Below are 55,543 nucleotides of genomic sequence, written 5' to 3'. Positions count from 1 at the left end.
CGCTACGCCTATATGGCGTCTGATCTGCATAACCTCTACCCGGCCCTGACTCGCGTCGAGTTGGTGCGGCGCAATGCGCAGTTCGGTGATTTAGACGACAGCGTGCCGAGTAAATTTGACGATATCGGCTGCGACATGAAAACCAGCTTCCAACTGGTAGAACCCCGTGACGAAGCCAAGGGCAACGTGGCGCGGGCGATTTTCTATATGCATGTTGAATACGACCTGCCTATTGTTGGCCAGGTGCAGGTATACAAGCAGTGGCACCAGATGGACCCACCAGACGCCGAAGAAATGGCGCGCAATGACACGATTGCCAACCTGCAAGGCACGCGCAATCGCTTTATTGATAACCCCGAGTTGGTCGAGCAGCAAATCAACAACTGATTGTGGCCACTCACACAGCTGTCGCTCCGAACCCAGGCACAAAAAAACCGGCTTTTAAGCCGGTTTTTTTGTAGGGCCAAACGTGCTTAGAACTGCGCCGCGTCGAGTAGGTACAGCGACTCGCTACCGGCTTTAACCGAAGCAGTCAGCGAGTGGATACGCGGCAACAGGCGGGCGAAGAAGAAACGTGCGGTGCCGAGCTTGCTCACGTAGAACTCGTCCTGATCCTGCTTGGCCAGTGCAGTACGGGCCATCAACGCCCACATGTAGGCGTAAGCGGTGTAACCGAACACTTGCAGGTACTCGACCGAGGCGGCACCGACCTCATTCGGGTTGGCCTTGGCGCGCGCCAGCAGGTCGCTGGTCATCAGTTCTAGGTTGGCGATGGCATCTTTCAGCGGGTTGACGAACTCTGCCAGCGAGGCGTCGGCGCTGTCGGTGAAGGCTTTGATCTCTTCAGCGAAGTGCTTGTAGAACGCACCGCCGCTACCGACCACTTTACGGCCGACCAGGTCGAGCGCCTGAATGCCGTTGGTGCCTTCGTAGATCTGAGTGATGCGGCAGTCGCGGATCAGCTGCTCTTGGCCCCACTCACGGATAAAGCCGTGGCCGCCAAAGATCTGCTGGCCGTGTACGGTGGTTTCCAGCGCCATGTCGGTGAGGAAGGCCTTGGCCACCGGCGTCAGCAGAGCGACCAGTTCTTCGGCGCGCTTGCGGGTGGTAGCGTCTTCACTGTACTTGGCGGTGTCGAGTTGCATGGCCACGTAGCTGGAGAAGGCACGGCCGCCTTCGTTCAGCGCTTTCATGGTCAGCAGCATCCGGCGCACGTCCGGGTGCACGATGATCGGGTCAGCGGCTTTATCTTTGGCCACTGGGCCGGTCGGTGCGCGGCTCTGGATACGGTCGCGGGCGTATTCCACGGCGTTCTGGTAGCTGCGCTCACCGAGCGCGAGGCCCTGGATACCAACACCCAGACGCTCGTAGTTCATCATGGTGAACATGGCGGCGAGGCCTTTGTTTGGTGCATCAACGATCCAGCCGGTGGCGCCGTCAAAGTTCATCACGCAGGTGGCCGAGGCCTTGATGCCCATTTTGTGCTCGATCGAGCCGCAGGACAGGGCGTTTTTCTCACCCAGCGAACCGTCGGCATTGACCATGACTTTCGGCACTAGGAACAGCGAGATGCCTTTCGGGCCAGCCGGCGCGTCGGGCAGCTTGGCCAGTACCAGGTGGATGATGTTCTCGGTGAGGTCGTGTTCACCGCCGGTAATGAAGATCTTGGTGCCGCTGATCTTGAAGCTGCCGTCAGCTTGCGGTTCGGCTTTGGTGCGGATTATCCCTAAGTCGGTGCCGGCATGCGGCTCGGTCAGGCACATGGAGCCGGCCCACACACCGGAATACATGTTCGGCAGGTATTTTTCTTTCAGCTCTTCGCTGGCATGAGCGTTGATCGACAGGCAAGCACCGGCGGTCAGCATCGGGTACAGACCGAACGACAGGTTGGCCGAGTTGACCATTTCCTCGACCTGCGCCGAGATCGCCTTGGGCATGCCCATACCGCCGAACAGCGGGTCGCCACCGACGCCTACCCAGCCGCCATCGGCGTAGGACTGGTAAGCCTCAGGGAAGCCGGCCGGGGTTTTCACCACGCCGTTGCTCCAGGAGCAACCTTCTTCATCACCGCTGCGGTTCAACGGAGCAATCACGCCGCCAGTGACTTTGCCAGCTTCTTCGAGAATGGCTGCGGCGGTGTCTTCATCGACCACTTCAGCCAGAGCCGGCAACTGGGCCCACAGCTTGGACACTTCAAACACTTCATTGAGCACGAAGCGCATATCGCGCAGGGGAGCTTTGTAGTCAGCCATGGGGCAAATCCTCGGATGAACCAGCAGGTATAAAGATGTGCGGGAGTCTACCCGAACAACTTTTTAGACACATAGCGTCGCGTAGTGACTGACAAGTCACTAATTGTCATTTATCCAGCCGCAACACAAAGCCCGCCGAAAGGCGGGCTTTGGCAGCCGTGCAGCCGCGGGTCAGAAGGCGAAGTGTTCCGCCGGCAAACGCATCAAGCATTCGCTGCCCGCCTCGGCACCCGACATATGGCTGGCGGTGCGCGGCAACAGCCGCTTGAAGTAGAACTCGCAGGTGGCCAGCTTGGCTTGGTAGAAGGCAGCATCGTCACTACCCGCCGCCAGCTTCTGCTCAGCCACCTCGGCCATGCGCAACCAGAAGTACGCCAGGATGACGTAGCCGGAGTACATCAAGTAATCCATCGAAGCCGCGCCGACTTCGTCCGGGTTCTTCATCGCTGCCATGCCAATCTTCTGCGTCAGGGCGCCCCACTGCTGATTCAGTGTGGCCAGTTGAGCGACATAGTCCTTGAGCTGAGGATGCTCGGCCTGGGCCTCGCAGAATTTATGCACAATTTTCGTGAAGCCGCGCAGCAGCTTGCCCTGGCTGCCGAGCACCTTGCGCCCGAGCAGGTCGAGGGCCTGGATGCCGTTGGTGCCTTCGTAGATCAGCGCAATCCGGCAGTCACGCACCAGCTGCTCCATGCCCCATTCACGGATAAAGCCATGGCCGCCGAAGACCTGCATGCCGTGGTTAGTCACCTCCAGGCCCGTCTCGGTCATAAAGGCTTTGCAGATGGGCGTGAGGAAGGCCAGCAGGTTTTCAGCCTCCTCGCGCTGCTCGGCGCTTGCACCGCTGTGCGCCTGGTCGATCAGCTGGGCGGTGAAGTACGCCAGCGCACGGTTGCCCTCATTCAACGCCTTCATGGTCAGCAGCATGCGCCGCACATCGGGGTGCACGATGATCGGGTCAGCGGCTTTTTCCGGAGCTTTGGGCCCGCTCAGCGCGCGCATTTGCAGGCGATCATTGGCGTATTTGAGTGCGCCCTGGAAGCTGGTTTCACCCAAGCACAGGCCCTGCATACCCGTGCCCAAACGGGCATGGTTCATCATGGTGAACATGCAGTTGAGGCCTTTGTTGGCCTCGCCGATCAGGTAACCGGTGGCGCTGTCGAAGTTCATCACGCAGGTGGCCGACGCTTTGATGCCCATTTTGTGTTCGATTGAGCCGCAGCTAACACCATTGCGCGCGCCAGCATCCCCCTGCGCATCGGGGAGGAACTTGGGCACGATAAATAGCGAAATACCGCGAGTGCCAGCCGGCGCGTCGGGCAGTTTGGCCAGCACTAAGTGAACGATGTTTTCGCTCATGTCGTGCTCGCCGGCGGAGATAAAAATCTTGCTGCCGGTGACCGCGTAGCTGCCGTCGGCCTGGGGCACGGCGCGGGTCTTGATCAGGCCCAGGTCGGTGCCGCAGTGGGCTTCGGTCAGGCACATGGTGCCGGTCCAGTTGCCTGCGGTGAGCTTGCTCAGGTAAATCTGCTTTTGCGCGTCGCTGCCGTGGGCATGGATCGCCGACATGGCGCCGTGGGTGAGGCCGGGGTACATGCCCCAGGACAAGTTACTGGAGCCGACCATCTCACTGATGATTAACCCCAACGAGGACGGTAAACCCTGGCCGCCGTAAACGGGGTCAGCGGACAAACCATTCCAGCCGCCTTCGACGTATTGAGCAAAAGCCTCCTTGAAGCCCTTCGGCGTGGTCACCACACCGTCGTTGATCTGGCATTCTTCCTCATCGCCAGAACGGTTCAGCGGCGCCAGCACCTGCTCGCAGAATTTCGCACCCTCGGCCAGGATGGCACTGACCATGTCCGGGGTGGCATCGCTGGCACCCATCGCGGCGTAGCCTGCTTGAAAGTCGAAGACCTCATTGATCAGAAACTGCATATCGCGCTGGGGGGCTTTGTATTCGGGCATGCCGGCTACTCCGTGATCGAGAATGTGGGTCAGCTCACTACGCTAAGCCTCACGCCTGACCACAACAATCACCTTGCGAATGCTGAATACACCGCCATTAGCTAACGCGCTGAGTCGCGAGCCGCGTCCAATTTGACCGCCCCGCGCCGCTGGCCATAACTGCGCACACAGTTACGCCCGGCGCTTTTGGCGTTATACAGCGCCTGGTCGGCAGCCTTGAGTACCTCTTCCGGGTTGCGCTGCTCCAGCCCGCGCTCGGCCACGCCCATGCTGACAGTTACCGACACCTGCTGCGCCGCGCTGCCCGCACGGCGCGCCCGGCCTTGCTTGTCATCCTGGGGGCGCTGCTGCTTGTCGCGTAACTGAATACGGTAGTTTTCGATGGCCTGGCGTATCGCCTCCAGATGCGGCAGGCATTCCTCGAGTGTTTTCCCGGGAAACACCAGGGTGAATTCCTCACCGCCATAGCGATAGGCTTTGCCACCGCCGCCGATCTTGCGCAGCTGAGCCGCGACGATACGCAACACCTGATCACCAACATCGTGGCCGTGGCTGTCATTGAATTTTTTGAAGTGATCAACATCGGCCATCGCAATCACATAACTGCGCCCCAGGCGCAGCAGGCGCTCGTTTAAAGCGCGGCGTCCCGGCAAGCCCGTGAGCTCATCACGAAAAGCCATCTGATAGGCCTCATGCGCCACGGCCACCAGCAGTATCAGCATGATCTGGCTGCTCATCACATTCAGCGCATTGGGCAGGATGAAGGTGTTTGGCAACATCCACAGCAGGCCACACAAGCCCACCAGCTGCGCCGCATGTAAAGGCCGCGGGGCGCGCAGGTACTGCACCAGCAACAGCATCAGCCCGAGGATAAACACAGGGTAGGCCAGCTGCACCAGCGTCAGCCATTCAACCTGCAAGGCAGGCCAGCGCACCCGCGACACCCACTGCAGCAAGGCCTGAGGAAAGCGCTGCGCCAGGCCCACTGACACGGCACCGACTGCGAGCAAGACGGCGGCTCGAGCAATCAGGTCCTGCAGCAGATGAGTGCGCTCTTGCCAGGCGGCGTAAAGGCTATAGAGCAGCGGCAACAGCAGGCTGCAGAGGTGAAAAATCAGCGCCGCATCGCTGCGCACCTTCCCCGTAGCGCGGAAATGATCGACCTGAGTATCGAGCAGAAAGTAGGTGAGGTAGAGCGTCAGCAGCAGGAAGACTTCACGCTGACGACCATAGACCAGACAAAACGCGCCGCCGAGCAACAGCAACAGAGTCGGCAACACATTGGACAATGACGCGAAAAACTCACTCAGCACCGCCAACCGCGCCAACAGCATGCCGCCGAGCAAAAGCAGCAACGAAGGCAGAAAGTGGCTGAAGCGCACAGCAGAGAAACGCGACAAGATAAGCCCCATATAGCGGCGAAAAGTAGTTAACAGCGTGCATTTTGCCTGCAACCAAGGCCTTTCGCACCTAAGTTGCTGGGCAACCTGACCGTTACCTAAGCCTTTGCGCATCGTTAATCGGGGTAAACCACAGGCATAAAAAAACCGCCACCCAAGGGGCAGCGGTTTTCTTGACCTGTAAAGGATGTGAGCTTAGTAGCCCAGGGCGAAGTTCTCTTCGGCCATGTCCATCAGGTTGTTGGCGCCAGACAGCATGGCTTCTACGTGCATACGGGTACGCGGCAGGATGCGGGCGAAGTAGAAGTTGGCGGTCTGCAGCTTGGCTTGGTAAAACGCCTCGTCTTCAGCGCCGGCCGCGATCTTCTCGGCAGCCAAGCGAGCCATGTCAGCCCAGAAGTAAGCCAGGCAGGCATAACCGGAGTACATCAGGTAATCCACCGAAGCGGCACCGACTTCTTCGCGGTCCTTCATGGCGGCCATGCCCACTTTCATGGTGATGTCGCCCCACTCCTTGTTCAGCTTGGCCAGCGGCTCGACGAGACCTTTGATGGCGTCGTTCGCTTCGTTGGTTTGGCAGAACTTGTGCACGATCTTGGTGAAGTTCTTCAGCGCGCCGCCCTGGGTCATCAGAACCTTACGACCCAGCAGGTCGAGGGCCTGAATACCGGTGGTGCCTTCGTACATCATCGAGATGCGGCAATCGCGCATGTTCTGCTCCATGCCCCACTCGGCGATAAAGCCGTGGCCGCCGTAGATTTGCATGCCATGGGAGGACGCTTCAAAGCCCACTTCAGTCATGAACGCCTTGGCGATCGGCGTGAGGAAGGCCAGCAGTTCGTCTGCAGCTTTCTTCTCAGCCTCGTCCTGGCTGTACTTGACGATATCAACCTGCTTGGCGGTGAAGTACACCATCGCGCGGTTGCCTTCCGCAAAAGCCTTCATGGTCAGCAGCATGCGACGCACGTCCGGGTGGACGATGATCGGGTCCGCGGCTTTTTCCGGCGCTTTCGGGCCAGTCAACGAACGCATCTGCAGACGCTCACGGGCGTACTTCAGGCCGCCCTGGAAGCCCAGCTCAGCGTGAGCCAGACCCTGCAGCGCAGTACCCAGACGTGCCGTGTTCATAAAGGTGAACATGCAGTTCAGGCCTTTGTTCGGCGGGCCGATCAGGAAGCCAGTGGCACCGTCGAAGTTCATCACGCAGGTCGCGTTACCGTGGATACCCATCTTGTGCTCGATCGAGCCACAGGTGACGGTGTTGCGCTGGCCCACTTCGCCTTCGGCGTTGGGCAGGAACTTCGGCACGATGAACAGCGAAATGCCTTTGGTGCCTTGCGGGGCGTCCGGCAGGCGAGCCAGTACGATATGGACGATGTTCTCGGCCATGTCGTGGTCACCCGACGAGATGAAGATCTTGGTGCCGCTGAGCTTGTACGTGCCATCAGCCTGAGGCTCGGCCTTGGTGCGCAGCATGCCCAAGTCAGTGCCGCAATGCGGCTCGGTCAGGCACATGGTGCCTGTCCACTGGCCCGATACCAGCTTGGTCAGGTAGGTATGCTTGTGCTCGTCGGTGCCGTGCTCGGAGATGGTGTTCATGCAACCGTGCGACAGGCCAGGGTACATGCCCCACGACCAGTTAGCGGTGCCGACCATTTCGCTGATCGCCAGACCCAGCGATTCCGGCAGACCTTGACCGCCGTGGTCAACGTCGTGTGCCAGGCTCGGCCAGCCGCCTTCAACAAACTGCTGATAGGCCTCTTTGAAGCCGGTAGGGGTTTTCACGCCTTCCGGGGACCAGGTGCAACCTTCGGTATCACCTACACGGTTCAGCGGAGACAGTACTTGCTCACAGAACTTGGCGCCTTCTTCAAGGATGGCGCTGACCATGTCTGGAGTAGCGTCCTGGCAGCCAGGCAGGCTCTGATAATGCGCTTCATAGCCGAGCAGTTCGTCGCGTACGAAACGGATATCACGCAAGGGGGCCTTGTAATCAGGCATAGCGGTTGACCTCTGCGGTGGATTCTTAGTGTGTAGGTGACCGGAAATTCGGTCGTTTCGGGAGTTATCCCGTAGCTCAGCTGCCTTTGGGCAACCAGGCCAATCAAACAAGCGTTTGAAACATACGTTTATGCCTATTTAATGTCAAGCACCCCCGTCGCGGCTCAGGCCACCAAATCAACGATCGGCACGGCCTCTTGAAAACCGCTCATCTGCCTGTACAGATCCAGGCCAGGCGCCGGCCGATTCTGCTGCCCAGGCGCCACGGCTTCACCCTCTTCGGCCGCCGTTACATCCTCCTCATTGTTCTGCACGCGCGCTTCGCTGGCGGCCTGCGCCTCCGCACGCTGTTGCTGCGCCAGCTGCACGCTAGCTTCAGCTTTTTGCGCCTGGGCTAACGCCGCCACCTGGCGGTCTTGTGCTGACGGTTCGGCAGGCGCTAGGGCCGCACGAATAACCACCTCCATCTTGGCCATCGTGGCTTCGGGGTCATTCGCTACGGGGCCAGTATCGATGCCCACCTCACCCGCCACCGCATAGCGCTTGCCATCCGGGCCGCGCTCATAGGTGTAGCTCGGCGCACTGGCATAGCGGCCGCCAATGGCCGCATGAGCCTGCTCATGGGCACGTACTTCCTGGTCACGGCTGGCCAGCTTGGTGATTTCCAGCTGTTCAAGACGCTGCTGCTGAGGGTCGCCCTCGCCGTCTTTACGCTGCGACTTCTCGGTTTTTGCCGGGGAGTCGGCAGGCTTATCAGCCTCTTCACGCGCCGAAGCCGATTGCTCATCATCCAGCGCTTGCGCAGCCGTCAGCGGCGCCTGGGCGGCGCGCGTGATGTCGGGGGATACATCGGGGGAAACGCTGGCCGAGGGGGATTTGGCCGGCAATAGGCTTGCTGCAGATGCAAGATAAGACGTTGCGCCACCGATTTGCATAAATCACACCTCGCCCCCGCAGCGCGTTGCACGCTTGGGCGTGAACGCTGCGGGGCGGGCGACTCAGGCCGTGGTGTCGATCAAGGTGCCCAGCACTTCATCAGCGGTTTTCACCACTTTGGCACCTGCTTCCGCTTCATTCTGACCTTGACGCAAAGCAGCCAGACTTTCTGCCAGATCGGGGCGATTTTGCTCGGCAGCGCTTGGCGTTGGGTTGACCTGATTGGCCGGCGGCGCAGAGGTTGGCTGCGGTTGCGGACCCAACGCATTGCTGGCTATATCCGCCGCCGCCTGATCAACCCGGCGCTGGCCGGACTGAAGGGTGCTGATACCCGAGTTAAACGCGCTTCCAGAAATTTCCATACCTAACCTCCTGCTGTCGCAGACTACTAACAGCATTGATTGAAGCAGAAATTGCGCAAAAAACGTACAAGCAAAAGGCTATGGCATTTCGCCTGCTTATAGCGGGCGGTGCAGAATATCGAGGTTGAGGTAGCTGGAAACCGCAGCAGGGCTCGCCTCGGCCAGGCGCGGCAAGTAGCCCAAGCAAGGCGCAGGTAACCGCTCGGCAAGCGTCGCCAAATTATCCTCGAGCCGCGAGGTGTGCGGATCAACCAGATTGGCCACCCAGCCCGCCAGCGGCAGCCCATCACGCAGAATGGCCTCAGCCGTTAACAACGCCTGATTGATGCAGCCTAGGCGCACGCCAACCACCAGAATCACCGGCAACTGCAGGGCAATCGCCAGGTCCGACAGCGTGGCATCCCCGGCCAGCGGTACGCGCCACCCGCCAGCGCCCTCAACCAGAGTAAAGTCCGCACGCTTATCCAGAATCGCCTGCACCGGCCCTTGCAGCGAGGCAACATCCAGCAACACACCCGCTTCACGTGCAGCCAGATGCGGGGCAATGGCCGGTTCGAAAGCCTGCGGATTGACCTCTTCATAACGCAGCGCAAGGGTGCATTCGCCCAGCAGCGCCAGGGCGTCATCATTACGCAGACCATCCGCAGTACGCACACAGCCAGACGCCACCGGCTTGGCTGCTGCAGTGGTCAGGCCCGCCTTTCGCGCCGCATGCAAGAGACCGGCGGCGATAGTGGTTTTGCCGATTTCGGTATCGGTGCCGGTGACAAAGAAAGCCGCACTCATCTAAAGAATCTCCTTACGCAACACGCCATAGACCACCTGGTAAGTCGCCGGTAGCCCTTGCGGTTGACGAAACTGCTCGTAGGCATTGAGCAGCGCCAGCATACGGGCGCGCCCGGTCAAACCGCCGGGCCGGCCCGGATTGAGGTTGTGCGCGCCGAGGGCTTTCAGCTCATGAGTCAGGCTGCGTACGTCGGCATAGTGCAGCGTTTGCGGTGTGACCTGCAGGCTTAGCAGTGCTAAACCGCTGCCGTCACACAGGCGCTGGTAATCCTCAAAACGGCGAAAACGATTAACGTGGACAAAACCATCCACCGCCTGCCAGCTGTCGCGCAACTCCTGCAGGGTGCCGACGCACAGGCTGCTAAACGCCAGCACGCCACCTGGGCGCAGCACCCGTGCTGCTTCGCCGAGCACGGCGGAGAAGTCCGCACACCATTGCAACGCCAGACTGGAAAACAGCAAATCGCAAGACTGATCGCGCAGCGGCAGGCGCTCGGCATCGCCGGCAATAAACTGCTGCGCACCGCCCAATGGCCGGGCGTGCTGCAGCATGCCTTCGGCGATATCCAGCGCTACGCCTTGGCTGGCCGGAAAGCGCTCGCCGAGGGCGCGGCTGAAGTAGCCGGTGCCGCAGCCCAGATCCAACCAGCGCGCGGGGCTGACCGAAGCAGGTAACTGCGCCAGCAGCTGCTGGCCAACATTGCGCTGCAAGGCGGCAACGCTGTCGTAGCTTTGCGCCGCACGGGAGAATGAGGCCGCTACTTGGCGCTTATCCGGCAGGCCGCCGTATGGGCCTTGGGCTAGATCAGTCATCACCGGCCTCATGCAAAAAACGCTGAATAGCCAGCGCAAGGTCATCGGGGCGCTCAAGGATAAAGGCGTGACTGGCGTGTTCGATCACGCCGACCTCTGCACCGGCCAGCCGATCTGACACGGCCTGAGAGACCGCTGCCGGTACCAACGCATCGGCACCGGCGAACAGGTGCAGCTGGGGGCCAACAACAGTTTGCAACGCCGCGCGTGTATCCAGCGCGGCCAGCACATCCAGCCCGGCCAACAGCGCAGAAGGTGGTGATAGCGGAGCTGCCGCCAACAATTGGCGCGACAAACCGCGTGCGTCAGCCGCACCCTGCGCACAAAGCAGAGCAAAGCGCTTCAAGGTCGCCGCCGCATCACGGGCGCAGCCTTGGTGAAAGGCGACAAAGGTTGCGTCTGCCATGGCCGTCGGCCAGCTTGGCTCAGCAACAAAACGCAGGTTGCTGGCCAGGGTTAGCACGCCGCGGCAACGTTCACCACGACGCGCCGCCAACTCAGCCGCCAGCATGCCGCCCAAAGACCAGCCGCCGAGCCAAGTACCCTGCGCTAACCTGGCGTCCAACTCATCCAGCCAATCGGCGCGGTCACTGGAGTCCAACAACGGCAGCGGTTCGAGCTCGATCTGCAAACGTGGATCGAGGCCGCGCAAGGCCTCTGCCAGCGGTTGCAGCGGCGCAGTACCCAGGCCCCAGCCGGGCAGTAGGATCAACCGATCACGCATGCTCAGCCCCTTTTCCCGTCAGCAGCGGCCAGCACTCGGCCAGGGCTTCCAGCAACAATTCAAGCTGTTCGAAGCCATGAGCGGCAGACAGCGTCACGCGCAGACGGGCACTGCCAGCCGGCACGGTGGGCGGGCGAATCGCGGTGACCAGCAGGCCGCGTTCACGCAGCATCTGCGACAGCTGCATGGCGCGGCCGCTGTCGCCGATCAGGATTGGTTGAATCGGCGTGGCGCTGTCCATCAGTTCAAGGCCGATGGCCTGCGCGCCTTCGCGAAAGCGCTTAATCAAGGCGTTCAAGTGCTCACGCCGCCAGTGTTCGCTGCGTAGCAACTGCAGGCTTTTCAGGGTCGCGCAGGCCAGGGCCGGCGGTTGGCTGGTGGTGTAAATGTAGGGCCGGGCGAATTGCACCAGAGTTTCGATCAAGTCCTCGCTGCCGGCGACAAAAGCGCCGGCGGTGCCAAAGGCCTTACCCAGGGTACCGACCAGCACCTGCACGTCGTCGACGCCCAGGCCGAAGTGCTCAACAATGCCGCCGCCGGTCGCACCCACTGGGCCGAAACCGTGGGCATCATCAACCATCACCCAGGCATTGGCGCGGCGCGCTTCCGCACACAGTGACGGCAGGTCAGCCAGATCGCCGTCCATGCTGAATACGCCATCAGTAACGATCAGGGTATTGCCGGTGACTTTGCGCAGGCGATTGGCCAGGCTAACGGCATCGTTGTGCAGGTAGCGTGAGAAGCGTGCACCGCTGAGCAGGCCAGCATCCAGCAGGGACGCGTGGTTAAGCCGGTCTTCCAACACGCTATCGCCCTGACCAACCAGCGCAGTAACCGCGCCGAGATTGGCCATGTAGCCAGTGGAAAACAGCAGTGCGCGCGGCCGACCAGTGAATTCCGCAAGCGCCTCTTCCAGCTCATGGTGCGGCGTGCTGTGGCCGATCACCAGATGCGATGCGCCGCCGCCGACGCCCCATTTATTGGCCCCAGCGCGCCAGGCTTCGATCACCTGTGGATGATTGGCCAGGCCGAGGTAATCGTTGGAACAGAAGGCCAACAACTGTCGGCCATCGACCGTAACCAACGGCCCCTGCGGTGACTCAAGCAGAGGGCGCTGGCGATAGAGGTTGGCGGCACGGCGCTCGGCGAGGCGAGTGGCAAGATCGAAGGGCATGGTTATCTCGGATGAGGCTGTAACTCCCCTCTCCCGCTCTCGGTTATCCGCGCGGGTAGAGGGTGCGCATCGCGATCAGACCGCGGCGTTATAGAACAGCTTGGAATCGCGCTGCTCAACCAAGGCTTGCTCGATAGCCGCCTGATGCACTTCGTCTGCGTGTTCTTCGCGCTCTTCCGGCTTGATGCCGAGGCGGGCGAACAGCTGCATGTCTTTGTTGGCCTGCGGGTTGGCGGTGGTCAGTAGTTTTTCGCCGTAGAAAATCGAGTTGGCGCCGGCGAAAAACGCCAGGGCTTGCATCTGCTCGTTCATCGCCTCGCGGCCGGCGGACAGCCGCACATGGGACTGCGGCATCATGATCCGCGCCACGGCGAGCATGCGGATAAAGTCGAACGGATCGACGTCCTGCTCATCGGCCAGCGGCGTACCTTTGACTTTCACCAGCATGTTGATCGGCACCGACTCCGGGTGCTCTGGCAGGTTGGCCAGCTGAATCAGCAAACCGGCGCGGTCGTCCAGCGACTCACCCATGCCGAGGATGCCACCGGAGCAAATCTTCATCCCCGAGTCACGTACATAGGCCAGGGTTTCCAGGCGCTCACCGTAGGTGCGGGTGGTAATGATGCTGCCGTAGAACTCGGGCGAGGTGTCCAGATTATGGTTGTAGTAGTCCAGGCCAGCAGCGGCCAGGGCCTGGGTCTGCTCTTTATCCAGTTTGCCCAGGGTCATGCAGGTTTCCAGGCCCAGAGCTTTAACACCTTCAACCATTTTCAGCACGTAGGGCATGTCTTTGGCCGTGGGGTGCTTCCAGGCCGCGCCCATGCAGAAACGGGTTGAACCGATGGCCTTGGCCTCGGCGGCTGCCTCCAGCACCTTCTGCACTTCCAGCAGTTTTTCTTTTTCCAGACCGGTGTTGTAGTGGCCGGACTGCGGGCAGTATTTGCAATCTTCCGGGCAGGCGCCGGTTTTGATCGACAGCAGGGTCGATACTTGCACGCGATTGGCATCGAAGTGCGCGCGGTGCACGGTCTGCGCCTGAAACAGCAGGTCATTGAACGGTTGCTCGAAGAGCGCCTTGACCTCATTCAGAGTCCAGTCGTGACGCAGGTGGGCGGCGGTGGTGGCGCTCATCGGTAATTCCTTGTTATGGGCAGTGGCTTGCTACGCTGAGCAAGCACGACACGGATGTTCGGCATATTTATGGAAGGCTTATGCGCTGTCAACCCAACTCAATGCATCAGGTTTACAACTGGTTAAAAAGCAAACAAAACTGCTTGCTCTGCGATGAAGCCACGGGCACCGAACTGGCCATCTGCAACAGCTGCGAAGCCGAGTTACCCTGGCTCGGCGGGCATTGCCAAGTGTGCGCCCTGCCGCTGCCCAGCCAAGGCCTGGTGTGCGGAGCCTGCCTGAAGAAGCCGCCGAGCTTTAGCAAAGTCGAAGTGCCCTGGCGCTACGCGTTCCCCATCGACAGCTTGATCACCCGTTTCAAGCATCAAGCCAAGTGGCCATTGGGACGTCTGCTCGGCGAGCTTTTGTCACATCATCTGCAACATGCCTTCGATGAAGGGCTGCCCAGACCTGACCTGCTGCTGCCTGTGCCACTGGCCGACAAACGCCAACGCCAGCGCGGCTTCAATCAGGCGGGCCTGCTCTGCGAGTGGTTGAGCCCTCTGCTGCAATTGCCGCTGCAAAAAGACTGGATGCGGCGGATTATCGACACGCCAGCGCAGCAGCAACTGGATGCCGCCACGCGCAAGCGCAACCTACGCAAAGCCTTTGCCCTGGCACCGGGCAGCGCCGTCAGCGGCCTGCATGTGGCACTGGTCGATGATGTGCTGACCACCGGCGCCACCGCCGAGAGCCTGGCGCGCTTGCTACACAACGCCGGGGCGACGCGGGTCGATGTGTATTGCCTGGCGCGTACGCCGAAACCGGGGGATTAGCCGTTTCTGGAACCGGATAAGCCTTGGCGTACCGCGAGGGCGCCCCGGATTGCGTTGCGCTTATCCGGGCTACGGAGCGCTATCGGCCCAAGCGCCGCTCGCCCAAGGCTACAGAAGCGCTACACTCTGCGGCCAATTACCCCGGAGTCGCCCATGTCCCATCCATTTGCCGCACTCACACCCGACTTGGTGCTGGATGCCGTGGAGAGCATCGGCTACCTCAGCGACGCTCGCGTTCTGGCGCTAAACAGCTACGAAAACCGCGTTTACCAGGTGGGTATCGAAGACGAAACGCCGTTGATCGCCAAGTTCTACCGACCGGACCGCTGGACCGATGCCGCGATCCGCGAGGAGCACAGCTTCACCTTCGAGTTGGCCGAGTGCGAGGTGCCGGTGGTGGCGCCACTGGCGCGTGATGGGGAAACCCTGTTCGAGTACGCCGGGTTTCGCTTTGCCTTGTTCCCACGACGCGGCGGCCGCGCGCCGGAGCCGGGCAACCTTGACCAACTGTATCGCCTGGGCCAATTGCTCGGCCGCCTGCATGCCGTCGGTTCGCTCAAGTCCTTTGCTCACCGCGAAGCGTTGCAGGTGAGTAACTTCGGCCACGCATCGCTGGCCACCCTGCTCGATGGCAACTTTATTCCGCGTAGCCTGTTGCCGGCCTACGAGTCTGTCGCCCGTGATTTGCTCAAGCGCTTGGATACCTTGTTCGCCGCTCACCCCGTCCAGGCGATTCGCCTGCATGGCGATTGTCACCCCGGCAACTTGCTGTGCCGCGACGACACCTTCCATATGGTTGACCTCGACGATTGCCGCATGGGCCCCGCAGTACAAGACCTGTGGATGATGCTCGCCGGTGAACGGCATGAACGCCTCGGCCAGCTCTCTGAACTGATGGAGGGCTACCAGGAGTTTCATGACTTCAACTCCCGCGAGCTGCCGTTGATTGAAGGCCTGCGCGCACTGCGCCTGATGCATTACAGCGCTTGGTTGGCGCGACGTTGGGATGACCCGGCCTTCCCCATGAGCTTCCCCTGGTTCGGCAGCGAGCGTTATTGGGGCGACCAGATTCTGATTCTGCGCGAGCAACTGTCGGCGCTGGATGAGGAACCGCTAAAACTGTTTTGACACCCCCGCCAAGCCAGATGCAATAAGGGGCTGACGGCCACGGCTTGCAGCCGGGCTGTAGCGACGAGCACTACAGTTAGCCCCGCAGCTGTAAGGTCTTTGTTACAGCCAAGTGGCGCATGCGCCCGAAGAAAATCCCGTCCGGCCAGACAAGTTCATGCCGCGCCCACTAGAATCGCACCTCATTAGTTAGCCGCCTAAGTAAGGACCCTGCATGGCCACCGTCAACCCGCGTCGCGGGTACATTCTCGGCCTGACCGCCTACATCATCTGGGGCCTGTTCCCGCTCTACTTCAAAGCCATACAAAGCGTACCGGCGCTGGAAATCATCGTGCACCGGGCCCTCTGGTCCGCGGTGTTTGGCGCGTTGCTGCTGCTGGTATGGAAGCACCCCGGCTGGCTACGCGAACTGCTGAGCAACCCCAAGCGCTTCGCCGTACTGGGCCTTAGCGGCCTGCTCATCGCCAGCAACTGGCTGGTGTATGTGTGGGCGGTGAATGATGGGCGCATGCTCGAAGCCAGCCTGGGTTATTACATCAACCCGCTGGTCAACGTGCTGCTGGGCATGCTGATTCTGGGGGAGCGTCTACGGCGCCTGCAGTGGCTGGCGGTTTGCCTAGCCGCGCTGGGGGTGATGCAACAACTGTGGCAGGCGGGCAGCATTCCCTGGGTATCGCTGGTGCTGGCGCTGACCTTTAGCTTCTATGGGTTGATTCGCAAACAAGCCCCCGTAGCCGCCCTACCCGGCTTGGTCGTGGAAACCTGGCTGCTGCTACCGCTGGCCATCGGCTGGCTGTTGCTGAACCCCGCCGCCATGAGCACTCAAGCGGATTTCTGGAGTACGCCGGAAGCCCTCTGGCTGATCGCGGCAGGGCCGATCACCTTGGTGCCACTGGTGTGCTTCAACGCGGCCGCGCGACACTTGCCCTACACCACCCTGGGGTTTCTGCAGTACCTGGCGCCGACACTGGTGCTGTTGCAGGCGATCTTCTTGTTTGGCGAGCATTTTGACCCGAGCAAACTGCTCGCCTTTATCTGCATCTGGGCCGGGCTGGCGATCTACAGCGTCGACGCTTGGCTGACCCTGCGCAAACGTCAGCCTGGTTAAAAAACAGCCAGCGCACTGCAGCGCACGGGCCGCACGGGCTGCAGCCGTTTGCCCCCGGCTTATCCACAGAAGCATCCCCGGCCTTTGTGCACAACCATCAACTAAGTGCTTATTTTTTAAGCACTTAAGCCGAGACCACACGGCACTAAGCGGGGCGCCGTGGCTCCTCAGGTCCCCCACAGAGTTATCCACATGGATCGTGGATAAGCGGCAGGCTTTGCCGGTTGGTTGAACAGTCGACGGGGGAATCAGGCAAAACGCCGGGCGCTTGCCGCGAATCCAGCGCACGGCGCTCGCCAATCTGGGTACTCAAGCGGCTGTGCGATACACCGCCGCACAGCCTAGTTAAATCACGCACGGCCAACGCAGGGCGGCCTCGACGGCGGGTTAGTCCTCGGCCTGCAGCTTTAGCTCAACCATCAGGTCATCGGCCAGGGTTTCCAGATGCGCCTGCAACTGCTCCAGGCTCAGGCTTTGCGGCACACCCAGCAACGCCTGGGCTTGGAACAGTAGCTCGCCACTCATGGGCGCGGGCACCACTTCGGTGTTCAGGCTTTCCAGATTGACCCCATGACTGCTAAGTAGGCGGGTGATGTCGCGCACGATGCCAGGCCGATCATTGCCCACCAGCTCCAGGCGAATGGCCTGCCAAACGGTTACCGGCTCAGTGCCGCCGGCGGCGATCTGCACACGAATCCCTTGGGCCTGCAAATGCTCCAGCGCAGTGACCAACCCAGCATGCGCAGCCAGCGGTACATCGACGCGCAGGATTCCGGCGAACTGCCCGGCCATGCGCGACATGCGGCTTTCCAACCAGTTGCCGCCATGCTCACTGATGCACTGGGCGATACGTTCGACCAGGCCGGGCTGATCAGGGGCAATAACCGTCAATACCAGATGATCCATATGCATCTCCTTGTTCGCAGGCTGCTCAGGGCAAACTCAGCCAGTAAGTGTAAAACGCCTCATCACGCACATAACCCAAGCGTTCATAGAGGGTTTGGCCTGGCAGATTGCTTTTCGCCGTCTCCAACTGCAAACCGCAAGCGCCCGTGGCCTCGGCATGCGCGCGGGCAGCGTTCATCAGCGCTGCGCCGACACCCTGGCGGCGCACTGTCTCGCGGACGTAAAGATCGCTGAGCAACCAGGCAGGCCGCAGCGCGAGTGAGGCAAAAAACGCATAGAGCTGGACAAAACCTAGCGGCGTGCCCTGCTCGTCGCGCGCCAGCAGAATCGTCGAGTCCTCGTTGGCCAGGCGCGCAGCCAAAAAATCGCGCACCTCGGCCGGCGGCTTGGCCACCGCATAAAACCGCAGGTAGGCGCCCAATAACTCGGCAAGCTCATCCAGATCTGCAGCAGTAGCGCGTTGTACATGCATAAGCAGCACACTCAATGGTTAAGGTGCAGGGCAGTATAGGCAGGCCGCGGCGAGGCAAAAGGTGAAACATACGCACAATTAACTGTGTACTGTTTTTTGTTTTATATGAAACAATATTGCGAGTTTATTGTGACAAAAAGCCGCATGTAGTGACTGCAAAGCACTCCTTAGTCGCAGAGCGACGCGCACCGACTGATTTTCCCTAGATCTTGATGTAGTATGCCGCGCCTCGGACTACAAGACGTTTTCCCACGTCCGACGCGGCTATTAAGTAGAGCTGAGCAGAGTGAGGCAAGTGATGACTGAACGCGTTCAAGTAGGCAGCCTGCAGGTTGCCAAAGTGCTGTTCGACTTCGTGAACAACGAAGCCATCCCCGGTACCGGCATGACTGCCGAGACGTTCTGGGCAGGTGCCGAAGCGGTCATCAATGACCTGGCGCCGAAAAACCGTGCGCTACTCGCCAAGCGCGACCAGATTCAGGCGCAGATTGACGCCTGGCATCAAGCCCGCGCAGGCCAGGCCCACGATGCTGTGGCCTACAAAGCCTTCTTGCAGGAAATCGGCTACCTGTTGCCAGAGCCGGCTGACTTCCAGGCCACCACCGCTAACGTCGACGAAGAAATCGCGCGCCTGGCCGGACCACAGTTGGTTGTGCCGGTGATGAACGCCCGCTTCGCCCTGAACGCCTCCAACGCCCGCTGGGGCTCGCTGTACGATGCCCTGTACGGCACTGACGCGATCAGCGAAGCAGACGGCGCTGAAAAAGGCCGTGGCTACAACAAGGTTCGCGGTGACAAGGTCATCGCCTTCGCCCGCGCCTTCCTCGATGACGCGGCGCCGCTAGCAGCGGGCTCGCATGTCGAGTCCACTGGCTACAAGATTGTTGATGGCAAACTGGTCGTCGCGCTCAAAGGCGGCAGCAACAGCGGCCTGCGTGATGACGCACAACTGATTGGCTTCCAGGGCCCTGCCGACGCGCCAATCGCCGTACTGCTCAAGCACAACGGCCTGCATTTCGAAATTCAGATCGACGCCAGCACCCCGGTCGGCCAAACCGACGCCGCCGGTGTGAAAGACGTGCTGATGGAAGCTGCGCTGACCACCATCATGGACTGTGAAGACTCCATCGCCGCCGTCGATGCGGACGACAAAGTCGTGGTCTACCGCAACTGGCTCGGCCTGATGAAGGGCGATCTGGCTGAAGAAGTGGTCAAAGGTGGCCAGACTTTCACCCGCACCATGAACCCGGACCGCGTCTACACCCAGACTGATGGCTCGGAGCTGACCCTGCACGGGCGCAGCCTGTTGTTCATTCGTAACGTTGGCCACCTGATGACCAACCCGGCGATTCTCGATGCCCAGGGCAACGAAATCCCGGAAGGCATTCAGGACGCGCTGTTCACCAGCCTGATCGCCATCCACAACCTGAATGGCAACACAAGCCGCAAGAACACCCGCACCGGCAGCATGTACATCGTTAAGCCGAAGATGCACGGCCCGGAAGAAGTCGCCTTCACCACCGAGATCTTCGGCCGTGTTGAAGACGTTCTTGGCCTGACACGCAACACCCTCAAAGTCGGCATCATGGACGAAGAGCGTCGCACCACTGTCAACCTCAAAGCGTGCATCAAAGCCGCCAGCGAGCGCGTGGTGTTTATCAACACCGGCTTCCTCGACCGCACCGGTGACGAAATTCACACCTCCATGGAAGCCGGCGCTGTAGTACGCAAAGCGGCCATGAAAAACGAGAAGTGGATCGGCGCTTACGAGAACAACAACGTTGATGTCGGCCTGGCCACTGGCCTGCAAGGCCGTGCACAGATCGGTAAGGGTATGTGGGCCATGCCCGACCTGATGGCCGCCATGCTTGAGCAGAAAATCGCTCACCCACTGGCCGGCGCTAATACCGCCTGGGTACCATCGCCAACTGCCGCCGCCCTGCACGCCCTGCACTACCACAAGGTTGACGTGTTCGCCCGTCAGGCCGAACTGGCCAAGCGTGAGCGCGCGTCCGTCGACGACATCCTCAGCATTCCGCTGGCACAGGACACTAACTGGTCGGCCGAGGAAATCCAGAACGAACTGGACAACAACTCGCAGGGCATCCTCGGTTACGTAGTGCGCTGGATTGACCAGGGCGTTGGCTGCTCCAAAGTGCCAGACATCAATGACGTGGGTTTGATGGAAGACCGCGCGACCCTGCGCATCTCCAGCCAGCTGCTGGCCAACTGGCTGCGTCATGGCATCGCCACCGAAGAGCAGATCGTGGCCAGCCTCAAGCGCATGGCGCCGGTGGTTGACCGTCAGAACGCCAACGACCCGCTGTACCGTCCGCTGGCACCGAACTTCGACAGCAACATCGCCTTCCAGGCTGCCCTGGAACTGGTGCTCGAAGGGGCCAAGCAGCCGAACGGCTACACCGAGCCAGTTCTGCACCGCCGCCGCCGCGAATTCAAAGCCGCTAACGGCCTGTAACCCGCAGTAGCTGTGAAAAAACCGCCTTTCGGGGCGGTTTTTTTATGGCTAACGAATAACCCAAAACAGACGTTGCGCAGGCACGTGCGGCTGGCAAGGCCAGCCTTAATCGCGTCTAGACTTACGTCCAATAGGCAGGCGCCGCCCGGCGGCAGACGATAACGCTTCAGTGAATAGTCGAGACGCCCATGAGCACAGCGGACGCATTCGCCCAGGCAGGCAAGACAGCCGTGCTGCAGAATATCCACGGCACCATGGCATTCCTGCAAAAGTTTCCGCCGTTTAACCAGATGGAATCCGCCCATTTGGCGTATCTGGTGGAGAATTGTCAGCTGCGCTTCTACGGCGAAGGTGAAACCATCGTCAAGCCGACTGACGGCCCGGTTGAACACTTCTATATCGTCAAACAAGGCCGCGTGCATGGCGAGCGTCCGCACTCGGCAAGGCGCGGCACAGAAACCACGTTCGAAATCACCACGGGTGAATGCTTTCCCCTCGCGGCCTTGATCGGTGAACGCGCGACCCGCACCGAACACCTGGCCGGTGAAGACACCTTTTGCCTGCTGCTGAATAAGCCCGCCTTTATCAAACTGTTCGCCCTGTCGACCCCGTTACGCGACTTTGCCCTGCGCGGCGTTAGCAGCCTGCTTGACCAGGTTAACCAGCAGGTGCAGATGCGCGCAGTGGAAACCCTGGGCGCACAGTATTCCCTGGACACCCGCCTCGGCGAGCTGGCCATGCGCACGCCCATCAGCTGCGCCCCGCAAATGCCCATGCGCGATGCGGTCAAACTGATGCACGAGCAGCAGGTCGGCAGCATCGTTATCGTCGATCCTGCGCACAAACCACTGGGCATTTTCACCCTGCGTGACCTGCGCCGCGTGGTGGCAGACGGCAGCGTGCTGGAACAACCCATCGCCAGCTTGATGACGCCCTCACCGTTCTATTTGCCGCCTGACGCCAGCGCCTTTGATGCGGCCATGGCCATGACCGAACGACATATCGCTCACGTCTGCCTGGTGCATCACGACAAGCTTTGCGGGGTGATTTCCGAGCGTGACCTGTTCAGCCTGCAGCGGGTTGATCTGGTGCACCTGGCGCGCACCATTCGCCACGCCGGGCGGGTGGAAACCTTGGCGGCGCTGCGCAGCGATGTTTGCCAGCTGGTCGACAACATGCTCGCCCATGGCGCCAGCTCAACGCAGATTACTCAACTGATCACCCTGCTTAACGACCATACGGTGTGCCGCGTCATTGAGCTGACCCTAGAAGACATGGGCGACCCCGGCATCCCCTTCACTTGGCTGGTGTTTGGCAGTGAAGGCCGCAGCGAGCAGACCCTGCATACCGACCAGGACAACGGCATTCTTTTTGAGGCGGCTGATAGCGCCGAGGCAGCGACCATTCGCGGCCGGCTCTTGCCGTTGGCCCATGAAATCAACCTGCGTCTAGCCCAGTGCGGTTTCACCCTGTGCAAGGGCAACATCATGGCCGGTAACCCCGAGCTGTGCCTGTCGCGCCTGGAGTGGGGCAAGCGCTTTCACGGCTTTATCCATGCAACGACCCCTGAGAACCTGCTGGCCTCCAGCATTTACTTCGACCTGCGCGCGGTATGGGGCGACCCGCAGGGGTGCGAGCAGCTGCGCTACAACCTGCTTAAGCAGGTGGCGGACAACAGCCTGTTCCAACGCATGATGGCCGAGAACGCCTTGCGCCAACGCCCGCCTGTTGGCCTGTTCCGCGATTTTGTGGTGGCCCGCAAAGGCGCCGAGAAAGACACCCTGGACCTTAAAGTGCAGGGCCTGACGCCGTTTGTTGATGGCGCCCGCCTGCTCGCCCTGACCCATGGCGTGGAAGCCTGCAACACCCTTGAGCGCCTGCGTGCGCTGATTGAGCAAGACGTGATCGAAGCCCAGGATGGTGCGGCCTATGAAGAGGCCTATCACTACATTCAACAGGCGCGTATGCAGCAGCACCAACTGCAGGCGCGTAGCGGCCAACCCTATTCCAACCGCGTCGATCCCGATCATCTCAACCACCTCGACCGACGCATCCTGCGCGAATCGTTCCGCCAGGCGCAGCGGCTCCAGAGCAGCCTCGCGGTAAGGTACCAACTATGAGCAAGTTCACTTGGTTTAACGGGCGCGGCCCGGCGCTGACCCAACTGCAACTGGAGCGGCGCAGCCAACTGGCCGCGCCCGGCGCTCTGGATGAACGGCCGCTGCACCAGCAGCGCTTTGTGATTCTTGATTTGGAGACCAGTGGGCTGAACATGCGCCGTGATCAGGTGCTGTCGATCGGCGCGGTGGTAATCGACAATGGCGCCATCGACCTCAGCCAGCAATTTGAATGCACCCTGCAGCGTGACGGCCATCAGGCCAGCGCCAGCACCCTGATCCACGGCATCGCGCCTAACGAGATCGCCAATGGCGAGGACCCGGCTGAGGCCCTGTTGAGCTTTATGGAGTTTGTCGGCGACAGTCCGCTGCTGGCCTTTCACGCTGAATTCGACCAGCGCATGCTGGCTCGCGCGCTCAAGCAAAGCCTGGGCTACCGCTTACAGCATGCCTTCTTTGATGTGGCGGAAATTGCCCCGCTGGTCTCACCCAAAGCCAAACTGCCGCACGCCGGCCTCGACGACTGGACGCAGCATTACGGCCTGCAAGTGCACCAACGCCATCACGCCAGCGCCGACGCCTTGGTGACCGCCGAGCTGGCACTGATTCTGTTCAGCAAGGCGCGCCAACAGGGCCTGGACAACTTACCGGCACTGCTGCAACAGCTCAACAGCCGCCGTCGCCAGCGCGCGCATTCGATTTAGGCTTCAAGCCTGCATGCCTGATAGGGCGGATGACGCTCTTTTCATCCACCACGGGGTAGACCCGCATTCTTTGTGGATGGATCAAGCGTCATCCACCCGACGAAAGCCCTACAGATCGCGCATCAACAAACCATATTCCAACTGCACCTCAGGCGGCACCGGCAGGTACAGCACATGGCCGTCACCGGGGGCTACCGCAACAGCCTGGCCCTGACGGTTTTCCAACTGCTCAAGGGTAAAGCGCAGATTGCCCTGGGGTGTCATCAACTCCAGGCCATCGCCGACGGCAAAGCGGTTTTTGACCCGCACCTCAGCCAGCTCACCACGGCGCTCGCCGGTCAGTTCGCCGACAAACTGCTGCTGTTCGGAGACTGAGCTGCCACGCTGGTAGTTCTGGTATTCATCGTGCACATGGCGGCGTAAAAAGCCCTCGGTGTAACCGCGATGAGCCAGAGACTCCAGGGTATTCATCAGGGATTTGTCGAAGGGCCTGCCAGCCACCGCATCATCAATGGCCTTGCGGTACACCTGAGCGGTGCGCGCCACGTAGTAATGGGACTTGGTGCGCCCCTCGATCTTCAGCGAATGCACGCCCATCTGCACCAGGCGCTCGACATGCTGCACCGCGCGCAGGTCTTTGGAGTTCATGATGTAGGTGCCGTGCTCATCCTCAAAAGCGGCCATTTGCTCGCCGGGACGGCTGGCATCTTCGAGCAAAAACAGCTGCTGGCTCGGCGCCCCCACGCCTAGGGTCGGTTCAACAATCTGCACCACGTCGCCCAGTTCGTTCTCGCCGGCCTGCTCAGCCTTGTACTGCCAACGACAGGCGTTGGTACAACTGCCCTGGTTGGGGTCGCGCTTGTTGATATAGCCCGAGAGCAGGCAGCGCCCCGAGTAAGCCATGCACAGCGCACCGTGAACAAACACCTCCAGCTCCATGCCTGGCACTTCGCTGCGGATATCAGCGATCTCCTCCAGCGACAGCTCGCGCGACAGAATCACCCGGCTCAAGCCCTGCTGCTGCCAGAACTTCACGCTGGCCCAGTTAACCGCATTGGCCTGCACCGACAGGTGAATCGGCATCTGCGGGAAGTGCTCGCGCACCAGCATAATCAGCCCGGGGTCGGACATGATCAGCGCATCCGGCGCCATCTCGATCACCGGCGTCAGATCTTTGAGAAAGGTCTTCAGCTTGGCGTTGTGCGGCGCGATGTTAACCACCACATAGAACTGCTTGCCCTGGGCATGCGCCTCACGGATACCGGCCCCAAGGTTGTCGTGGTCGAACTCGTTATTACGCACCCGCAGGCTGTAACGCGGCTGCCCGGCGTACACGGCATCCGCACCATAGGCGAAGGCGTAACGCATGTTCTTTAGGGTGCCAGCAGGGGACAGCAGTTCGGGGTGACGCGAGGAGGTGGCCATAAACCGCGGGCTCTAAAATTCAGGGGGACAGAATTTTAGAGAGCCAGCAGGCCGGATGCATTGACTTGGATCTATACCCACGTCTGCTATTACGAATAGAGGCAGGCGGTTGAAGTGTGAGGGGTTAGGGCAAAAGCCCTTAACCCGAGTTGCGGTTCAGGGCCGTCCTAACGGTGCGCTACTGGCAGACGTGCCGGTAGAGCGCATCCTCTTTGGCTACGACCTTTAACTGATCCAGCAGCGGCTTTTTGCCTGCGTCCAAGGGCAGCAGTTCCGCTGTGGTGCAATTGAGCAGATGCGCCTGATGGCTGACATGATCGATGTGCTGTTTTTCAAAACGGTACAGGTTAAAGGCGGCTATCGACGTGCCGTCCGCTTCCTGGCGCTGCACGCTTTTGCTGTCGAGCACGGTAAACGCCTTGGTCATCGGCCAGTAAAACGTCCAGGGCCGCCAGAACACCTCGCCGTTTTCGCTGGCCACCAGCACGGACTCAGCGGGCTGACGCTGCAACTGGTGTTCGAACCAGGAGTACTCGTAGTAAATCTGGTAGCTCAGCATGCCCAAACCGCCAAACGCCGGAATGATCCACTTGGGCAAACGGTTGCGCGTCAGTTTGCGCAGCAACATGGCAATACCAGCCGCCCCCAACCCTGACACCACGATGGCAAGTATTGTCCACAGCATTGACTGACTCCCGAAAATAAAAAACTGTCTAAGCAGCTTTTAATGTTGCGCAGCGACAGCGCGAGAACAGCCACAATCGCTGGCAGGAAATAAAACGGGCCTCCTAAGGAGGCCCGCTGGTAAGACCCTGATCACTCATGATCCGGGGTGATTATGCTTAGTGGCTCAACGCACCACCAGCACCTTTGGGAGTACGCACGCTTTCTACCAACTCCTGAATCTCCTTCGGTGGCGCAACGGTCGCGAGCGACACGGCGTAGGCGACAACGAAGTTGATAATCGCACCCACGGTACCAATGGACAGCGGCGAGATGCCGAACATCCAGTTATCCGGGGTGTTGGCGAAGGTCGCCGTGCCAGGGATAAAGAACCAACCCAGGTACAGGAAGATGTACACGACGGTAAACACCAGGCCTACCAGCATGCCGGCAATGGCGCCCTTGTCGTTTACCCGCTTGGAGAAGATCCCCATCATTAGCGCCGGGAACAGTGTGGCCGCGGCGATACCAAAGGCCAACGCCACCACCTGCGCCGCAAAGCCTGGCGGATTGAGCCCCAGCCAGGTGGCCAGCAGGATCGCGACCGCCATGGAGATCCGCGCAGCGCGCATTTCCCCCTTCTCACTGATTTTCGGATTTATCAGCGTCTTGATCAGGTCATGGCTTACGGCTGAGGAAATGGCCAGCAACAGACCGGCAGCCGTCGACAACGCCGCGGCAATGGCACCCGCTGCAATCAAGCCAATAACCCAGCTCGGCAGATTGGCAATTTCCGGATTAGCCAATACCAGGATGTCGTTATTAACCGTCAGCTCGTTGCCCTTCCAGCCGAGAGTTTCAGCCTTTGGAGTAAACGCAGGAGCAGCATCGTTGTACAGCTGAATGCGACCGTCAGCGTTCTTGTCTTCCCAGGTGATCAGACCGGTTTTTTCCCAGTTTTTCACCCACTCCGGACGCTCTTCATACGCCAGCGCTGGAGCCTCTACACCTTGCGGATAGATGGTGGTCATCAGGTTCAGACGCGCCATGGACGCCACAGCCGGAGCGGTGAGGTACAGCAGGGCGATAAAGATCAGGGTCCAGCCAGCCGACCAACGTGCGTCAGCCACTTTCGGCACGGTGAAGAAGCGAATGATGACGTGCGGCAGACCGGCCGTACCAATCATCAGCGACATGGTGAACAGCACCATGTTCAGCTTGTTGGTCACATCAGCGGTGTAATCGGTAAAGCCCAGCCCAGCTACCACTTCATTGAGTTTCTGCAGCAGCGGCATACCTGACTCGGTGTGCTCACTGAACATGCCGAACATCGGGATCGGATTGCCGGTCAGTTGCAGGGAGATGAACACCGCAGGAATGGTGTAGGCGATGATCAACACCACATACTGCGCCACCTGGGTGTAGGTAATGCCCTTCATCCCGCCGAACACCGCGTAGCAGAACACTACGCCAGCTGCGATCCAGATACCGGTGGAGTTGCTCACTTCGAGGAAGCGCGAGAACGCCACACCAGCACCGGCCATCTGACCGATCACGTAGGTGACGCAGATGATGATCAGGCAGACCACGGCAGCCAGGCGTGCACCGTTGCTGTAGAAGCGATCACCGATGAAATCCGGCACAGTGAACTTGCCGAATTTGCGCAGGTACGGCGCCAACAGCATGGCCAGTAGCACATAGCCACCAGTCCAGCCCATCAGGAAGGTGGAGTTGGCATAACCACCGGCAGCGATCAGGCCCGCCATGGAAATAAACGACGCCGCAGACATCCAGTCGGCTGCAGTTGCCATGCCGTTGGTAACGGGGTGAACACCGCCGCCGGCAACGTAGAATTCCTTAGTCGAGCCGGCACGTGCCCAAATAGCGATGCCGAAGTAGAGCGCGAAGGAAGCGCCCACAAACAGCATATTGATTACAAACTGGCTCATGGATTATTCCTCGACACCGAATTGTTTATCGAGTCTGTTCATTTTCCAGGCGTAATAGAAAATGATCACGATAAAGGTAATGATCGAACCTTGCTGGGCGAACCAGAAACCAAGGTCGGTACCGCCGACAGAGATACCTGCCAGCATGGGTCGAAGAAGTAGGGCGAAGCCGAAAGACACCAAGGCCCAGACAATCAGGCTCCAGGTAATCAGCCGAACATTCGCCTTCCAGTACGCTGCAGCGTTAGCTTGATCAGAAGTCATAAACTCCTCCGGTTATTGTTATTCTCATGCACCCTCAAGCTAGCAGCAGGCCACTAGAGCCGACAGATAGACATTGGTATTAGCTGCCTGACGCGGCTCCAAAATTCAATATTTATCTATATTTAACAACCACTTAGATAAACATATAAAAATACCTGGGTGCTGCGACAGCGCACTGCTCGAACAACGCACTGCCGCAACCCGGTCAACGCCTTCGCGTAACACCCTACGGCGGCCGGCCAGCCCGCCGTTATCGCGGTCGAACGCGCCCATCAACCACCGCTTCAGGCCTACCGGTTACAGGCCTCACCTGCTGGCTCGATGCAGATGCAAACAACCGAGCAATTCGCTGAGCCAGCACGTGCCCAGCACGCGACTCTTCGCGCAAGCCCACGCGCCCACTCATCGTGCGCACCTAAGGCAAAAGAAACCGGCGGCCAAGCCTGTCAATAAACACAGCATGTGCACCTCCTACACCAATCAACACGCGACGCAGGCTCGGCCTGCGCCGCCATCCATCAAAGGTTGCTGGCGGGGTTGGCCAGCGGCAGACGGCCGACGCCGTACCAGTCGAGTTTGCGGGTCAGCACCATCACCCCAGCGAGCACGCCGAACACCAGCACCGAGCCCATCAGCAGGGCGTAGTCCTCAGCCCCGAGCAGGCCGAACAACATGCCGTAGAGCAGCGCCAGCAAGGTGCCGAAACCTGTGCCGCGCAGGGCGCTGTGCAGCACGTAACTGACGTAGAAGCCGATCAGCAGCACACAGGCAGTCGCGGCAATGGCGTAGGCCAGAACAAAACTCAGATGCTCGGACAGCGACAGCAGCAACAGGTAGAACAGCGCCAACGACATGCCCACCAGGGCGTACTGCACCGGGTGCACGGCCATGCGTTTGAGCACTTCAAAGAGGAAGAACACCGCAAAGGTCAGTCCGATAAATAGCAGCGCGTATTTGATCGCGCGCTCAGTCTTCAGGTACTGGTCCACCGGGTCGACAAAGCTCACGCCAAAGTTGCGCGCGGTCAGCGCATTGCAGCTGTCACCGCTTACACAGTCGGCCAGTGCTTCCTCTAGGTTGGTGGCGAAGAAACTGGTCTGCCAGTGCGCTTTAAAGCCCTTGGCCGTTACTTCACGGCTGCTCGGCAGGTATTCGCCGATAAAGCTCGGATGCGGCCAGCCGGACGTCAGCTCAACTCGGCTATCGCGACCTACCGGGGTGATGCTCAGTTGCTCGGTGCCCTGCAATTTCAGGTCGAAGGCGAACTCCAGAGTTTGCCCGCCCTGGGTATCCAGCAGCGGCAGTGGCGCATGCACACCGGCGCCGAAACGCTCCTCGGCGCTGCCGGGGGCAAAACTCAGGTTCAGGCCGTTGAAGCGCAGCTGCAGGTCATTGCTGATACCGCGAATATCGCTGATGCCGACCGAGAGGAAGGGCTGCTCGAACTGATACAGCCCCAGCTCATCGCCCAGCCCCAGGCGCGCCGGCAGCTTGAAGGCGCCACTGATCTGGTTATCGCTGCGGTACAGCAGCGCCTTGTAGATGCCGCGCGCCCGCTCCTCGGTGGCGACGTGGCCATTGAGCACAAAGCGCTCCGGCAGGAAGTACAACCGGTCACGGCTTTTCTGCTCTTCCAGGTAACGCTCGCCGGTCTTGGCATGGGTTTTCCACTGGTTCCACACCTTAGTGTAAGGCATCACCAGAATCGGCCCGGTGAGCTGCTGGCGGTAGCTGGAACTGCGCGCGATGTCCTGCAGCACCTCGGCGCGCTGATACTGCCGCTCGCTCACCAGCCCGCCGATCATCGACAACGGGACCAGCAACAACACAATCAGCAGGGCAATAGCGCCCAGCTTGAAACCCAGAATGCGGCTCATGGTGCAACTCTCCGATACGGTTTAGGTAGGCAGAGTCTGGGCGGCGTACGTGGTGCCTTTATGGAGGGCAGATGGAGAGTGTGTGGAGAGCCTGTGCAGCGGCCGGTCGACACATGGACAGCCACAGGGGAAATGCGTAGCGTGCCGCTGATCGCCAGTAAAGGATGAACGACCATGACCCCGATACGGGACAGGCGTGATCAATGAGCCCAACGCTCTACGGTTGCCCCGATGGCACACCCCTCTTTTATTTACATGGTGTGCCGGGCGCGGCGATTGAGGCGGCGATGCTGCATCAGGCCGCATTGGCGCATGGCATCAAGCTCTTGGTGGTCGAGCGCAATCTGCCGGGCGAACTCAGCAGCGCGGATTATCTGCAGCAGCTCGCGCAACAGATCAGTGATAGCGCGGCAGGCCAGCCGATTCGCTTGCTTGGTTTTTCCATCGACACTTGCCTGGCGCTACGTGTCGCCGCGCTGCTGGGCAAGCGCACTACGCCTGCCTGCTGGAAAACGCCGACGCTGTGATGGCAGCGGTGCGGCAAACCACTTAAAAACGCAGATTGAAATTGCCTGTACCGAAGATACCGACCAGACCGATGACGATCAGGTAAACCGCCACGATGTAGTTCAGCAAGCGCGGCATCACCAGAATCAGAATACCGGCGACCAGCGAAATCAGCGGAGTAAGGGCAAGGGTCATGGGTATTACCTGAGGGATTATTGAGGCGCCAGTATGCGCGCCACAGCCTAACCGCACAGCACTATTCACCTGCAGCCACTAAGGGCCTCATCCCTGCCCAGCCCAACCGGCAACAAACGGCTCTGCCGCGCCAGTGTTGCGCGGCAGGGTCAATACGCTCACTCGCCGCGAATGTACTGCTCCAGCTGCTGGATCAGGCTGGCTTGATCGGCGATGGTGTGTTTGACCAGGTCACCAATCGACAGCAGACCGATCAGTTCGCCTTCGGCCAATACCGGCAAATGGCGCAGATGGCGGTCGGTCATCAGTTGCATGCATTCGCTTGAGGTGTGGCGCAGGCCGACGGTCAAGACATCTGCTGTCATGATTTCGCTGATCGGCACACCGAACGAAGGCCGTTCCAACAGTGCCACTTTGCGCGCGTAGTCACGTTCACTAACGATACCGGCCAAGCGGCCCTTATCATCCAATACCACCAGCGCACCCACACCTTTATCGGCCATCACTTTCATCGCATCCAGCACGGTGGCGCTGAGCGTGACGCTGTATACGGCGGCCTGCGGTTTGGCGCGGAGGATTTCAGCAACTGTTTTCATGCAGCGACTCCTGCTCTGTTTGTTATTGGCATAAAGGATAGTGCGCAGGCGGACCATTGCCGGCCAACCCGATGACCCGATCAGAGCACCTGCGCACGTTCAGCGCAACCATTGCGGACCAGCAAGGGCAGTGCCAGGCCACCGTTTAGTGTCCCTGAAACAGCGGCAGACTCAGCCGCGCCTCTACCCCGCCCGCGACATTGCCGATGTGCAATGCGCCGCCATGCAGTTGCATCACTTCCTCGACAAAATTCAGCCCCAAACCGGTGCTCTTGCGCCCGCTGCCGGGGCGCGGCAGGGAGTAGAAGCGCTCGCTCAGGCGCGCTAGGGCGTAATCGGGAATCGCCTCGCCCTGGTTGAACAGGCACAGCTCGATCTGCCCGGCACGGGCCTCTGCGCTAAAGCGGATCAGCCCACCGGGCGGAGTGAAGTCCAGCGCGTTATCCAGCAGATTGGCCAGCGCCTGACGCAGCAGAAAGGCCTCACCGCGCGCGCTTAATTCAGCGCCAATATGGTTCTCAATCTGCAGGCCGGCGGCTTCGATACGCGCCATCTGCGCCTGTAGCAGGGAGTCGACCAGCGCCCTTACTGGCACCGCCACCTGCTCTTCCAAGCCCTGGCGCTGTTCAACCTGAGCCAGGTGCAACAGGCACTCGATCAACTGCTGCATGCGCGCGCTTTCCTGCTCGATATTGGCGACAAATCGCTGCCGCTGTGGTGCCGGCATCTCGCTGTCGAGCAGTTCAGCCGCGCCACGAATCGCTGCCAGCGGGCTTTTCAGCTCGTGGGTCAGGGTGTGCACGTAGCGCTCGACATAAGCCTTGCCTTCCAGCTCGGTGCGCATGCGTTCGATGGCTTCGGCCAGTTGCGCCAGCTCACCGCCGCGCACGCGGGGCAGTTCGGCACGCTGCCCAGCGCTTACGGCCTGGGCGTAGCGGGTCAGCTTGCGCAGCGCGGCGCTGAGCCACCAGGACAGCAACGCGCCAATCAACAAGCCGAGCACGATCAGGCCGCCACCGAGCCAGGCCAGGCGGTGCTCGGAGCGTTCGATATAGGGCTGCAAAGTACGGTTGGGTTTGGCCACCGAGACCACGCCGATAATCTTCGCACCATCCATGATCGGCGCCGCCACGTACATCACCGAGGAATCAGGATCGCTTGGGTCTTCCTTGGTTGAGCGCGCGCCGTATTCGCCGCGCAGGGTGCGCAGCACATCGTTCCAGCGCGAATAATCCTGGCCCACCGCTGTGCCCGTGGAGTCGAGCAACACAATGCCCTTGGCGTCGGTGACATAAATGCGGTGGTTGACCTGAGTCTTCTCCACGCCCCAGATCTGCGCCTGCGGCTGGCGCTGGCCGTAGGCTTGCAACAAGGCGGGCAAGCGGCTCTGTTGCAGGCGGCCAGCCTTGACCTCATCACGCAGAATCTCAGCCAACAGGTTGGCGGTGTCGACCAGGGTTTCCTCGGTGCTCTGGCGCACACCGGGGCGGATTTCGTCCATCACCGTGCTCAGCACAAACCAGCCGGCCAGCCCAACAAACAGGAAGTACACCAGAAAAATGCGTACCCCCAACGGCATCAGGCGTGCCTCGGCGAATAGCTGTAACCCAGGCCGCGATGGGTCTGGATCGGCTCTGCCGCAGCGGCCACCAGGCGCAGCTTGGCGCGCAGGCTTTTGATGTGGCTGTCGATGGTGCGCTCGTAGCCACCATCCGCCGCCACACCCAGGCCGTCGAGCAATTGCTCGCGGGAGAACACACGCTCCGGCTGCGCCAGCAGGCTGTGCAGCAAGCGGAATTCGTGGCGAGTGAGGCTGAGTAGCTGGCCGTGGTAGTGAATCTGTACACGCTCGCTGTCGACCTGAAACGGCCCGGCAAGTGACGCCACTGCGGCAAGCTCACGCGGCGCCATACGCTTGAGGATGGCCTTGACCCGCGCCGCCACCTCGCGTGGGCTGAAGGGTTTGACCACGTAATCGTCGGCGCCGATTTCCAGCCCCACCACGCGGTCGATCTCCTCGCTGCGGGCGGTGAGAAAAATCACCGGGACCTCGGAGAAGCGCCGCAGGCGCTTACAGGCCTCGAAGCCGCTGATGTCCGGCAGGCCGACATCAAGAATCAGCAAGTCCGCAGGGTTGCGTTGCTGCTCGGCCAGCGCCTGCTCAGCGAGGCTCAGCCAGGTGGTGGTAAAGCCTTCGCTTTGCAGGGCGAAGATCAAGGTGTCGGCGATGGCGGCTTCGTCTTCGACGATCAAAATATGCGGCATAACGGTTCGACCTCGGGCAAGACGTACGCGCAAGCGGCGCAGTTCTCGACCTGAATGGGCATGAGCATGGGCATTGCGGCGCAGCAGCTTAGCGGGAGATGCCACTCCAGAGCTCATCAACGTGCTGAAAGCCCCACTCTTCGACCGACTCTCGCCCGACGATTTTATCGCGCCCCACCAGCTTGCTCAGGTCGAGAATTTCCTGCGGGATCGGGGTTTTCGATTTAGCGGAGAAAAACACTTTGACCTTGGGCGCGAGCAGCGATTTGGCTTGCTGCTCCATCACCACACCAATGCGGCCGCTTTCCAGGCGCACCAGCGAGCCGACCGGGTAGATGCCCACGGTTTTGACAAAAGCCTGGAACACCAGCGGGTCAAAGTGACCTTTCCATTCAGCCATTTTGCGAATCGACTCCGCCGGGTCCCAGCCTGACTTGTAAGGCCGATTCGAGGTGATCGCGTCATACACATCACACACCGCGCCCATACGGGCATACAGGCTGATCTGCTCACCGGCCAAGCGATGCGGATAGCCGCTGCCATCCATCTTCTCGTGATGGTGTAAACACACATCCAGCACCAGCGCGCTGGCCTGCTTGCTGTCGAGCAGCAAGCGCGAACCTGCTATGGGGTGGTCGCGGACGGTGGCGAACTCGTTGTCAGTGAGCTTACCCGGCTTGTTTAGCACCTCATTGGGAATCGCCATCTTGCCGATATCGTGAAGCAAGCCCGCCAGCCCAGCCTCGCGCACCTGCCACTCGTTCAGGCCCAGGTTACGCGCCAGGGCAATCATCAGGGCGCAAACGGCCACCGAATGCATGTAGGTGTATTCATCGGCATTTTTTAGCCGCGCCAGGCTGATCAGCGCATTGGGATGGCGCATCACCGAGTCGGAGATTTCCTCAACCAACTCGCCGGCCTGCTCAAACTGCAAGGCTTGGCCCATACGCGCATCACCAAACATGCTGATGATCGCGGCCTTGGAACGGGCGCAGAGTTTGACCGCGCGCCGCATTTCATCATCCATCGACGCCGCCAGACTGACCGGCGGACTCTGCACCGCCGCCAACAGGTTAGCCTCGGCCTGCGCCGCAACCTCTTCGGGACTCACGCTGGGAACGCCGGCTTCGACATCCAGCCCCTTGCTCACATCAATCCACAACTCACCGATGCTGCTGGCTTTGATTCGCTTGAGGTCCTTTTCAGCGCTGAGCAGGAATTTAGACTTCCAAAAGGGGTGGTCCATCCATGCACCACAGAATTCATGGATATACATACCGATACGCACGTCGGCTACAGCAATGCGCTTCAACATGGGGTGCCTCAGGTGAAAGAACTAATAACTTTCGGACAGCTTAGGGCGTCGCGCTGCCGGTATTGGTATGACCTTAGGCAATCGATAGCAATAAGACATCAGTCGCGCAGAGGGGCCCGTGACTAAAATCGTCTTAATCGCGATGCGACCCCAAAAATAGCCCACAGGGGAACACAAAATCACATAATTCCACGTGAGCTCGGGCGTAAATAGCACTCAATGGCACGCTACCTACGGTAAAAACCAGCGGTGATTTTGAACGATTAAACCGCCATTCAGTAGCTGATTTTTACGGCTAAATCACACGTTGATGATCAGGCCTCGCTGAAGCCGTTCGCCATGATGAACACGAACTCTCGAACTGACGACGCACCTCACGACGAGAGGTGTGTGCCCGAGTCATCGTGCGGTTTTTTCTGCAGAGGATATGGATCACGGTTTGCAGGTAAGGCAAAGGACGGTTTGCGCGACAGCACTCCAGCGTTTCGCCCACGGCCAGTCGTTCGGTTGCACCGGGCGTCAGCTACTGTTCAAAGTGCAGTTGCCCAACGCGATGCCCTCGACCATGGCTGGGGTTAACCAAACCATCATGATGGCCCTGTCGATGGCCATCATCGCCTCAATGGTCGGTGCTGGCGGCCTAGGCTTTGAAAGCGGCCTGGCTGTGGTATTGCTGGCGATCATCCTTGACCGTAACACCGAAAGCTTCGGTAACCCGCACATCGCCAATCGCCCTGGCGTATTCGCCTGGCTCAACGCCAAGTTACAGCGCACGTAACGCCTCATTTTTTTGCTCAAGGAGTTAGCCATGAACCCGATCAAAAGCCTTGCTGGCGTCATCCTAATCAGCTGCGCCCTGGCCCAGACGGCGTGGGCCCAGGAACCGCAAAGCTGCAAACAGGTGCGCTTCGCCGAAATCGGCTGGGCCGATATTGCCGCCACCACCGGCGTGGCCATGACCCTGACCGAAGGCCTGGGCTACCAGCCGCGTAAAATCATGGCCTCGGTGCCCATCGCCTTTACCGGCGTGCAGAAAGGCCAGATTGATGTCTTTCTCGGCTACTGGGCACCGTCCATGGATGCGGTGATCGAGCCGCTCCTCAAGGAAGGCGGGATAAAAGTCCTGCCAAAAGCCAACCTCGAAGGCGCCAAATACACCCTGGCGGTACCGACTTACGCCGCCGAAGCGGGCCTCAAGAGCTTTCAGGACATTGCAACGTTCAAAGAGCAACTGGGCGGCAAGATCTATGGCATTGAGCCCGGCAATGACGGCAACCTGCTGATCGAAAAAATGATCAAAGACAACCAATACGCACTGGGCGACTTCCGCATCGTCGAGTCCAGCGAAGCCGGCATGCTGGTGCAAGTGCAACGCGCCGTGAAGAAGCAGCAACCGGTGGTCTTCCTCGGCTGGGCCCCGCACCCGATGAACACGCAGTTCGACATGACGTATCTCGATGGAGGTGACGCGGTATTCGGGCCCGATTACGGCGCAGCCAAGGTCTATACCGTCGTCCCGAAAGACTATGAGGCGCGCTGCGCCAACATCGGCAAACTGCTGAACAACCTGCAGTTCAGCGTCGAGATTGAAAGCCAACTGATGGAGAAGGTGCTTGAGAAGGAAGACCCCATCAACGTCGCCAAAGACTGGATCCGCGCCAACCCACAGGCGCTCGAGCAGTGGTTACAGGGCGTGACCACTTATGATGGCAAAGACGGCGCCACGGCCGTTAAGCAGTACCTGAAGCTCTAATCGCGCCAGGCAGGTCTAGGCATCTGCCGTAAAAAAGCCGCGCGTGCGAGGCAGACTGGCCGACCCTTTAGGCCGTGACGCCGCCATCCTTCACCAACGACTCAAGAGATTTGCATGACCTGGGTTGTCGACAACATCCGGGGTCGCGCCCCGCTACCGCGCAGCACCGCGCCGTATTTCGTCGCCGGCAACGCCGCCGCGCGAGGCATCGCGCAGCGCGGCGCTTAACCCGCGCGACCATCCGCAGCCCGGAGGCAATCCACGAGCGGCTTGAGCGGGGCCTAGGTGCCCCGGATTTCCTCCGGGCTACAGCACAGTTCGCCGGCCTTTAACCCGGCAACACCACACGCTGCTTGAAGCTGCAGGCGAAGGGCGTCGATAATGCGCAGTTTTCAACCAGCGCCTTTTGTGCGCCGCCGCCCCCACGGCCGACCGAGCAGACCATGAAAGACACTATTCGCCACCTGATCCAGCAAGCCCTGACCCGTCTCACTGCCGAAGGCGTGCTGCCAGAAGGCCTGAGCCCGGCCATTCAGGTGGAGAACACCAAGGACAAGACCCACGGCGATTTCGCCAGCAACATCGCCATGATGCTGGCCAAGCCGGCTGGCATGAAGCCGCGTGACCTGGCCGAAAAGCTGATTGCCGCACTGCCGACCGACGCCAGCATCAGCAAGGTCGAGATTGCCGGGCCGGGCTTCCTCAATTTCTATCAGAACACCCAAGCCTTGGCCGCGCGCCTCGACGCTCTGCTGGCCGATGCCACGCTCGGCGTGCGCAAAAATGGCCCGGTGCAGCGCGTGGTGGTCGACCTGTCCGCGCCCAACCTGGCCAAAGAGATGCACGTCGGCCACCTGCGTTCGACCATCATCGGTGACGGCGTCGCGCGCGTGCTGGAGTTCCTCGGCGACGAAGTAATCCGCCAGAACCACGTTGGCGACTGGGGCACCCAATTCGGCATGCTGCTGGCCTTTATGCAAGAAAACCCCGCCGCCGCCGAAAGCGAGTTGGCCGACCTGGAAGGCTTCTACCGTGCGGCGAAAAAACGCTTCGACGACTCCGCTGAGTTCGCCGAGCGCGCCCGCGAGTTGGTGGTGCAACTGCAAGCGGGTGATGCCGAATGCCTGCGCCTGTGGCACCGCTTTAACGATATTTCCCTGAGCCACTGCCAGGCGCTGTATGACCGCCTGGGCGTGAAGCTGAGCATGGCCGACGTCAAAGGCGAAAGCGCCTACAACGACGACCTGGCCAACGTGGTCGCTGACCTCAAGGCCAAAGGCCTGCTGACGGAGAGCGACGGCGCGCAGTGCGTGTTTATGGACGCGTTCACAAACGCCGAAGGCAATCCGCTGCCGCTGATCGTGCAAAAGGCCGGTGGTGGCTACCTCTACGCCACCACCGACCTGGCCGCCACGCGCTACCGCGCCAATGTGCTGAAGGCCGACCGCGTGCTGTATTTCGTCGACCAGCGCCAGGCGCTGCACTTCCAGATGGTCTTTGCCGCTGCGCGCCTGGCCGGTTTCGTCCCCGCCGCAATGCAGATGGAACACATGGGCTTCGGCACCATGAACGGCGCTGACGGCCGCCCGTTCAAAACCCGCGACGGCGGCACAGTGAAGCTGGTCGACCTGCTCGATGAAGCCGAAGAGCGCGCTTACGCCTTGGTTAAAGGTAAGAACCCCGAACTGGACGATGCCGAACTACGCCAAATCGCCCGCGCGGTGGGCATTGGCGCGGTGAAATACGCCGACCTGTCCAAACACCGCACCAGTGACTACCGCTTTAACTTCGAGCTGATGCTGAGCTTTGAGGGCAATACTGCGCCGTATCTGCTGTACGCCTACACCCGCGTGGCCAGTGTGTTCCGCAAACTGGGCAAGGGCTTTGATGAGATTGAAGGCCAGCTCGACCTGCAGGCCGCCCACGAAATTGAACTGGCCGGCAAACTCGCGCAGTTCAGTGAGGTGCTCGCCAGCGTCGCTGACAGGGGTGAACCGCACCTGCTCTGCGCTTACCTCTACGACCTGGCCGGGTTGTTCTCCAGCTTCTATGAGAACTGCCCAATCCTCTCCGCTGAGGACACCGCAGTGCGCAATAGCCGCCTGCGCCTGGCGGCCCTAACCGGCCGCACCCTCAAGCAAGGTTTGGAGCTGCTCGGCCTGGAAACCCTGGAGCGCATGTAAGTGGCGGTGAAGAAGAAGCCAGCCGTCAAACGCGGCGCCAGCCGTTACAAGGCGCCGGCGAAAAAGCCGGTGCCGGGCTGGTTCTGGCTGGTCTGCGGTCTGGTAATTGGCGGCTTTATGGTGTTTTTGTTCAGCCTTGAACCCGGCCGCGACGAGATCAAGCGCAGCAAGATCGAACAGGCACGCGCCGAGCAGGCCAGTAAAGCTGCAGCGCAGAAGCCCGCCAGCAGCGAGCCGGCCAAGCCTAAGTACGATTTCTATACCCTGCTACCGGAATCAGAAGTCATCCTGCCGCAACAAGCCATCGAAGAACCTGTTGTCACACCGCCACAGACACCCGTGACGCCAGCGGAAGCGGCGAAGATCGACGCGGCCCGCGCCGAAGCCGCGCTCAACGGTCAGGTGCCGCCACCGCCGCCCGTGGTTGCAAAAGGCCCGGTGAGCTCGCAGTTCTTCCTCCAGGCCGGCTCGTTCCGCCGCAAGGATGACGCTGACAGCCTGCGCGCGCAGATCATCCTGCTCGGGCAGAGCGTGAAGGTAGAGTCCGGCACGGTGCGCGAGGAAACTTGGCACCGCGTGCTGGTCGGCCCCTTCGCCACCCGCGAACAGCTCGGCCAAGCGCAGAAATCCCTCGCCGCCAGCGGCTTTAGCAATCTGTTGTTACAGCAGCGCCAGGTGCAATAAACCCGCGGATTTCAGGCCCTGTAACGCATTCATAGGTCTATTTGTCGACCAGTGAGTGCCCCAGGGCTTGAAGCGGAGCATCGCTGCCCCCACTTCATTCGGCATTGGGCACTTTCGCCCCGCTGCGTGGAGACTCTCCCCTTGACCACCATCGTTTCAGTGCGCCGCAATGGCAAAGTCGTCATGGGCGGCGACGGCCAGGTGTCCCTCGGCAATACCGTGATGAAAGGCAACGCGAAAAAAGTTCGCCGCCTGTACCACGGCCAAGTGCTGGCAGGCTTCGCCGGCGCCACTGCCGACGCCTTTACCCTGTTTGAGCGCTTTGAAGGCCAGCTGGAAAAACACCAGGGCAATCTGGTGCGCGCCGCCGTTGAGCTGGCCAAAGACTGGCGCACCGACCGGTCGCTGAGCCGTTTGGAAGCCATGCTGGCGGTGGCCAACAAAGATGCTTCCTTGATCATCACCGGCAACGGTGACGTGGTTGAACCCGAGCATGGCCTGATCGCCATGGGCTCCGGCGGTGGTTTCGCCCAGGCCGCGGCCATGGCCCTGCTGCAAAAAACCGAATTGAGCGCCCGTGAAATCACCGAAACCGCGTTGAACATTGCCGGTTCTATCTGTGTCTTCACTAACCAGAATCTAACTATCGAAGAAGAAGACTGCGCCGAATAAGCGCGCCTTTTTCTGGAGTACCCCGCATGTCCATGACGCCCCGCGAGATCGTTCACGAACTCAACCGCCATATCATCGGTCAGGACGACGCCAAGCGCGCCGTGGCCATTGCCCTGCGCAACCGCTGGCGGCGCATGCAGCTGCCGGTTGAGCTGCGCGCTGAAGTCACACCGAAGAACATCCTGATGATCGGCCCAACTGGCGTCGGTAAAACCGAAATCGCCCGTCGCCTGGCCAAACTGGCCAATGCACCATTTATCAAGGTGGAAGCGACCAAGTTCACCGAGGTTGGTTATGTCGGCCGTGATGTTGAGTCGATCATCCGTGACCTCGCCGATGCCGCGATCAAGATGCTGCGCGAGCAGGAAATGATCAAAGTGCGCCACCGCGCCGAAGATGCCGCCGAAGAGCGCATCCTCGATGCCCTGCTGCCGCCGCCGCGCGCGGGCTTTAACGAGGAAGCCGCACCCGCCAGCGACTCCAACACCCGCCAGCTGTTCCGCAAGCGCCTGCGTGAAGGCCAGCTGGACGACAAAGAAATTGAAATCGAAGTGGCCGACGCACCGGCCGGCATCGAAATCATGACCCCTCCGGGCATGGAAGAGATGACCAACCAGCTGCAGAACCTGTTCTCCAGCATGGGCAAGGGCAAGAAGAAGAGCCGCAAGCTCAAGGTTAAAGAGGCCCTGAAAATGGTGCGCGACGAGGAAGCCGCGCGCCTGGTCAATGAGGAAGAACTCAAGGCCCAGGCCCTGGAAGCCGTTGAGCAAAACGGCATCGTGTTTATCGACGAGATCGACAAGGTGGCCAAACGCGGCAACACCAGCGGTGCCGACGTATCCCGCGAAGGCGTACAACGCGACCTGCTGCCGCTGATTGAAGGCTGCACGGTGAACACCAAGCTGGGCATGGTGAAAACCGACCACATCCTGTTTATCGCCTCTGGCGCGTTCCACCTGAGCAAGCCGAGCGACCTGGTGCCTGAGCTGCAAGGCCGCCTGCCGATTCGCGTCGAGTTGAAAGCCCTCACCCCAGAAGACTTCGAGCGCATCCTCACCGAGCCGCACGCCTCGCTCACCGAGCAATACGCCGCGCTGCTCAACACCGAGGGCCTGGGCATCCAGTTCGTCGCTGAAGGCATCAAGCGCATCGCCGAGATTGCTTATCAGGTTAACGAGAAGACCGAGAACATCGGTGCACGCCGCCTGCACACCTTGCTGGAGCGTCTGCTGGAGGAAGTCTCCTTTAGCGCCGGTGACCTGGCCGGCCAGCAGGCTGGCGCGCCGATTGTGATCGACGCCGCCTACGTCAACAGCCACCTCGGTGAGCTGGCGCAGGATGAAGACCTGTCGCGCTATATCCTGTAACGCGTCCGCCCTTAGCCCGGACATAATCCGGGCTAAGGGCAACCCAGGAAGCAATCATGCGCATCCCCACCGCGATAAAACTGCACAAAGCCTCGAAAACCCTGGAACTGCACTACGGGGCAAACGAGCACTACACCCTGCCTGCTGAGTTTCTGCGTGTGCATTCGCCCTCGGCGGAAGTACAGGGCCATGGCAAACCCATTCTGCAAACCGGCAAGCTCGGCGTTGGCCTGAGCAAAATCGAACCCGCCGGCAACTACGCCCTCAAACTGACCTTCGATGACGGCCACGACAGCGGTTTGTTCACCTGGGATTACCTGGAGCAGTTAGCCCTGCGTCAGGCCGAGTTGTGGAGCGATTACCTGGCCACCCTGAATGCTGCTGGCAAATCCCGCGACCCCAACGAAAGCGCGGTCAAGTTAATGCTCTGAAGCCTCCAAGCCCTGCGCTTGCCAGTCTTTGCTTGCTGCGCAGGGGTGCTTCTTATTCCCTTCTGCCCCACGACAGCCGGTCGCGCCCTGCGGCCTCTCTGGCGCGCTGTTGCCAGCCAGTTAGAGCGCATTTTCTAATCCTTCTCTGCATACTCTTCGTGCATTTAGCCGGGATCGCCGCTGGCTTGCACAAATTCTCAAACTCGGGTAACCAAGTAGCTGGAAGTTTTCTCGCCTTAGGCGGTACCTAAAACGAGACATATTGCGGAGCGATCCGCCCTTGGTAATCCGGGCAATACTAGGTTCACGGAAGCTGTTCAATCTCTCGCAGGGTACGGCCGTGCAACGCACTGCGTGGTGACGGTCAAGACAACGCGGATACGCAGTGGAAGGGTTTTCCACACGTATTCGCGCTTGTTTAACTCAGCAGACCGATGCGCAGCAGACTTGAAGCAGGTTCTGGCCCTGTGTCGCCGTGCACAGCAATACGCCGGTATTTCGTCTCAGGACAATGGAGCGTTGTAGATGACAAATAAGAATAATGACGACCTGAAGCATCAGGCATCTGAGAACACCTTGGGCCTCAACCCGGTGATTGGTATCCGCGGCAAAGATTTGCTCAGCTCCGCCCGCATTGTGCTCAAGCAAGCCCTCAAGCAACCTCTGCACAGCGCCAAACACCTTGCTCACTTCAGCATCGAGCTGAAGAACGTGATGCTCGGCCAGTCCGACCTCACGCCGAATGACGGCGACCGGCGTTTTGCCGACCCGGCCTGGAGCCAAAATCCGCTGTATCGTCGCTACCTGCAAACCTACCTGGCGTGGCGCAAAGAGCTGCATGATTGGGTCGAGCACAGCAACCTGTCTGAACAGGATGCCAGCCGTGGCCATTTCGTGATCAACCTGATGACCGAAGCCATGGCCCCCAGCAACAGCATGGCCAACCCGGCTGCCGTTAAACGCTTCTTCGAAACCGGCGGCAAAAGCCTGCTCGACGGCCTGTCGCACCTGGCTCAGGACATCGTCAACAATGGCGGCATGCCCAGCCAGGTCAACATGACCGCTTTCGAGGTTGGCACAAGCCTGGCCACCACCGATGGCGCAGTGATTTTCCGCAATGATGTGCTTGAGCTGATCCAGTACAAACCCGTCACCGAGCAGGTGCACGAGCGCCCACTGCTGGTGGTGCCGCCGCAGATCAACAAGTTCTACGTTTTCGACCTGTCACCGGAAAAGAGCGTGGCGCGCTTCCTGCTGCGCCATGGCGTTCAGACCTTCGTGGTGAGCTGGCGCAACCCAACCAAGGCACACCGCGAGTGGGGCCTGTCGACGTATATCGAGGCGCTGAAAGAAGCCATTGATGTGGTCAGCGCCGTCACCGGTAGCAAAGACATCAACATGCTCGGCGCCTGCTCAGGCGGCCTGACCACGGCATCGCTGTTGGGCCATTACGCCGCGACCGGCGAGAAAAAAGTGCACGCGCTGACACTGCTGGTCAGCGTGCTGGATAATCGCCTGGAAACTGACGTAGCGCTGTTTGCCGACGAAAAAAGCCTGGAGATGGCCAAGCGCCGCTCTTACCAAGCGGGCGTACTCGAAGGCAGCGATCTAGCTAAAGTGTTCGCCTGGATGCGCCCCAACGACCTGATTTGGAATTACTGGGTCAACAACTACCTGCTGGGCAACGAGCCGCCGGTATTCGACATCCTCTACTGGAACAACGACACCACGCGCCTGCCAGCGGCCTTGCATGGCGAGTTTATCGACATGTTTACCTCCAACCCGCTGATTCGCGCAGGTGCGCTGGAGGTTTGCGGCACGCCAATCGACCTCAAGCAAGTCACCAGCGACCTCTACTGCGTGGCCGGCACCACCGACCACATCACCCCGTGGGAGTCGTGCTACAAATCGGCCAACCTGTTCGGCGGTAATGTCGAGTTCGTGCTGTCCAACAGCGGGCATATCCAGAGCATTCTCAACCCGCCGGGTAACCCGAAAGCCCGCTACATGACCAACACCCAGATGCACGCGGACCCGAAAACCTGGCAGGCCAGTTCAACCAAGCACGCTGATTCCTGGTGGCTGCATTGGCAAGTCTGGCTGGCGCAGCGCTCCGGCGAGCTGAAAAAAGCCCCCACTCAACTCGGCAATAAAAAATACCCCGCCGGCGAAGCAGCCCCCGGTACTTACGTTCACGAACGCTGATCACCTGCGCGCAGCGCAGCACTGCCCGCGGCACTGGATGTGTCGCTCGCCCACCCGTTCACTTGAGCGGGTGGGCGAACCAGGCTTCGTCCTGGCGCTTCTGGAACAGACCCGGAGGGTCTGACCCAGCGTTTTAACTGATAGGGCCTCTGCGCATGTCGCTACCTTTCGTATTTCGCACCATCGAACTGGACGGCCAAACCATCCGCACCGCCGTTCGCCCCGGCAATGGCGAGATGACGCCGCTGCTGATTTTCAACGGCATTGGCGCCAACCTCGAACTGGTCATGCCCTTCGTACGCGCCCTGGACCCGAACCTGGAAGTCATCGCCTTCGACGTACCCGGTGTTGGCGGCTCCTCTACGCCCAGCACGCCGTACCGCTTCCCTGGCCTGGCCAAGCTGGCGGCGCGCATGCTTGATTACCTCGACTACGGTCAGATCAATGTGATTGGCGTGTCCTGGGGCGGCGCCCTGGCGCAGCAATTCGCCCACGATTACCCGGAGCGCTGCAAAAAGCTGATCCTCGCGGCTACCTCGGCCGGCGCGGTGATGATTCCCGGCAAACCCAAGGTGCTCTGGTGCATGGCCAGCCCACGGCGTTATGTGCAGCCGTCCTACGGCGTGCAAATTGCCCCCGAGATCTACGGCGGCGCATTCCGCCGCGACCCGAAACTGGCCCTGGCGCATGCCAGTAAAGTCCGCTCGGGCGGCAAGATGGGCTACTACTGGCAACTGTTCGCAGGCTTGGGCTGGACCAGCATCCACTGGCTGCACAAGATCCGCCAACCGACGCTGGTAATGGCCGGCGACGACGACCCGCTGATCCCGCTGGTGAACATGCGCCTGCTGGCCTGGCGTATCCCCAACTCCGAATTGCACGTGATCGACGATGGTCACTTGTTTCTGGTGACCCGCGCCGAGGCCGTTGCGCCGATCATCATGAAATTTCTTGAGGAAGAACGTCAGCGCGCGATCATGCACCCGCAGCCCACCCCTGCTCGCACGCTGGGCTAAGCGCACCTAGGTTGGGCGAGTGCAACCGCAGCGCGCACTGGCGCTGTGCTTGACGCTCAAGGCTTGACCCACTTTCGGGCACGTTGTATTACCTGAGAACTAGCGCGCGGCAGTCTGGAACGCACATGCGCGCGCATTGGTACAAGCCTTGCTGCTGAGCTACCAACCTTGAAGTCTCACGGTTTGACGACGGAGTGTTGCCCAATGCGAGACCAGCCCGCCAAACGCGCCTTACCGGCGAACACAAGCGTAATGAACGCGCAAAATGCGGTGGTCGGCCTGCGCGGCCGCGACCTGCTGTCCACCCTGCGCCGCCTGGCTCTGCAAGGGGTCAAACAACCCATTCATAGCGCACGGCATGTCGCGGCACTCGGCGGCCAACTGGGTCGCGTGCTACTGGGCGACAAGCCGTTCAAGGTCAACCCGCATGACCCACGTTTCGCCGACCCGACCTGGCGTGACAACCCACTTTACAGCCGCAGCCTGCAAGCCTACTTGGCCTGTCAGAAACAGCTGAATGACTGGATCGACGAGAGCAGCCTGGACGCCGATGACCGTGCCCGCGCGCGCTTTGTTGCCACCCTGCTGGGGGATGCCCTGGCACCCTCCAATACCCTGCTCAACCCGCAGGTGATCAAGGAGCTGTTCAACAGCGGTGGCAGCAGCCTGCTCAAGGGGGTGACGCATCTATTCGATGACCTGGTGAACAACGATGGCATGCCCAGCCAGGTCAGCAAACATGCCTTCGAGGTTGGCCGTAACCTGGCCGCGACTAGCGGCGCCGTGGTGTTTCGCAGCGAGCTGCTGGAGCTGATCCAATACAAGCCCATGAGCGAAAAGCAGTACGCCAAGCCCCTGCTGATCGTACCGCCGCAGATCAACAAGTTTTATATCTTCGACCTCTCCAGCGAGAAGAGCTTTGTCCAGTACGCGCTGAAGAACGGCCTGCAAACCTTTGTCATCAGCTGGCGCAACCCTGACCCAAGACACCGCGAGTGGGGCTTATCGAGCTATGTCGAAGCCCTGGAAAAAGCCATCGACGTCTGCCGTGAAATCACCGGCAACAAAGACGTCAACCTGCTTGGCGCCTGCGCCGGCGGCCTGACCATCGCCGCCCTACAAGGCCACCTGCAGGCCAAACGGCAACTGCGCAAAGTGGCCAGCGCCACCTATATGGTCAGCCTACTCGACAGTCAGATCGACAGCCCGGCCATGCTGTTTGCCGATGAAAAAACTCTGGAAGCGGCCAAGCGCCGCTCCTATCAGCAAGGCGTACTCGACGGTCGCGACATGGCGCGGGTGTTCGCCTGGATGCGCCCGAATGATCTGATCTGGAATTACTGGATCAACAACTACCTGCTCGGTAAACAGCCGCCGGCCTTCGACATCCTCTACTGGAATAACGACAACACTCGCCTACCGGCTGCGCTGCATGGCGATTTGATCGACTTCTTCCAACACAACCCGCTGATCCGCCCGCTTGGCCTGGAAGTGTGTGGCACGCCAATCGACCTGCAGAAGGTTACGGTGGACAGCTTCAGCGTTGCCGGGATCAACGATCACATCACCCCCTGGGATGCGGTGTATCGCTCAACCCTGCTGCTGGGCGGCAACCGGCGCTTTATTCTGTCCAACAGCGGGCATATCCAGAGCATCCTCAATCCACCGGGCAACCCTAAATCCAACTACCTGGAAAACCCCAAGCTGAGCGGCGATCCGCGCGCCTGGTATCAGGACGCGGAGCACGTACAAGGCAGCTGGTGGCCCGTGTGGCTGAGCTGGATGCAGGAGCGTTCAGGCGAGCAGCGAGACACCCTGATGGCTCTCGGTAACCAGCATTACCCAGCCACAGAAGCAGCCCCTGGCACCTATGTGCATGTGCGTTAAAACGCCTCACTCAATATGCTCAAACGGGTCGCAGGTGACTGCTGCCCGTTCTCACCAACCGTTCTGCGGCCAGAATAAGAACAACCAATGAAGACCCGCGACAGAATCCTTGAATGTGCCCTGCTGCTGTTTAACCAGAAGGGCGAGCCGAATGTCTCCACCCTGGAAATCGCCAACGAACTGGGCATCAGCCCGGGCAATCTGTACTACCACTTCCACGGTAAGGAGCCGCTGATCCTTGGCCTGTTCGAGCGCTTTCAGGCCGAGCTGGCACCGCTGCTCTCACCGCCCGAAGACGTACAGCTGGATGTAGAAGACTACTGGTTGTTTCTGCACTTGATCGTTGAACGCCTGGCCCACTACCGCTTTCTGTTCCAGGACCTGTCCAACCTGACCAGTCGCCTGCCGAAACTGGAACGCGGCATACGCCATTGGCTCAACAGTCTAAAGCGCACCCTGGCCGGACTGTTGGCGCGCCTGCAAATCGCCGGGCAGCTGCAAAGCGATACTCAGTCGTTGGGTCAGCTGGTTGAACAAATCACCCTGACCCTGATGTTCTCCCTCGACTACCAACGCATCATCGGCCGCGACAGCGAAAGTCGTCTGGTGGTTTACCAGGTGATGATGCTGGTGGCGCCGCACCTGGCCGAGGAGTCGCGCTATGCAGCCACACACCTGGCGCAGCGCTACTTAGAGGATTGAGCCGGCCCTAAACGTAAACGCCCGGCGCTAGGCCGGGCGTTTGCGGTGACTGCTGTGCGTCTTAAGACTGCGCGGCAGGTGTTACAGGCGCAGCAGGAGCAACGGCTGGAGCGGCTGGAGCGGGTGCAACAGCTGCAACCGGCTCAGCAGGCTTAGCCGCAGGTTTTACGGCTGGCTTGGCAGGCGCTTTAGCCGCTGGTTTAGCCGCGACCTTGGCCGGCGCCTTGGCTACCGGTTTAGCAGCCGCTTTGGCTGCAGGCTTCGCGACCACCTTTGCAGCTGGCTTGGCAGCAGGTTTAGCGGCGGGCTTAGCCGCTACTTTCTTGACTGCAGGCTTAACCGATTTAACCGAAACACCGGTCAGCTGCTCGATCTGCTTGGTCAGGCTTTCAACTTTGGCGTTAAGCGCTTTTACTTCATTGCGGCTCGGTACACCAAGACGCGAGATAGCGTTGTTCAGGCGTTTGTCGAAGGCTTCTTCCAGCTCATTCCACTTGCCCATCGCCTTGTCTTTAACTTCATCAACTCTCGACTTGGCGGTGTCTACTTTCGACTCAACCGTGGACTTAACAGCCCCCACTTGTTTGTCGACTTCGCTCTTGGCCTGCTTCTCAGCTTTTTCGCCATCCTTAACCAGCGTGTCGAACAGCTTGTTGCCGTCCTTGCTGACCTTGGAGTAAGCGCCCAGACCCGCCAACCAGATTTGACGCGAGTATTTTTCTACTTCGCCAATCCAGGAAGTGGTTTGCTTTTCGGTTTTCTTTTTGACGGCCATCCTGCTCTCCTTATTTGGTACGCGCGACGTGCTCGAGCAACGCGCTCAGCTCATCCAGCTTAGCAGACAGTACTTCTACGTCCTGCTTAGACGGGATGCCAAGGCGGTTCAACGCGCTGCCGACACGGTTATCGAAAGCCTTCTCGATTTTGTCGAGTTGCACTTCAACTTTGCCTTTCACACTGCTGACATTGCTGGTGACAGTGGTCTTAACGCTATCGATCTGGCTGTTGGCGGCTTCAACTTGCTCGTTGACCAGTTTTTTGCCCTGTTTCTCAACGCCTTCACCGCTTTTCACGAGTTCTTTGAAGTACTCGGAACCTTCCTGACCGGCCTTGGCGTAAGCACCCAGCCCCGCCAGCCAGATTTTGCGGGCATAACCTTTGGCATCGCTGAGCACGCTGGTGCTTTCTTCAACGACGGCTTTCTTTTTAACGGCAACTTTCGACATGGTGCACCTCACTCTAGTGTTTCGAGGAAACGCCCACGGAATGCAGGCTTGGGTACACCATATCGATGAAAATTAGAAACCGCATACTAAGCCGCGCGAAAACACACAAAAGCCGCTGTTGGATACACCTTTAAGCCTTGAGGTTTTTGTCCAAGGCCTCTTCGATCTCACGCTTAATGCTGCTGCTCATCGCTGACAGCAACAACCCCAGGCTGAGCTGCACACGCACAGTGTTTTCATGCACCTCAATGCGGCCATCGGCGCCGCGGCGCTTGAATTCCAGGTTGTCGCCGTTCCAGTGGTAACGCACGTCGTATTCGCGGGCCAAACGCTCGGCCAATTGCTCAGCTTTTTCCCGAGCGGCATCACGCCCTAGAGAGTGGGGGCGTTCGACGGTGATCTTGGCCATGGCATTTCTCCTCGCCGGTTAACTGCGACCTTAAGTCGCTGCGACTATAGCAAGGCTGTAGGCCGCAAGCTGCAGGCAGCTTGCGCGATAACGCGGGCGCAGATCTTTGTTCTTTGCCGCGCACGGCCCAAACCTAGCGCAGCTTTTTGGGTTTAGAATGGGCGCCACTCTAGATCCAGCCTCTCTGTTTTAGGAAAGGGCACGATGAACGACCCGCGCAACAGCAGCGACAGCGAACCCACCACGCATTTTGGCTTCCAGAATGTGCCGGAAAGTCAGAAGGCAGAGAAAGTCGCCGAGGTTTTTCACTCGGTGGCGGCCAAATACGACCTGATGAATGATGTGCTCTCCGGCGGCATGCACCGCCTGTGGAAGCGTTTCACCATCGAGCTGTCCGGCGTGCGCAGCGGTAACCGCGTGCTGGATATTGCCGGCGGCACCGGTGACCTGACCCGCAAATTTTCCAGTTTGGTTGGCCCGACTGGCGAAGTGGTGCTGGCTGATATCAACGAGTCGATGCTGCGCGTCGGCCGTGACCGCCTGCTCGACAAGGGCGTGGCCGGCAACGTCAGCTTCGTCCAGGCCGATGCAGAAAAACTGCCGTTCCCGGACAACCATTTCGACGTGGTGACTATCGCCTTCGGCCTGCGCAACGTGACGCACAAAGAAGATGCCATTCGCTCGATGTTGCGCGTGCTCAAGCCCGGTGGTCGCCTGCTGATCTTGGAATTCTCCAAGCCTTCCAGCCCGCTGCTGTCGAAGTTTTATGATGCCTACTCGTTCAAATTCATGCCGCTGGCCGGCAAGCTGATCACCAACGACGCCGAAAGCTACCGCTACCTGGCCGAGTCGATCCGCATGCACCCGGATCAGGACACCCTCAAGGCGATGATGGTGGAAGCCGGCTTTGAGCGCGTGACCTTCCATAACATGACCGGCGGCATCGTCGCCCTGCACCGCGGCATCAAACCCTGATGATCCTCACCGGGCTGCTGGCCGGCGTCGAGCTCGGCCTTAACCGTGTACTGGCCATGGACAGCACCGCATTGCCACGCCTGGCGCGCTTGAGTGGCCGGGTGATCGCCGTGGAATGCGCCGCGCCAAAGCTGCAGCTGTTTATCCTGCCCAGCGCCAACGGCCTACAACTGGCCGCGCAATGGGCCGGTGAGGCGGATTGCCATCTGCGCGCACCCGCGGCAAGCCTGCTACGCCTGGCCACCAGCAAGGACAAAACCAGCATTCTGCACAGCCCGGACGTCAGCCTGGACGGCGACAGTGCCGCCCTGCTGGAGCTGGCCAAAATCCTGCAGGATCTCGAACTGGACTGGGAGTACGAATTGTCGCGCTGGCTCGGCCCAGTCGGCAGCCAACTGCTCGGCGGCCATCTGCGTAGCCGGGTGAGTTGGACCAGCCAGGCGCTAGACAGCCTGCGCCTGAACCTGGCCGATTATCTCAGTGAAGAATCCCGCAGCCTGGTCGGTCAACGTGAAGCTGATGCGCGCTTCGCCGAACTGGACCACCTCAAGCTGTCCCTTGACCGACTCGACGCGCGCATCGAGCGCCTCGCCCAACGCCATAAGCCCACTGCATGAAGCTGCTTGCCGTTCGTCGTCTGTTGCGTATCCAGCGCGTAGTCATTCGCTACCAGTTGGACGACCTGTTATTCGCCCTGCCGCTGCCCTTTTGGGCGCGCGTGCTGCGTTATGCCTTGCCGTGGCGCTGGCTGCCGCGCACATCGCTCGACCTGTCACGCGGCGCACGTCTGCGCTTGGCCCTGGAAGAGCTAGGGCCAATCTTCATTAAGTTCGGCCAGGTGCTCTCCACCCGCCGCGACCTGCTGCCACTGGATATCGCCGATGAGCTGGCCAAGCTGCAGGACAGGGTGCCGCCCTTTGACCCGGCCAAAGCCCAAGCGCTGATCGAAGCGCAACTGGGGGCCAAGGTCAGCGAGGTGTTTGCCCGTTTTGATGCCCTGCCGCTGGCATCGGCTTCAGTGGCTCAAGTGCATGCCGCGCAGCTAAAAAGCGGCGAAGAAGTGGTGGTCAAAGTCATCCGCCCAGGCCTTGAGCCGGTGATTGCACAGGACATCGCATGGCTGTTCCTGCTGGCCAAACTGGCCGAGCGCGCCTCCGCCGACGCCCGTCGCCTGCACCCGGTGGAAGTGGTCAGCGACTACGAGAAAACCATCTACGACGAACTCGACCTGTTACGCGAAGCGGCCAATGCCAGCCAGTTGCGCCGCAACTTTGAAGGCTCGCCTCTGCTCTATGTGCCGCAGGTGTACTGGGACTATTGCCGGCCGAAAGTGCTGGTGATGGAGCGCATCTACGGTATTCAGGTCACCGACCTGGAAACCCTGGCCGACCAGCGCACCGATATGAAACTGCTGGCCGAACGCGGCGTGGAGATTTTCTTCACCCAGGTGTTCCGCGACAGCTTCTTCCACGCCGACATGCACCCCGGCAACATCTTCGTCAGCACCCGCACGCCGTGGAACCCGCAGTACATCGCGATCGACTGCGGCATCATCGGCAGCCTCACCGCTGAAGATCAGGACTACCTGGCGCGCAACCTGATTGCCTTCTTCAAGCGCGATTACCGTCGCGTGGCACAGCTGCATATCGACTCGGGCTGGGTGCCGGCGGAAACCAAGATCAATGATTTCGAGGCGGCCATCCGCACCGTCTGCGAGCCGATCTTCGAGAAACCGCTGAAAGACATCTCCTTCGGTCAGGTGCTGCTGCGTCTGTTCCAGACTGCGCGACGCTTCAATATGGAAGTGCAGCCGCAACTGGTACTGCTACAGAAAACCCTACTGAATATCGAAGGCCTGGGCCGCCAGCTGTACCCGGACCTGGACCTGTGGAGCACCGCACAGCCTTTTCTTGAGCGCTGGATGCGTGAACGTATCAGCCCGCTGCAGCTGCTGCGCAACCTGCAACTGCAGGCGGAACAAGTGCCGCACCTGTCGCAAATTGCCCGTGAAACCCTCGAGCGCCTCAATCAGCAACCGGTCAGCCGCCAGACACAACCGGTGTCGAACCGCCAATGGCCGGCTCGCCTGCTCGGCGCGGCCCTGATCGGCGGAGCCGCTACTCAGGGCCTGGCGCTGAGCCTAATCGCCTGGCCGAGCTGGCTGATGCTCGCGGGCGGCCTCTATCTGGTGCTGCGCCGATAGCCACACCGGATGCGCGCTGGCACACTAGCTTTCTCAATTAAGCAGCCCAAGATGGGCGGATACAGCAATGACTGACTGGCTCGACGACATCAATTGGAACAGCGACGGCCTGGTGCCGGCCATCGCCCAGGACCACAAGACCGGCCGCGTGTTGATGATGGCCTGGATGAACCGTGAAGCCCTGGCCCTGACCGCCAGCGAGCAGCGCGCCATTTACTGGTCGCGCTCACGCGGCAAACTCTGGCGTAAGGGCGAAGAATCCGGGCATGTGCAGAAACTGCATGAAATGCGCCTGGACTGCGACGCTGACGTGATCATCCTGATGGTTGAACAGCTGGGCGGTATCGCCTGCCACACCGGCCGCGAGAGCTGCTTTTACCGGGTGTTTGAGAACGGCACCTGGAAAATCGTCGAAGCGGTGCTGAAAGACCCGCACGCCATCTACAGCGCAGGACATACCCATGAGTGACACAGGCATGACTGATACCCTGAGCCGCCTGGCCGAGGTGCTGGAGTCGCGCAAAGGCGCGGCCGCCGACAGCTCCTATGTCGCCAGCCTGTACCACAAGGGCCTGAACAAGATTCTGGAAAAGGTCGGAGAGGAATCGGTGGAAACCATCCTCGCCGCCAAGGATGCGGCGGTCAGCGGTGACTGCAGCGACGTGATTTACGAAACCGCCGACCTGTGGTTCCACAGCCTGGTCATGCTCGCCGCCCTCGGCCAGCATCCCCAGGCGGTACTGGACGAACTAGACCGACGCTTTGGCCTCTCCGGGCACGCGGAAAAAGCCGCACGCTCGCAAGACTGATTAAACCTTCACTTTCGGAGTACGCATTATGGGATTCGGTGGCATTAGCATCTGGCAACTCCTGATCATCCTGCTGATCGTGGTCATGCTGTTCGGCACCAAGCGCCTCAAGGGCCTGGGTTCGGACCTGGGCGACGCGATCAAGGGCTTCCGTAAGTCGATGGACAACGGCGACGCTGATAAGCCAGCCCCTGCCGTGGACGAGCCGAAAGGCCAGACCATCGACGCCCAGGCGCGCAAGGTCGAAGAACCGGCGAAAAAAGACTAAGCCATGTTCGATATCGGTTTTACCGAACTGCTGCTGGTCGGCATCGTTGCCCTGGTCGTACTGGGGCCTGATCGCCTGCCCGGTGCGGTGCGGACCGCCGGGTTGTGGATCGGCCGGATCAAGCGCAGCTTCAGTGCCATCAAGGCTGAGGTCGAGCGCGAGATCGGTGCAGATGAAATCCGTCGCCAGCTGCATAACGAGCAGATCCTTGAGCTGGAGCGGGAAATGAACGCGATGAAGCAAAACCTCAACGCACCGCTTAGCACCCTCACCGAACCGAGCCCCGCAGCGCCCCCAGCAGCAGAGCCGGTTGCCGCTACCGAAAGCACCCGCCAGGATAAAAACCCGCAGCCATGAGCCAACGACCGGACAGCGATCAGGAAATGCCCCTGGTCTCCCACCTGACCGAACTGCGCACGCGCCTGCTGCGCATTGTGGCGGCGGTATTCGCCTTGTTTGCCGGGCTGTTTTATTTCTCCCAAGACATCTACGCGCTGGTCGCCGCACCGCTGCGCGCCTACCTGCCGGAAGGCGCGACGATGATCGCCACAGGGGTGGCCTCGCCATTCCTGACGCCGTTCAAGCTGACGTTGATGGTCGCGCTATTTCTCGCCATCCCGATCATCCTGCATCAGATCTGGGGCTTTATCGCGCCGGGGCTGTACAAGCATGAGAAGCGCATTGCCGTCCCGCTGCTGATCTCCAGCATCCTGCTGTTCTACGCTGGCATGGCCTTCGCCTACTTCGTGGTATTCCCGATCATGTTCGGCTTCTTCGCCAGCGTGACCCCTGAAGGCGTGGCGATGATGACCGACATCGGCCAGTACCTGGATTTTGTGCTGACCCTGTTCTTCGCCTTCGGCGTCGCGTTCGAAATCCCGATTGCCACCTTTCTACTGATCTGGGTCGGGGTTGTCGATGTCGCCACCCTGCGCAAAAGCCGGCCCTACGTGATTGTCGGCTGCTTTGTCGTCGGCATGGTGCTGACCCCGCCCGATGTGTTCTCGCAGACCTTGCTGGCCGTGCCTATGTGGCTGCTGTTTGAAGCCGGCCTGCTCTGCGGCAGCCTGGTCAAACGCCGCGACGAACAGGACGCTGCAGCGCAAGAAGCCGAAAGCGACAGCCCTTCCAACGACCAACCGCCCGCTGCGCAACCGTGAACCTGCTGCTACTGGAAGACGGCGACTTTATCGCCGCTGACCGCGTGCTGCTCAGCGGCCGCCGCCTCAAGCACCTGCATGACGTCCACCGCGCTGAAGCAGGCGATACCCTGCGCGTGGGCCGCTTGAATGGCCTGATGGGCAGCGGCCAACTGCTGCGCCTGGACGCCGAACAGGCCGAGCTGAGCGTGCAGCTCGATCAACCGCCGCCAGCCAAACTGTCACTGACCCTGTTGCTCGCCCTGCCCCGACCGAAGATGCTGCGCCGTGTACTGCAAACCGTCAGCAGCATGGGCGTGCCTCGACTGATTTTGCTGAACAGCTACCGAGTGGAAAAAAGCTTCTGGCAGACGCCCTTCCTCGAGCCAGCAGCGATTCGCGAACAGCTGATCCTCGGCCTGGAACAGGCTCGGGACACGGTGCTGCCGGAAGTCATTATCGAGAAGCGCTTCAAACCCTTTGTCGAAGACCAGCTGCCCGCTATCGCAGCCGGCACCATGGGCCTGGTGGGCCATCCCGGCGACTTCCCAGCCTGCCCGCGCGCAGTCGAACAGGCGGTAACCCTGGCTATCGGCCCGGAAGGCGGCTGGATTCCCTACGAGGTGGAAAAACTGCAGCAAGCCGGCCTGCAACCTGTGCAACTGGGCGCGCGGATTCTGCGAGTGGAAACCGCCGTTACTGCGCTGCTGGCGCGGTTGTTCTAACCCGCCGGGCTCGGGCGCTAGCTCTCTAGAAGAAAAGTCACTGGCCCGTCATTGATCAGGTGCACCTGCATATCCGCACCGAACTGGCCGGTGGCGACCTGCGGATGTTTAACCCGGGCTTGCGCCACCAGCAGGTCAAACAGCTCGGCCCCGAGGGCTGGCGGCGCGGCGCTGGAGAAGCTTGGGCGCAGACCGCTCTTGGTGTCGGCGGCCAGGGTGAATTGCGACACCAGCAGCAAGCCGCCGCCGACGTCGCTCAGCGACAGGTTCATCTTACCCGCCGCGTCACTGAATACCCGGTAGTTGAGCAGTTTGTGCAGAACTTTCTCAACGCTGGCGGGCGTGTCCTGCGGCTCGACGCCAACCAGTGCCAGCAAGCCCTGATCAATTGCGCCAACCACCTCACCCGCGACCTCAACCCGAGCACTGCGCACCCGCTGAATCAATGCCTTCATGCTTCCTCTTCCGGCGATAGATTAAGCAGGCGCCGCGCCAGTTCATCTGCGGCGCGCACCAGCGCATCAGTAATTCCACACTCGGCGGCCGAATGCCCGGCGTCG

Annotated in this window: 55 protein-coding genes and 2 pseudogenes (2 of these 57 only partly in view); 29 read left to right on the top strand and 28 right to left on the bottom strand. The window is 60.4% G+C overall.

The features are described 5' to 3' along the window. Positions 1–387 carry the 3' portion of an endonuclease I family protein gene (locus AC0J6G_RS18610; RefSeq protein WP_475250311.1) on the top strand. 270 nt of this gene lie to the left of the window's left edge, so 387 of the gene's 657 nt are visible here — the last part of the coding sequence; the start codon falls outside the window, past its left edge; it ends in the stop codon at positions 385–387. A gap of 86 nt (positions 388–473) precedes the next feature. Here AC0J6G_RS18610 and AC0J6G_RS18605 read toward each other — a convergent pair whose 3' ends face one another. The 11 genes from AC0J6G_RS18605 to bioB form a co-directional block, all read right to left on the bottom strand. Then, on the bottom strand, positions 474–2,252 hold the full coding sequence (locus AC0J6G_RS18605) for an acyl-CoA dehydrogenase C-terminal domain-containing protein (RefSeq protein WP_475250309.1): 1,779 nt from the start codon (positions 2,250–2,252) through the stop codon (positions 474–476). Positions 2,253–2,423: 171 nt separating this feature from the next. Continuing rightward, positions 2,424–4,220 carry an acyl-CoA dehydrogenase C-terminal domain-containing protein gene (locus AC0J6G_RS18600; protein ID WP_475250307.1) on the bottom strand — a complete coding sequence of 599 codons (1,797 nt, stop codon included), beginning with the start codon at positions 4,218–4,220 and terminating at the stop codon, positions 2,424–2,426. 101 nt (positions 4,221–4,321) lie between these two features. Then, positions 4,322–5,620, bottom strand: a complete 1,299-nt coding sequence (locus AC0J6G_RS18595; RefSeq protein ID WP_475250305.1) for a GGDEF domain-containing protein — start codon at positions 5,618–5,620, stop codon at positions 4,322–4,324. A gap of 195 nt (positions 5,621–5,815) precedes the next feature. Continuing rightward, complete coding sequence (locus tag AC0J6G_RS18590; RefSeq protein ID WP_475250303.1) at positions 5,816–7,621, bottom strand: phenylacyl-CoA dehydrogenase; 1,806 nt, start codon at positions 7,619–7,621, stop codon at positions 5,816–5,818. Positions 7,622–7,785: 164 nt separating this feature from the next. After that, complete coding sequence (locus AC0J6G_RS18585; RefSeq protein ID WP_475250301.1) at positions 7,786–8,556, bottom strand: putative metalloprotease CJM1_0395 family protein; 771 nt, start codon at positions 8,554–8,556, stop codon at positions 7,786–7,788. 63 nt (positions 8,557–8,619) lie between these two features. After that, on the bottom strand, positions 8,620–8,919 hold the full coding sequence (locus AC0J6G_RS18580) for a hypothetical protein (RefSeq protein ID WP_475250299.1): 300 nt from the start codon (positions 8,917–8,919) through the stop codon (positions 8,620–8,622). 96 nt (positions 8,920–9,015) lie between these two features. After that, positions 9,016–9,705 (bottom strand): dethiobiotin synthase, encoded by a 690-nt coding sequence (bioD, locus tag AC0J6G_RS18575; protein ID WP_475250297.1) that lies wholly within the window; start codon positions 9,703–9,705, stop codon positions 9,016–9,018. Beyond that, positions 9,706–10,518 (bottom strand): malonyl-ACP O-methyltransferase BioC, encoded by an 813-nt coding sequence (gene bioC / locus AC0J6G_RS18570; RefSeq protein WP_475250295.1) that lies wholly within the window; start codon positions 10,516–10,518, stop codon positions 9,706–9,708. Next, complete coding sequence (locus tag AC0J6G_RS18565) at positions 10,511–11,242, bottom strand: alpha/beta fold hydrolase (RefSeq protein ID WP_475250293.1); 732 nt, start codon at positions 11,240–11,242, stop codon at positions 10,511–10,513. The genes bioC and AC0J6G_RS18565 overlap by 8 nt, the downstream gene beginning before the upstream one ends. After that, positions 11,235–12,416: an 8-amino-7-oxononanoate synthase gene (gene bioF / locus AC0J6G_RS18560; protein ID WP_475250292.1), complete on the bottom strand. Its 1,182-nt coding sequence runs from the start codon at positions 12,414–12,416 to the stop codon at positions 11,235–11,237. The genes AC0J6G_RS18565 and bioF overlap by 8 nt, the downstream gene beginning before the upstream one ends. Before the next feature lie 75 nt (positions 12,417–12,491). After that, positions 12,492–13,547 (bottom strand): biotin synthase BioB, encoded by a 1,056-nt coding sequence (gene bioB / locus AC0J6G_RS18555; protein WP_475250290.1) that lies wholly within the window; start codon positions 13,545–13,547, stop codon positions 12,492–12,494. An 80-nt stretch (positions 13,548–13,627) separates the two neighbouring features. Here bioB and AC0J6G_RS18550 point away from each other — a divergent pair, with 80 nt between their 5' ends. The 3 genes from AC0J6G_RS18550 to rarD all read left to right on the top strand — a co-directional run bounded on the left by AC0J6G_RS18550 (position 13,628) and on the right by rarD (position 16,598). Next, positions 13,628–14,362 carry a double zinc ribbon domain-containing protein gene (locus AC0J6G_RS18550; protein ID WP_475250288.1) on the top strand — a complete coding sequence of 245 codons (735 nt, stop codon included), beginning with the start codon at positions 13,628–13,630 and terminating at the stop codon, positions 14,360–14,362. 153 nt (positions 14,363–14,515) lie between these two features. Then, complete coding sequence (locus AC0J6G_RS18545; protein WP_475250286.1) at positions 14,516–15,490, top strand: serine/threonine protein kinase; 975 nt, start codon at positions 14,516–14,518, stop codon at positions 15,488–15,490. Between the two features lie 214 nt (positions 15,491–15,704). After that, a complete protein-coding gene (rarD, locus tag AC0J6G_RS18540) occupies positions 15,705–16,598 on the top strand; it encodes an EamA family transporter RarD (RefSeq protein WP_475250284.1) in 894 nt (297 codons plus the stop codon). A gap of 387 nt (positions 16,599–16,985) precedes the next feature. Here rarD and AC0J6G_RS18535 read toward each other — a convergent pair whose 3' ends face one another. Both AC0J6G_RS18535 and AC0J6G_RS18530 read right to left on the bottom strand, forming a co-directional pair. Then, complete coding sequence (locus tag AC0J6G_RS18535; protein ID WP_475250282.1) at positions 16,986–17,504, bottom strand: glycine cleavage system transcriptional repressor; 519 nt, start codon at positions 17,502–17,504, stop codon at positions 16,986–16,988. Between the two features lie 25 nt (positions 17,505–17,529). Beyond that, positions 17,530–17,976, bottom strand: coding sequence for an N-acetyltransferase family protein (locus AC0J6G_RS18530; RefSeq protein ID WP_475250280.1), 447 nt, complete (start codon positions 17,974–17,976; stop codon positions 17,530–17,532). Between the two features lie 298 nt (positions 17,977–18,274). Between AC0J6G_RS18530 and AC0J6G_RS18525 the strand changes: the two genes are divergently transcribed. The 3 genes from AC0J6G_RS18525 to AC0J6G_RS18515 all read left to right on the top strand — a co-directional run bounded on the left by AC0J6G_RS18525 (position 18,275) and on the right by AC0J6G_RS18515 (position 23,273). After that, complete coding sequence (locus tag AC0J6G_RS18525) at positions 18,275–20,452, top strand: malate synthase G (protein WP_475250278.1); 2,178 nt, start codon at positions 18,275–18,277, stop codon at positions 20,450–20,452. Between the two features lie 188 nt (positions 20,453–20,640). After that, positions 20,641–22,572 (top strand): putative nucleotidyltransferase substrate binding domain-containing protein, encoded by a 1,932-nt coding sequence (locus AC0J6G_RS18520; protein ID WP_475250276.1) that lies wholly within the window; start codon positions 20,641–20,643, stop codon positions 22,570–22,572. After that, positions 22,569–23,273, top strand: coding sequence for a 3'-5' exonuclease (locus AC0J6G_RS18515; RefSeq protein WP_475250274.1), 705 nt, complete (start codon positions 22,569–22,571; stop codon positions 23,271–23,273). Before AC0J6G_RS18520 ends, AC0J6G_RS18515 begins: the two co-directional genes overlap by 4 nt. 108 nt (positions 23,274–23,381) lie before the next feature. Here the strand turns inward: AC0J6G_RS18515 and trhP are convergent, their stop codons facing one another. From trhP to creD, 5 genes are all read right to left on the bottom strand, one after another. Continuing rightward, positions 23,382–24,698 carry a prephenate-dependent tRNA uridine(34) hydroxylase TrhP gene (trhP, locus tag AC0J6G_RS18510; protein WP_475250272.1) on the bottom strand — a complete coding sequence of 439 codons (1,317 nt, stop codon included), beginning with the start codon at positions 24,696–24,698 and terminating at the stop codon, positions 23,382–23,384. A 178-nt stretch (positions 24,699–24,876) separates the two neighbouring features. After that, entirely contained in the window at positions 24,877–25,383 is a 507-nt protein-coding gene (locus tag AC0J6G_RS18505) for a hypothetical protein (protein WP_475250270.1), read from the bottom strand. Positions 25,384–25,540: 157 nt separating this feature from the next. Then, positions 25,541–27,310, bottom strand: coding sequence for a sodium:solute symporter family protein (locus tag AC0J6G_RS18500; RefSeq protein ID WP_475250268.1), 1,770 nt, complete (start codon positions 27,308–27,310; stop codon positions 25,541–25,543). A gap of 3 nt (positions 27,311–27,313) precedes the next feature. Further along, the gene (locus tag AC0J6G_RS18495) at positions 27,314–27,574 is read right to left on the bottom strand and encodes a DUF4212 domain-containing protein (protein WP_475250266.1); all 261 of its coding nucleotides are present in this window, start codon (positions 27,572–27,574) and stop codon (positions 27,314–27,316) included. A 518-nt stretch (positions 27,575–28,092) separates the two neighbouring features. Further along, positions 28,093–29,451, bottom strand: a complete 1,359-nt coding sequence (gene creD, locus AC0J6G_RS18490) for a cell envelope integrity protein CreD (RefSeq protein ID WP_475250264.1) — start codon at positions 29,449–29,451, stop codon at positions 28,093–28,095. Between the two features lie 203 nt (positions 29,452–29,654). Between creD and AC0J6G_RS18485 the strand changes: the two genes are divergently transcribed. After that, positions 29,655–29,978, top strand: a complete 324-nt coding sequence (locus tag AC0J6G_RS18485) for a hypothetical protein (protein ID WP_475250262.1) — start codon at positions 29,655–29,657, stop codon at positions 29,976–29,978. A 22-nt stretch (positions 29,979–30,000) separates the two neighbouring features. On the opposite strand, the gene AC0J6G_RS18480 is transcribed toward AC0J6G_RS18485, so the two are convergent. From AC0J6G_RS18480 to AC0J6G_RS18460, 5 genes are all read right to left on the bottom strand, one after another. Then, positions 30,001–30,153 (bottom strand): DUF3096 domain-containing protein, encoded by a 153-nt coding sequence (locus AC0J6G_RS18480; protein ID WP_475250261.1) that lies wholly within the window; start codon positions 30,151–30,153, stop codon positions 30,001–30,003. A 158-nt stretch (positions 30,154–30,311) separates the two neighbouring features. Beyond that, entirely contained in the window at positions 30,312–30,749 is a 438-nt protein-coding gene (locus tag AC0J6G_RS18475; RefSeq protein ID WP_475250259.1) for a CBS domain-containing protein, read from the bottom strand. Between the two features lie 145 nt (positions 30,750–30,894). Further along, positions 30,895–32,328, bottom strand: coding sequence for a two-component system sensor histidine kinase CreC (gene creC, locus AC0J6G_RS18470; RefSeq protein ID WP_475250258.1), 1,434 nt, complete (start codon positions 32,326–32,328; stop codon positions 30,895–30,897). Further along, positions 32,328–33,014 carry a two-component system response regulator CreB gene (creB, locus tag AC0J6G_RS18465; RefSeq protein WP_475250256.1) on the bottom strand — a complete coding sequence of 229 codons (687 nt, stop codon included), beginning with the start codon at positions 33,012–33,014 and terminating at the stop codon, positions 32,328–32,330. Before creB ends, creC begins: the two co-directional genes overlap by 1 nt. 88 nt (positions 33,015–33,102) lie before the next feature. Continuing rightward, a complete protein-coding gene (locus tag AC0J6G_RS18460) occupies positions 33,103–34,329 on the bottom strand; it encodes an HD-GYP domain-containing protein (protein WP_475250254.1) in 1,227 nt (408 codons plus the stop codon). 493 nt (positions 34,330–34,822) lie between these two features. On the opposite strand from AC0J6G_RS18460, the pseudogene AC0J6G_RS18455 reads away from it, so the two are divergent. The 12 genes and pseudogenes from AC0J6G_RS18455 to AC0J6G_RS18400 all read left to right on the top strand — a co-directional run. Continuing rightward, positions 34,823–35,107, top strand: a pseudogene (locus AC0J6G_RS18455) (ABC transporter permease subunit); the annotation flags it as partial. 30 nt (positions 35,108–35,137) lie between these two features. Then, positions 35,138–36,082, top strand: a complete 945-nt coding sequence (locus tag AC0J6G_RS18450) for a choline ABC transporter substrate-binding protein (protein WP_475250252.1) — start codon at positions 35,138–35,140, stop codon at positions 36,080–36,082. A gap of 123 nt (positions 36,083–36,205) precedes the next feature. Further along, positions 36,206–36,310 (top strand): annotated as a pseudogene (locus AC0J6G_RS18445) (hypothetical protein); the annotation flags it as partial. A gap of 215 nt (positions 36,311–36,525) precedes the next feature. Then, the gene (gene argS / locus AC0J6G_RS18440) at positions 36,526–38,265 is read left to right on the top strand and encodes an arginine--tRNA ligase (RefSeq protein WP_475250250.1); all 1,740 of its coding nucleotides are present in this window, start codon (positions 36,526–36,528) and stop codon (positions 38,263–38,265) included. Then, complete coding sequence (locus AC0J6G_RS18435; protein ID WP_475250248.1) at positions 38,266–38,949, top strand: SPOR domain-containing protein; 684 nt, start codon at positions 38,266–38,268, stop codon at positions 38,947–38,949. Positions 38,950–39,090: 141 nt separating this feature from the next. Next, positions 39,091–39,621, top strand: a complete 531-nt coding sequence (hslV, locus tag AC0J6G_RS18430; RefSeq protein WP_298184841.1) for an ATP-dependent protease subunit HslV — start codon at positions 39,091–39,093, stop codon at positions 39,619–39,621. 26 nt (positions 39,622–39,647) lie between these two features. Further along, the gene (hslU, locus tag AC0J6G_RS18425) at positions 39,648–40,988 is read left to right on the top strand and encodes an HslU--HslV peptidase ATPase subunit (RefSeq protein ID WP_475250245.1); all 1,341 of its coding nucleotides are present in this window, start codon (positions 39,648–39,650) and stop codon (positions 40,986–40,988) included. 56 nt (positions 40,989–41,044) lie between these two features. Continuing rightward, positions 41,045–41,419 carry a gamma-butyrobetaine hydroxylase family protein gene (locus AC0J6G_RS18420; protein WP_475250243.1) on the top strand — a complete coding sequence of 125 codons (375 nt, stop codon included), beginning with the start codon at positions 41,045–41,047 and terminating at the stop codon, positions 41,417–41,419. A gap of 525 nt (positions 41,420–41,944) precedes the next feature. Continuing rightward, positions 41,945–43,624, top strand: a complete 1,680-nt coding sequence (phaC, locus tag AC0J6G_RS18415; RefSeq protein ID WP_475250241.1) for a class II poly(R)-hydroxyalkanoic acid synthase — start codon at positions 41,945–41,947, stop codon at positions 43,622–43,624. 155 nt (positions 43,625–43,779) lie between these two features. Continuing rightward, positions 43,780–44,640, top strand: coding sequence for a poly(3-hydroxyalkanoate) depolymerase (gene phaZ, locus AC0J6G_RS18410; RefSeq protein ID WP_475250239.1), 861 nt, complete (start codon positions 43,780–43,782; stop codon positions 44,638–44,640). Between the two features lie 204 nt (positions 44,641–44,844). Then, complete coding sequence (phaC, locus tag AC0J6G_RS18405) at positions 44,845–46,527, top strand: class II poly(R)-hydroxyalkanoic acid synthase (RefSeq protein WP_475250237.1); 1,683 nt, start codon at positions 44,845–44,847, stop codon at positions 46,525–46,527. An 87-nt stretch (positions 46,528–46,614) separates the two neighbouring features. Next, the gene (locus tag AC0J6G_RS18400; protein WP_475250235.1) at positions 46,615–47,229 is read left to right on the top strand and encodes a TetR/AcrR family transcriptional regulator; all 615 of its coding nucleotides are present in this window, start codon (positions 46,615–46,617) and stop codon (positions 47,227–47,229) included. A 61-nt stretch (positions 47,230–47,290) separates the two neighbouring features. Here AC0J6G_RS18400 and AC0J6G_RS18395 read toward each other — a convergent pair whose 3' ends face one another. The 3 genes from AC0J6G_RS18395 to AC0J6G_RS18385 form a co-directional block, all read right to left on the bottom strand. After that, on the bottom strand, positions 47,291–48,004 hold the full coding sequence (locus AC0J6G_RS18395) for a phasin family protein (RefSeq protein ID WP_475250233.1): 714 nt from the start codon (positions 48,002–48,004) through the stop codon (positions 47,291–47,293). 10 nt (positions 48,005–48,014) lie between these two features. Continuing rightward, positions 48,015–48,455 carry a phasin family protein gene (locus tag AC0J6G_RS18390; RefSeq protein WP_475250231.1) on the bottom strand — a complete coding sequence of 147 codons (441 nt, stop codon included), beginning with the start codon at positions 48,453–48,455 and terminating at the stop codon, positions 48,015–48,017. A gap of 130 nt (positions 48,456–48,585) precedes the next feature. Next, positions 48,586–48,864, bottom strand: a complete 279-nt coding sequence (locus tag AC0J6G_RS18385) for a polyhydroxyalkanoic acid system family protein (protein WP_475250229.1) — start codon at positions 48,862–48,864, stop codon at positions 48,586–48,588. 204 nt (positions 48,865–49,068) lie between these two features. On the opposite strand from AC0J6G_RS18385, the gene ubiE reads away from it, so the two are divergent. From ubiE to AC0J6G_RS18340, 9 genes are all read left to right on the top strand, one after another. Further along, the gene (ubiE, locus tag AC0J6G_RS18380; protein WP_475250227.1) at positions 49,069–49,839 is read left to right on the top strand and encodes a bifunctional demethylmenaquinone methyltransferase/2-methoxy-6-polyprenyl-1,4-benzoquinol methylase UbiE; all 771 of its coding nucleotides are present in this window, start codon (positions 49,069–49,071) and stop codon (positions 49,837–49,839) included. After that, complete coding sequence (locus AC0J6G_RS18375) at positions 49,839–50,456, top strand: ubiquinone biosynthesis accessory factor UbiJ (RefSeq protein ID WP_475250225.1); 618 nt, start codon at positions 49,839–49,841, stop codon at positions 50,454–50,456. The genes ubiE and AC0J6G_RS18375 overlap by 1 nt, the downstream gene beginning before the upstream one ends. Then, entirely contained in the window at positions 50,453–52,042 is a 1,590-nt protein-coding gene (gene ubiB / locus AC0J6G_RS18370) for a ubiquinone biosynthesis regulatory protein kinase UbiB (protein ID WP_475250223.1), read from the top strand. Before AC0J6G_RS18375 ends, ubiB begins: the two co-directional genes overlap by 4 nt. Positions 52,043–52,109: 67 nt before the next feature. Then, the gene (gene hisI, locus AC0J6G_RS18365) at positions 52,110–52,511 is read left to right on the top strand and encodes a phosphoribosyl-AMP cyclohydrolase (RefSeq protein WP_475250221.1); all 402 of its coding nucleotides are present in this window, start codon (positions 52,110–52,112) and stop codon (positions 52,509–52,511) included. 7 nt (positions 52,512–52,518) lie between these two features. Then, entirely contained in the window at positions 52,519–52,851 is a 333-nt protein-coding gene (locus AC0J6G_RS18360) for a phosphoribosyl-ATP diphosphatase (protein WP_090255176.1), read from the top strand. A gap of 28 nt (positions 52,852–52,879) precedes the next feature. Beyond that, the gene (gene tatA / locus AC0J6G_RS18355; RefSeq protein WP_475250219.1) at positions 52,880–53,119 is read left to right on the top strand and encodes a twin-arginine translocase TatA/TatE family subunit; all 240 of its coding nucleotides are present in this window, start codon (positions 52,880–52,882) and stop codon (positions 53,117–53,119) included. Positions 53,120–53,122: 3 nt separating this feature from the next. After that, positions 53,123–53,476: a Sec-independent protein translocase protein TatB gene (gene tatB / locus AC0J6G_RS18350; protein ID WP_475250218.1), complete on the top strand. Its 354-nt coding sequence runs from the start codon at positions 53,123–53,125 to the stop codon at positions 53,474–53,476. Next, positions 53,473–54,279: a twin-arginine translocase subunit TatC gene (tatC, locus tag AC0J6G_RS18345; protein WP_475250216.1), complete on the top strand. Its 807-nt coding sequence runs from the start codon at positions 53,473–53,475 to the stop codon at positions 54,277–54,279. The genes tatB and tatC overlap by 4 nt, the downstream gene beginning before the upstream one ends. Next, positions 54,276–54,983, top strand: coding sequence for a 16S rRNA (uracil(1498)-N(3))-methyltransferase (locus AC0J6G_RS18340; RefSeq protein ID WP_475250214.1), 708 nt, complete (start codon positions 54,276–54,278; stop codon positions 54,981–54,983). The genes tatC and AC0J6G_RS18340 overlap by 4 nt, the downstream gene beginning before the upstream one ends. A 17-nt stretch (positions 54,984–55,000) precedes the next feature. On the opposite strand, the gene dtd is transcribed toward AC0J6G_RS18340, so the two are convergent. Together dtd and pip are read right to left on the bottom strand one after the other, a co-directional pair. Continuing rightward, positions 55,001–55,438: a D-aminoacyl-tRNA deacylase gene (gene dtd / locus AC0J6G_RS18335; protein WP_475250212.1), complete on the bottom strand. Its 438-nt coding sequence runs from the start codon at positions 55,436–55,438 to the stop codon at positions 55,001–55,003. Continuing rightward, positions 55,435–55,543, bottom strand: partial view of a prolyl aminopeptidase gene (gene pip, locus AC0J6G_RS18330; protein WP_475250210.1) — the final stretch only. The gene runs 866 nt beyond the window's last position; 109 of the gene's 975 nt are visible here — the last part of the coding sequence; the start codon falls outside the window, past its right edge; it ends in the stop codon at positions 55,435–55,437. The genes dtd and pip overlap by 4 nt, the downstream gene beginning before the upstream one ends.

The sequence above is a fragment of the Pseudomonas sp. TS_SC_3 genome, assembly GCF_056156225.1.
This window is presented reverse-complemented; position numbering and strand designations above follow the sequence as displayed.

Excerpts from the sequence above, each read along its gene's own strand:
- AC0J6G_RS18605 (WP_475250309.1), bottom strand. The coding sequence starts at position 2,252 with ATGGCTGACTACAAAGCTCCCCTGCGCGATATGCGCTTCGTGCTCAAT.
- AC0J6G_RS18600 (WP_475250307.1), bottom strand. The coding sequence starts at position 4,220 with ATGCCCGAATACAAAGCCCCCCAGCGCGATATGCAGTTTCTGATCAAT.
- AC0J6G_RS18590 (WP_475250303.1), bottom strand. The coding sequence starts at position 7,621 with ATGCCTGATTACAAGGCCCCCTTGCGTGATATCCGTTTCGTACGCGAC.
- AC0J6G_RS18585 (WP_475250301.1), bottom strand. The coding sequence starts at position 8,556 with ATGCAAATCGGTGGCGCAACGTCTTATCTTGCATCTGCAGCAAGCCTA.
- AC0J6G_RS18580 (WP_475250299.1), bottom strand. The coding sequence starts at position 8,919 with ATGGAAATTTCTGGAAGCGCGTTTAACTCGGGTATCAGCACCCTTCAG.
- bioD (WP_475250297.1), bottom strand. The coding sequence starts at position 9,705 with ATGAGTGCGGCTTTCTTTGTCACCGGCACCGATACCGAAATCGGCAAA.
- bioC (WP_475250295.1), bottom strand. The coding sequence starts at position 10,518 with ATGACTGATCTAGCCCAAGGCCCATACGGCGGCCTGCCGGATAAGCGC.
- AC0J6G_RS18565 (WP_475250293.1), bottom strand. The coding sequence starts at position 11,242 with ATGCGTGATCGGTTGATCCTACTGCCCGGCTGGGGCCTGGGTACTGCG.
- bioF (WP_475250292.1), bottom strand. The coding sequence starts at position 12,416 with ATGCCCTTCGATCTTGCCACTCGCCTCGCCGAGCGCCGTGCCGCCAAC.
- bioB (WP_475250290.1), bottom strand. The coding sequence starts at position 13,547 with ATGAGCGCCACCACCGCCGCCCACCTGCGTCACGACTGGACTCTGAAT.
- AC0J6G_RS18550 (WP_475250288.1), top strand. The coding sequence starts at position 13,628 with ATGCGCTGTCAACCCAACTCAATGCATCAGGTTTACAACTGGTTAAAA.
- AC0J6G_RS18545 (WP_475250286.1), top strand. The coding sequence starts at position 14,516 with ATGTCCCATCCATTTGCCGCACTCACACCCGACTTGGTGCTGGATGCC.
- rarD (WP_475250284.1), top strand. The coding sequence starts at position 15,705 with ATGGCCACCGTCAACCCGCGTCGCGGGTACATTCTCGGCCTGACCGCC.
- AC0J6G_RS18535 (WP_475250282.1), bottom strand. The coding sequence starts at position 17,504 with ATGGATCATCTGGTATTGACGGTTATTGCCCCTGATCAGCCCGGCCTG.
- AC0J6G_RS18530 (WP_475250280.1), bottom strand. The coding sequence starts at position 17,976 with ATGCATGTACAACGCGCTACTGCTGCAGATCTGGATGAGCTTGCCGAG.
- AC0J6G_RS18525 (WP_475250278.1), top strand. The coding sequence starts at position 18,275 with ATGACTGAACGCGTTCAAGTAGGCAGCCTGCAGGTTGCCAAAGTGCTG.
- AC0J6G_RS18520 (WP_475250276.1), top strand. The coding sequence starts at position 20,641 with ATGAGCACAGCGGACGCATTCGCCCAGGCAGGCAAGACAGCCGTGCTG.
- AC0J6G_RS18515 (WP_475250274.1), top strand. The coding sequence starts at position 22,569 with ATGAGCAAGTTCACTTGGTTTAACGGGCGCGGCCCGGCGCTGACCCAA.
- trhP (WP_475250272.1), bottom strand. The coding sequence starts at position 24,698 with ATGGCCACCTCCTCGCGTCACCCCGAACTGCTGTCCCCTGCTGGCACC.
- AC0J6G_RS18505 (WP_475250270.1), bottom strand. The coding sequence starts at position 25,383 with ATGCTGTGGACAATACTTGCCATCGTGGTGTCAGGGTTGGGGGCGGCT.
- AC0J6G_RS18500 (WP_475250268.1), bottom strand. The coding sequence starts at position 27,310 with ATGAGCCAGTTTGTAATCAATATGCTGTTTGTGGGCGCTTCCTTCGCG.
- AC0J6G_RS18495 (WP_475250266.1), bottom strand. The coding sequence starts at position 27,574 with ATGACTTCTGATCAAGCTAACGCTGCAGCGTACTGGAAGGCGAATGTT.
- creD (WP_475250264.1), bottom strand. The coding sequence starts at position 29,451 with ATGAGCCGCATTCTGGGTTTCAAGCTGGGCGCTATTGCCCTGCTGATT.
- AC0J6G_RS18485 (WP_475250262.1), top strand. The coding sequence starts at position 29,655 with ATGAGCCCAACGCTCTACGGTTGCCCCGATGGCACACCCCTCTTTTAT.
- AC0J6G_RS18480 (WP_475250261.1), bottom strand. The coding sequence starts at position 30,153 with ATGACCCTTGCCCTTACTCCGCTGATTTCGCTGGTCGCCGGTATTCTG.
- AC0J6G_RS18475 (WP_475250259.1), bottom strand. The coding sequence starts at position 30,749 with ATGAAAACAGTTGCTGAAATCCTCCGCGCCAAACCGCAGGCCGCCGTA.
- creC (WP_475250258.1), bottom strand. The coding sequence starts at position 32,328 with ATGCCGTTGGGGGTACGCATTTTTCTGGTGTACTTCCTGTTTGTTGGG.
- creB (WP_475250256.1), bottom strand. The coding sequence starts at position 33,014 with ATGCCGCATATTTTGATCGTCGAAGACGAAGCCGCCATCGCCGACACC.
- AC0J6G_RS18460 (WP_475250254.1), bottom strand. The coding sequence starts at position 34,329 with ATGTTGAAGCGCATTGCTGTAGCCGACGTGCGTATCGGTATGTATATC.
- AC0J6G_RS18450 (WP_475250252.1), top strand. The coding sequence starts at position 35,138 with ATGAACCCGATCAAAAGCCTTGCTGGCGTCATCCTAATCAGCTGCGCC.
- argS (WP_475250250.1), top strand. The coding sequence starts at position 36,526 with ATGAAAGACACTATTCGCCACCTGATCCAGCAAGCCCTGACCCGTCTC.
- hslU (WP_475250245.1), top strand. The coding sequence starts at position 39,648 with ATGTCCATGACGCCCCGCGAGATCGTTCACGAACTCAACCGCCATATC.
- AC0J6G_RS18420 (WP_475250243.1), top strand. The coding sequence starts at position 41,045 with ATGCGCATCCCCACCGCGATAAAACTGCACAAAGCCTCGAAAACCCTG.
- phaC (WP_475250241.1), top strand. The coding sequence starts at position 41,945 with ATGACAAATAAGAATAATGACGACCTGAAGCATCAGGCATCTGAGAAC.
- phaZ (WP_475250239.1), top strand. The coding sequence starts at position 43,780 with ATGTCGCTACCTTTCGTATTTCGCACCATCGAACTGGACGGCCAAACC.
- phaC (WP_475250237.1), top strand. The coding sequence starts at position 44,845 with ATGCGAGACCAGCCCGCCAAACGCGCCTTACCGGCGAACACAAGCGTA.
- AC0J6G_RS18400 (WP_475250235.1), top strand. The coding sequence starts at position 46,615 with ATGAAGACCCGCGACAGAATCCTTGAATGTGCCCTGCTGCTGTTTAAC.
- AC0J6G_RS18395 (WP_475250233.1), bottom strand. The coding sequence starts at position 48,004 with ATGGCCGTCAAAAAGAAAACCGAAAAGCAAACCACTTCCTGGATTGGC.
- AC0J6G_RS18390 (WP_475250231.1), bottom strand. The coding sequence starts at position 48,455 with ATGTCGAAAGTTGCCGTTAAAAAGAAAGCCGTCGTTGAAGAAAGCACC.
- AC0J6G_RS18385 (WP_475250229.1), bottom strand. The coding sequence starts at position 48,864 with ATGGCCAAGATCACCGTCGAACGCCCCCACTCTCTAGGGCGTGATGCC.
- ubiE (WP_475250227.1), top strand. The coding sequence starts at position 49,069 with ATGAACGACCCGCGCAACAGCAGCGACAGCGAACCCACCACGCATTTT.
- AC0J6G_RS18375 (WP_475250225.1), top strand. The coding sequence starts at position 49,839 with ATGATCCTCACCGGGCTGCTGGCCGGCGTCGAGCTCGGCCTTAACCGT.
- ubiB (WP_475250223.1), top strand. The coding sequence starts at position 50,453 with ATGAAGCTGCTTGCCGTTCGTCGTCTGTTGCGTATCCAGCGCGTAGTC.
- hisI (WP_475250221.1), top strand. The coding sequence starts at position 52,110 with ATGACTGACTGGCTCGACGACATCAATTGGAACAGCGACGGCCTGGTG.
- AC0J6G_RS18360 (WP_090255176.1), top strand. The coding sequence starts at position 52,519 with ATGACTGATACCCTGAGCCGCCTGGCCGAGGTGCTGGAGTCGCGCAAA.
- tatA (WP_475250219.1), top strand. The coding sequence starts at position 52,880 with ATGGGATTCGGTGGCATTAGCATCTGGCAACTCCTGATCATCCTGCTG.
- tatB (WP_475250218.1), top strand. The coding sequence starts at position 53,123 with ATGTTCGATATCGGTTTTACCGAACTGCTGCTGGTCGGCATCGTTGCC.
- tatC (WP_475250216.1), top strand. The coding sequence starts at position 53,473 with ATGAGCCAACGACCGGACAGCGATCAGGAAATGCCCCTGGTCTCCCAC.
- dtd (WP_475250212.1), bottom strand. The coding sequence starts at position 55,438 with ATGAAGGCATTGATTCAGCGGGTGCGCAGTGCTCGGGTTGAGGTCGCG.